Origin of the sequence: Buchnera aphidicola (Muscaphis stroyani) (assembly GCF_005080865.1) — a bacterium.
Taxonomy (GTDB): domain Bacteria; phylum Pseudomonadota; class Gammaproteobacteria; order Enterobacterales; family Enterobacteriaceae; genus Buchnera; species Buchnera aphidicola_AG.
Map to the genome: position 1 here is coordinate 1 of NZ_CP034861.1, position 57,671 is coordinate 57,671.

The 57,671-nt window shown below is 27.5% G+C and carries 47 protein-coding genes and 5 tRNA genes (1 of these 52 running past the window's edge); 27 read left to right on the forward strand and 25 right to left on the reverse strand.

Features of this window, described 5'->3' with window-relative positions; all coding sequences use genetic code 11:
• Nucleotides 1-204 precede the first annotated feature (204 nt).
• The 9 genes from mnmG (at nucleotide 205) to D9V75_RS00045 (ending at nucleotide 8,910) form a co-directional block, all read left to right on the forward strand.
• Nucleotides 205-2,094 carry a tRNA uridine-5-carboxymethylaminomethyl(34) synthesis enzyme MnmG gene (gene mnmG / locus D9V75_RS00005; RefSeq protein WP_158343044.1) on the forward strand — a complete coding sequence of 630 codons (1,890 nt, stop codon included), beginning with the start codon at nucleotides 205-207 and terminating at the stop codon, nucleotides 2,092-2,094.
• Between the two features lie 217 nt (nucleotides 2,095-2,311).
• Nucleotides 2,312-3,142 (forward strand): F0F1 ATP synthase subunit A, encoded by an 831-nt coding sequence (atpB, locus tag D9V75_RS00010; RefSeq protein WP_158344034.1) that lies wholly within the window; start codon nucleotides 2,312-2,314, stop codon nucleotides 3,140-3,142.
• A gap of 28 nt (nucleotides 3,143-3,170) precedes the next feature.
• Complete coding sequence (gene atpE, locus D9V75_RS00015) at nucleotides 3,171-3,410, forward strand: F0F1 ATP synthase subunit C (RefSeq protein WP_158343046.1); 240 nt, start codon at nucleotides 3,171-3,173, stop codon at nucleotides 3,408-3,410.
• Nucleotides 3,411-3,536: 126 nt separating this feature from the next.
• Nucleotides 3,537-4,022 (forward strand): F0F1 ATP synthase subunit B, encoded by a 486-nt coding sequence (locus tag D9V75_RS00020; RefSeq protein WP_158343048.1) that lies wholly within the window; start codon nucleotides 3,537-3,539, stop codon nucleotides 4,020-4,022.
• Nucleotides 4,022-4,555 carry a F0F1 ATP synthase subunit delta gene (locus tag D9V75_RS00025; protein ID WP_158343050.1) on the forward strand — a complete coding sequence of 178 codons (534 nt, stop codon included), beginning with the start codon at nucleotides 4,022-4,024 and terminating at the stop codon, nucleotides 4,553-4,555. Before D9V75_RS00020 ends, D9V75_RS00025 begins: the two co-directional genes overlap by 1 nt.
• Before the next feature lie 16 nt (nucleotides 4,556-4,571).
• The gene (gene atpA / locus D9V75_RS00030; RefSeq protein ID WP_158343052.1) at nucleotides 4,572-6,110 is read left to right on the forward strand and encodes a F0F1 ATP synthase subunit alpha; all 1,539 of its coding nucleotides are present in this window, start codon (nucleotides 4,572-4,574) and stop codon (nucleotides 6,108-6,110) included.
• 43 nt (nucleotides 6,111-6,153) lie between these two features.
• Nucleotides 6,154-7,035 carry a F0F1 ATP synthase subunit gamma gene (atpG, locus tag D9V75_RS00035; RefSeq protein WP_158343054.1) on the forward strand — a complete coding sequence of 294 codons (882 nt, stop codon included), beginning with the start codon at nucleotides 6,154-6,156 and terminating at the stop codon, nucleotides 7,033-7,035.
• 26 nt (nucleotides 7,036-7,061) lie between these two features.
• Nucleotides 7,062-8,459, forward strand: a complete 1,398-nt coding sequence (gene atpD / locus D9V75_RS00040; protein ID WP_158343056.1) for a F0F1 ATP synthase subunit beta — start codon at nucleotides 7,062-7,064, stop codon at nucleotides 8,457-8,459.
• Nucleotides 8,460-8,487: 28 nt separating this feature from the next.
• The gene (locus tag D9V75_RS00045) at nucleotides 8,488-8,910 is read left to right on the forward strand and encodes a F0F1 ATP synthase subunit epsilon (protein ID WP_261979454.1); all 423 of its coding nucleotides are present in this window, start codon (nucleotides 8,488-8,490) and stop codon (nucleotides 8,908-8,910) included.
• 112 nt (nucleotides 8,911-9,022) lie between these two features.
• Here D9V75_RS00045 and gyrB read toward each other — a convergent pair whose 3' ends face one another.
• The 3 genes from gyrB to dnaA all read right to left on the reverse strand — a co-directional run bounded on the left by gyrB (nucleotide 9,023) and on the right by dnaA (nucleotide 13,951).
• Nucleotides 9,023-11,431, reverse strand: a complete 2,409-nt coding sequence (gene gyrB, locus D9V75_RS00050) for a DNA topoisomerase (ATP-hydrolyzing) subunit B (protein WP_158343060.1) — start codon at nucleotides 11,429-11,431, stop codon at nucleotides 9,023-9,025.
• Nucleotides 11,432-11,550: 119 nt separating this feature from the next.
• Entirely contained in the window at nucleotides 11,551-12,651 is a 1,101-nt protein-coding gene (dnaN, locus tag D9V75_RS00055) for a DNA polymerase III subunit beta (protein ID WP_158343062.1), read from the reverse strand.
• A gap of 4 nt (nucleotides 12,652-12,655) precedes the next feature.
• Complete coding sequence (gene dnaA / locus D9V75_RS00060) at nucleotides 12,656-13,951, reverse strand: chromosomal replication initiator protein DnaA (protein ID WP_410051791.1); 1,296 nt, start codon at nucleotides 13,949-13,951, stop codon at nucleotides 12,656-12,658.
• Between the two features lie 483 nt (nucleotides 13,952-14,434).
• Here dnaA and rpmH point away from each other — a divergent pair, with 483 nt between their 5' ends.
• The 4 genes from rpmH to mnmE all read left to right on the forward strand — a co-directional run bounded on the left by rpmH (nucleotide 14,435) and on the right by mnmE (nucleotide 18,049).
• The gene (gene rpmH / locus D9V75_RS00065; protein ID WP_158343066.1) at nucleotides 14,435-14,578 is read left to right on the forward strand and encodes a 50S ribosomal protein L34; all 144 of its coding nucleotides are present in this window, start codon (nucleotides 14,435-14,437) and stop codon (nucleotides 14,576-14,578) included.
• A 12-nt stretch (nucleotides 14,579-14,590) separates the two neighbouring features.
• A complete protein-coding gene (gene rnpA, locus D9V75_RS00070) occupies nucleotides 14,591-14,947 on the forward strand; it encodes a ribonuclease P protein component (RefSeq protein WP_158343068.1) in 357 nt (118 codons plus the stop codon).
• A gap of 62 nt (nucleotides 14,948-15,009) precedes the next feature.
• Nucleotides 15,010-16,605: a membrane protein insertase YidC gene (yidC, locus tag D9V75_RS00075; protein ID WP_158343070.1), complete on the forward strand. Its 1,596-nt coding sequence runs from the start codon at nucleotides 15,010-15,012 to the stop codon at nucleotides 16,603-16,605.
• A 79-nt stretch (nucleotides 16,606-16,684) separates the two neighbouring features.
• Nucleotides 16,685-18,049, forward strand: coding sequence for a tRNA uridine-5-carboxymethylaminomethyl(34) synthesis GTPase MnmE (mnmE, locus tag D9V75_RS00080; protein WP_158343071.1), 1,365 nt, complete (start codon nucleotides 16,685-16,687; stop codon nucleotides 18,047-18,049).
• 34 nt (nucleotides 18,050-18,083) lie between these two features.
• On the opposite strand, the gene D9V75_RS00085 is transcribed toward mnmE, so the two are convergent.
• Nucleotides 18,084-18,156 (reverse strand) — tRNA-Phe (locus D9V75_RS00085).
• 236 nt (nucleotides 18,157-18,392) lie between these two features.
• Here D9V75_RS00085 and D9V75_RS00090 point away from each other — a divergent pair.
• The 3 genes from D9V75_RS00090 to efp all read left to right on the forward strand — a co-directional run bounded on the left by D9V75_RS00090 (nucleotide 18,393) and on the right by efp (nucleotide 21,281).
• Nucleotides 18,393-18,683, forward strand: coding sequence for a co-chaperone GroES (locus tag D9V75_RS00090; protein ID WP_158343073.1), 291 nt, complete (start codon nucleotides 18,393-18,395; stop codon nucleotides 18,681-18,683).
• 49 nt (nucleotides 18,684-18,732) lie between these two features.
• Nucleotides 18,733-20,379, forward strand: coding sequence for a chaperonin GroEL (groL, locus tag D9V75_RS00095; RefSeq protein WP_158343076.1), 1,647 nt, complete (start codon nucleotides 18,733-18,735; stop codon nucleotides 20,377-20,379).
• A 335-nt stretch (nucleotides 20,380-20,714) separates the two neighbouring features.
• The gene (efp, locus tag D9V75_RS00100; RefSeq protein WP_158343078.1) at nucleotides 20,715-21,281 is read left to right on the forward strand and encodes an elongation factor P; all 567 of its coding nucleotides are present in this window, start codon (nucleotides 20,715-20,717) and stop codon (nucleotides 21,279-21,281) included.
• Between the two features lie 12 nt (nucleotides 21,282-21,293).
• Here the strand turns inward: efp and dnaC are convergent, their stop codons facing one another.
• The 3 genes from dnaC to rsmD all read right to left on the reverse strand — a co-directional run bounded on the left by dnaC (nucleotide 21,294) and on the right by rsmD (nucleotide 23,200).
• A complete protein-coding gene (gene dnaC / locus D9V75_RS00105) occupies nucleotides 21,294-22,034 on the reverse strand; it encodes a DNA replication protein DnaC (protein ID WP_158343080.1) in 741 nt (246 codons plus the stop codon).
• Complete coding sequence (gene dnaT / locus D9V75_RS00110) at nucleotides 22,034-22,531, reverse strand: primosomal protein DnaT (protein WP_158343082.1); 498 nt, start codon at nucleotides 22,529-22,531, stop codon at nucleotides 22,034-22,036. The genes dnaC and dnaT overlap by 1 nt, the downstream gene beginning before the upstream one ends.
• An 87-nt stretch (nucleotides 22,532-22,618) precedes the next feature.
• A complete protein-coding gene (rsmD, locus tag D9V75_RS00115; protein WP_158343084.1) occupies nucleotides 22,619-23,200 on the reverse strand; it encodes a 16S rRNA (guanine(966)-N(2))-methyltransferase RsmD in 582 nt (193 codons plus the stop codon).
• 155 nt (nucleotides 23,201-23,355) lie between these two features.
• On the opposite strand from rsmD, the gene ftsY reads away from it, so the two are divergent.
• From ftsY to metE, 4 genes are all read left to right on the forward strand, one after another.
• Nucleotides 23,356-24,552 carry a signal recognition particle-docking protein FtsY gene (ftsY, locus tag D9V75_RS00120; protein WP_158343087.1) on the forward strand — a complete coding sequence of 399 codons (1,197 nt, stop codon included), beginning with the start codon at nucleotides 23,356-23,358 and terminating at the stop codon, nucleotides 24,550-24,552.
• Between the two features lie 169 nt (nucleotides 24,553-24,721).
• Nucleotides 24,722-25,582, forward strand: a complete 861-nt coding sequence (rpoH, locus tag D9V75_RS00125; protein WP_158343089.1) for an RNA polymerase sigma factor RpoH — start codon at nucleotides 24,722-24,724, stop codon at nucleotides 25,580-25,582.
• Between the two features lie 938 nt (nucleotides 25,583-26,520).
• Nucleotides 26,521-27,339: a Cof-type HAD-IIB family hydrolase gene (locus D9V75_RS00130; protein WP_158343091.1), complete on the forward strand. Its 819-nt coding sequence runs from the start codon at nucleotides 26,521-26,523 to the stop codon at nucleotides 27,337-27,339.
• Nucleotides 27,340-27,935: 596 nt separating this feature from the next.
• Nucleotides 27,936-30,209 (forward strand): 5-methyltetrahydropteroyltriglutamate--homocysteine S-methyltransferase, encoded by a 2,274-nt coding sequence (gene metE / locus D9V75_RS00135; RefSeq protein ID WP_158343093.1) that lies wholly within the window; start codon nucleotides 27,936-27,938, stop codon nucleotides 30,207-30,209.
• Nucleotides 30,210-30,402: 193 nt separating this feature from the next.
• Here the strand turns inward: metE and purH are convergent, their stop codons facing one another.
• The 15 genes from purH to murB form a co-directional block, all read right to left on the reverse strand.
• Entirely contained in the window at nucleotides 30,403-31,983 is a 1,581-nt protein-coding gene (gene purH, locus D9V75_RS00140) for a bifunctional phosphoribosylaminoimidazolecarboxamide formyltransferase/IMP cyclohydrolase (protein WP_158343095.1), read from the reverse strand.
• 235 nt (nucleotides 31,984-32,218) lie between these two features.
• Nucleotides 32,219-32,491, reverse strand: coding sequence for an HU family DNA-binding protein (locus D9V75_RS00145; RefSeq protein WP_158343097.1), 273 nt, complete (start codon nucleotides 32,489-32,491; stop codon nucleotides 32,219-32,221).
• 301 nt (nucleotides 32,492-32,792) lie between these two features.
• The gene (rpoC, locus tag D9V75_RS00150) at nucleotides 32,793-37,034 is read right to left on the reverse strand and encodes a DNA-directed RNA polymerase subunit beta' (RefSeq protein ID WP_158343098.1); all 4,242 of its coding nucleotides are present in this window, start codon (nucleotides 37,032-37,034) and stop codon (nucleotides 32,793-32,795) included.
• Nucleotides 37,035-37,119: 85 nt separating this feature from the next.
• Entirely contained in the window at nucleotides 37,120-41,148 is a 4,029-nt protein-coding gene (rpoB, locus tag D9V75_RS00155; RefSeq protein ID WP_158343100.1) for a DNA-directed RNA polymerase subunit beta, read from the reverse strand.
• 243 nt (nucleotides 41,149-41,391) lie between these two features.
• The gene (rplL, locus tag D9V75_RS00160) at nucleotides 41,392-41,760 is read right to left on the reverse strand and encodes a 50S ribosomal protein L7/L12 (RefSeq protein WP_158343102.1); all 369 of its coding nucleotides are present in this window, start codon (nucleotides 41,758-41,760) and stop codon (nucleotides 41,392-41,394) included.
• Between the two features lie 63 nt (nucleotides 41,761-41,823).
• Nucleotides 41,824-42,321, reverse strand: coding sequence for a 50S ribosomal protein L10 (gene rplJ / locus D9V75_RS00165; RefSeq protein WP_158343104.1), 498 nt, complete (start codon nucleotides 42,319-42,321; stop codon nucleotides 41,824-41,826).
• 255 nt (nucleotides 42,322-42,576) lie between these two features.
• On the reverse strand, nucleotides 42,577-43,272 hold the full coding sequence (gene rplA / locus D9V75_RS00170) for a 50S ribosomal protein L1 (protein WP_158343106.1): 696 nt from the start codon (nucleotides 43,270-43,272) through the stop codon (nucleotides 42,577-42,579).
• Nucleotides 43,256-43,702 carry a 50S ribosomal protein L11 gene (gene rplK, locus D9V75_RS00175; RefSeq protein ID WP_158343108.1) on the reverse strand — a complete coding sequence of 149 codons (447 nt, stop codon included), beginning with the start codon at nucleotides 43,700-43,702 and terminating at the stop codon, nucleotides 43,256-43,258. The genes rplA and rplK overlap by 17 nt, the downstream gene beginning before the upstream one ends.
• A gap of 52 nt (nucleotides 43,703-43,754) precedes the next feature.
• The gene (gene nusG, locus D9V75_RS00180) at nucleotides 43,755-44,300 is read right to left on the reverse strand and encodes a transcription termination/antitermination protein NusG (RefSeq protein WP_158343110.1); all 546 of its coding nucleotides are present in this window, start codon (nucleotides 44,298-44,300) and stop codon (nucleotides 43,755-43,757) included.
• 2 nt (nucleotides 44,301-44,302) lie between these two features.
• Nucleotides 44,303-44,686 (reverse strand): preprotein translocase subunit SecE, encoded by a 384-nt coding sequence (secE, locus tag D9V75_RS00185; protein ID WP_158343112.1) that lies wholly within the window; start codon nucleotides 44,684-44,686, stop codon nucleotides 44,303-44,305.
• A gap of 284 nt (nucleotides 44,687-44,970) precedes the next feature.
• Nucleotides 44,971-45,046: transfer RNA gene (locus D9V75_RS00190), tRNA-Thr, on the reverse strand.
• 11 nt (nucleotides 45,047-45,057) lie between these two features.
• Nucleotides 45,058-45,129 (reverse strand) — tRNA-Gly (locus D9V75_RS00195).
• Between the two features lie 15 nt (nucleotides 45,130-45,144).
• A tRNA-Tyr gene (locus D9V75_RS00200) sits at nucleotides 45,145-45,226 on the reverse strand.
• Nucleotides 45,227-45,247: 21 nt separating this feature from the next.
• Nucleotides 45,248-45,320 (reverse strand) — tRNA-Thr (locus tag D9V75_RS00205).
• Nucleotides 45,321-45,480: 160 nt separating this feature from the next.
• Nucleotides 45,481-46,494 (reverse strand): UDP-N-acetylmuramate dehydrogenase, encoded by a 1,014-nt coding sequence (gene murB / locus D9V75_RS00210; protein ID WP_158343114.1) that lies wholly within the window; start codon nucleotides 46,492-46,494, stop codon nucleotides 45,481-45,483.
• Nucleotides 46,495-46,575: 81 nt separating this feature from the next.
• On the opposite strand from murB, the gene metF reads away from it, so the two are divergent.
• The 6 genes from metF to cysE all read left to right on the forward strand — a co-directional run bounded on the left by metF (nucleotide 46,576) and on the right by cysE (nucleotide 52,830).
• The gene (gene metF, locus D9V75_RS00215) at nucleotides 46,576-47,457 is read left to right on the forward strand and encodes a methylenetetrahydrofolate reductase (RefSeq protein ID WP_158343116.1); all 882 of its coding nucleotides are present in this window, start codon (nucleotides 46,576-46,578) and stop codon (nucleotides 47,455-47,457) included.
• A gap of 794 nt (nucleotides 47,458-48,251) precedes the next feature.
• Entirely contained in the window at nucleotides 48,252-49,466 is a 1,215-nt protein-coding gene (locus tag D9V75_RS00220; protein WP_158343118.1) for an argininosuccinate synthase, read from the forward strand.
• Between the two features lie 84 nt (nucleotides 49,467-49,550).
• The gene (gene argH / locus D9V75_RS00225; protein WP_158343120.1) at nucleotides 49,551-50,930 is read left to right on the forward strand and encodes an argininosuccinate lyase; all 1,380 of its coding nucleotides are present in this window, start codon (nucleotides 49,551-49,553) and stop codon (nucleotides 50,928-50,930) included.
• Nucleotides 50,931-51,045: 115 nt separating this feature from the next.
• Nucleotides 51,046-51,480: a rhodanese-like domain-containing protein gene (locus D9V75_RS00230; RefSeq protein ID WP_158343122.1), complete on the forward strand. Its 435-nt coding sequence runs from the start codon at nucleotides 51,046-51,048 to the stop codon at nucleotides 51,478-51,480.
• Nucleotides 51,481-51,537: 57 nt separating this feature from the next.
• Nucleotides 51,538-51,987: a protein-export chaperone SecB gene (gene secB, locus D9V75_RS00235; protein ID WP_158343124.1), complete on the forward strand. Its 450-nt coding sequence runs from the start codon at nucleotides 51,538-51,540 to the stop codon at nucleotides 51,985-51,987.
• An 18-nt stretch (nucleotides 51,988-52,005) separates the two neighbouring features.
• A complete protein-coding gene (gene cysE / locus D9V75_RS00240; RefSeq protein ID WP_158343125.1) occupies nucleotides 52,006-52,830 on the forward strand; it encodes a serine O-acetyltransferase in 825 nt (274 codons plus the stop codon).
• Between the two features lie 100 nt (nucleotides 52,831-52,930).
• Here cysE and rpoD read toward each other — a convergent pair whose 3' ends face one another.
• From rpoD to rpsU, 3 genes are all read right to left on the reverse strand, one after another.
• Entirely contained in the window at nucleotides 52,931-54,766 is a 1,836-nt protein-coding gene (gene rpoD, locus D9V75_RS00245; protein ID WP_158343127.1) for an RNA polymerase sigma factor RpoD, read from the reverse strand.
• 115 nt (nucleotides 54,767-54,881) lie between these two features.
• A complete protein-coding gene (gene dnaG / locus D9V75_RS00250) occupies nucleotides 54,882-56,642 on the reverse strand; it encodes a DNA primase (protein ID WP_158343128.1) in 1,761 nt (586 codons plus the stop codon).
• Between the two features lie 89 nt (nucleotides 56,643-56,731).
• A complete protein-coding gene (gene rpsU, locus D9V75_RS00255; protein WP_158343130.1) occupies nucleotides 56,732-56,947 on the reverse strand; it encodes a 30S ribosomal protein S21 in 216 nt (71 codons plus the stop codon).
• Nucleotides 56,948-57,174: 227 nt separating this feature from the next.
• Between rpsU and tsaD the strand changes: the two genes are divergently transcribed.
• Nucleotides 57,175-57,671: the 5' portion of a tRNA (adenosine(37)-N6)-threonylcarbamoyltransferase complex transferase subunit TsaD gene (tsaD, locus tag D9V75_RS00260; RefSeq protein ID WP_158343143.1), read on the forward strand. 517 nt of this gene lie beyond the right edge of the window; the window shows 497 of its 1,014 coding nt (coding positions 1-497); it begins with the start codon at nucleotides 57,175-57,177; its stop codon lies off the right edge, out of view.

A 57,671-nucleotide genomic window follows, 5' to 3' on the forward strand; every position in this document is an offset into this window, starting at 1 on the left:
TTCTTTTGTTATCAATGCTGAAAGGGACTTATCCACAGATTTTCGTCTTACTAATAATAATAATTATTATCATTTCTTTTTTTCTTTTTTTTAAAAGATATAAAAACATGTTTTTTGATGTTTTCTTTTTAAATTTAACATGTGTTATCTTGAATAAAATATTAATACTGTATAGAATGAAATATTTGAAAAGGCTATTTATAAATGTTAAACACAAAAAACTTTGATGTGATTGTCATTGGAGGAGGGCATGCTGGAACTGAAGCAGCTATGGCATCATCAAGAATGGGTTGTAAGACATTGTTATTGACTAAAAAAAATACAGACTTAGGGGTTTTGTCATGTAATCCTGCTATTGGAGGGATAGGAAAAAGTCATTTAGTTAAAGAAATAGATGCATTAGGCGGAGTGATGGCTCAAGTAGTTGATTATTCAGGCATTCAGTTTAGAATATTAAATTCTAAAAAAGGTCCTGCTGTTAGATCTACTCGAGCTCAAGCTGACAGATCTCTTTATCGAAGAACACTCGTTAGGATGTTAAAGAATCAAGTTAATTTATTAATTTTAGAGGGAGAGGTAAAAGACTTAATTATTAAAAATTATCGAGTTATAGGCGTGTTATTAAATGATGATCATAATTTTTATGCGAAATCTGTTATACTAGCCACTGGTACTTTTTTAGGAGCCAAAATACACATAGGTTTAGAAAGTTATTCTTCTGGAAGGATAGGTGAAAAAGCTTCTGTAGATTTAGCTGATAGATTAAGAGATTTACCTTTACGAATAGATAGACTAAAAACAGGGACTCCACCTCGAATTGATATTAATACTGTTAATTTTGATAATTTGTTTGTTCAACATGGGGACTGTCCTGTTCCAGTTTTTTCATTTATGGGTCATCCTTCTCAACATCCAATTCAAAAACCATGTTATCTTACAAAAACTAACGAAAAAACTCATGAAATAATACGTAAAAATTTAGATAAAAGTCCGGTTCACAAAAAAATTATAACAGGATTGGGCCCTCGATACTGTCCATCTATAGAAGACAAAATACTTCGATTTCCTGACAAAAAATCTCATCAAATTTTTTTAGAGCCAGAAGGTTTATCTAGTGTAAAAATTTATCCTAATGGAATTTCAACAAGTTTACCATTAAATGTTCAAGAAAAAATTCTATGGTCAATAAAAGGATTAGAAAAATCTAAAATAATTACTCCTGGATATGCTGTTGAATATGATTTTTTAAATCCTAAAGATTTAAATCCAACCTTGGAAAGTAAGTTAATCCAAGGGTTATTTTTAGCCGGTCAAATTAATGGTACAACTGGATATGAAGAAGCAGCTGCTCAAGGATTGCTTGCTGGTTTAAATGCTGGTTTAAATGCAATGAATGCTGAATCTTGGTTTCCTAGACGTGACCAAGCATACTTAGGGGTTCTTATTGATGATCTTTCTTCTCGAGGAACTCAAGAGCCTTACCGAATGTTTACTTCTCGAGCAGAGTATAGATTAACTTTAAGAGAAGATAATGCTGATTTACGATTAACAGAAATTGGTCGAAAATTTGGATTAGTAGACGATCTTAGATGGTCTCGATATAATAAAAAGTTAATTAATATTAAAAATGAAACTAATCGTTTAAAAGAAATAAATATTCATCCTTTTTCTGATGATGCGGTAACTTTAAATACATTTTTTGGGGTGACTTTAAGCAAAGAAATTAATGCTGTAGATTTATTAAAACGTCCAGAAATTACTTATAAAAATTTAAAGTTGTTAAAAAGTTTTAATTCAGGTATTTCTGATATACAAGTTATAGAACAGATAGAAAATACAATTAAATATGAAGGTTATATTAAAAGACAATTAGAAGAAATTCACCGACATTTAAGAAATGAAAATACTCTTTTGTCTTCTGATTTTAATTACTTTGAAATTAAAGGACTATCTAACGAAGTAGTTAAAAAGTTAAATGACCACAAACCTGTTTCTATTGGACAAGCATCAAGAATTTCCGGTATTACACCTGCTGCAATATCCATTTTATTAATTCATTTAAAAAAAATTCATGATAGAAGTCGCTTTTCTTAAAAAAAATTTTATGGTTCATCTTTTTAAAATTTGCATTTAATAATCAAAAAATTGTTAGTATAAATAAAATTTAAAGTGCAATTTTATAAAAGACGTGATTTTAAAATCTAGATCAATAATTGTTTTTTAAAAAATCTTAGTATTTTAGACATTTTTAAAATACATTCAGAATTTTTGTTATAATGTGTTTTAAAATATGTCAAACAGGACAGAGCTCATGGTTTTAGAAAAAATATCTAATCCTCAAAAATATATCAATCATCATTTAAGTCATTTTCAAATAGATTTAAGTAATTTTAAAATTGTTCAACCTAACCAAATTCTTTCTCAATATTGGATTTTAAATGTAGATTCAATATTTTTTTCGGTAATATTAGGATGTATTTTTTTAAGTATTTTTTATGTTTCTTCAAAAAAATTTACTATGAAAGTTCCAGGAAAATTACAAACTGGAATCGAATTAATTTTTGAATTTGTAGATTCTAATGTAAAAAGTATTTATCAAAGCTCAAACACTATGATTGCATCTTTGTCATTAACTATTTTTGTTTGGGTGTTTTTAATGAATCTTATGGATTTAGTTCCAATTGATTTTTTTTCTTTTATATCTAACAACATTGTAAATTTACCAGAAATGCGTATTGTTCCATCTTCTGATGTAAATATTACGCTATCGATGTCAATTGGAGTTTTTATCTTAATTTTATTTTATAGTATAAAAATAAAAGGTATAATTGGTTTTTTGAAAGAGTTAACTTTACAACCTTTTAATCATCCTGTTTTTTTTATTTTTAATTTTGTGTTGGAATTTATTTCTTTGTTATCTAAACCTATTTCTTTAGGATTAAGATTGTTTGGTAACATGTATGCGGGAGAAATGATTTTTATTTTAATTGCAGGTTTGCTACCTTGGTGGGCGCAGTTTTTATTGAATGTGCCATGGGCTATTTTCCATGTTCTAATAATTTTTCTACAGGCTTTTATTTTTATGGTATTGACTATTGTTTATTTATCAATGGCTTCTCAATCTCATGAAAGTAAAAATTAGTTATTATTTTATTAAAGAAGAGTATGTAATGGAAATTTCAAATATTGATATGTTGTATATGGCAGCGGCAATAATGATTGGATTAGCGGCTATTGGCGCAGCTATTGGTATTGGGATTTTAGGTAGTAAATTTTTAGAAGGTGCTGCAAGACAACCTGATTTGGTTCCTTTATTAAGAACTCAATTTTTTGTTGTTATGGGGTTAGTAGATGCAATTCCTATGATTGCCGTAGGTTTAGGTCTTTATATGTTATTTGCAATTTCTTAATTATGTAGTTTTAGATTTTTAAAATGAGCAGATTAAATTTTAGAAATTAAAAAAATGCAATCTTTACGTTTTTAAAATGATAACGTAAAGATTAATTTTGATTCTCAATTTAGAAGGTAAATAAAAGTGAACCTTAATGCAACAATTTTAGGACAATCTATTTCTTTTATATTATTTGTTTGGTTTTGTGTAAAATATATATGGCCTCCGATTATTTTAGTAATAGAAAATAGGCAAAAAAAAATAAAAGATTCTTTAATTCTTTCAAAAAATGCAAGAAAAGAATTTCATATTACTCAAAAAAAAATGCATGAAATTATTCAAGAAGCTAATTTCAAAGCTGCTTGTATTTTAAAAAGGGCAAATGAAAAAAAAATATTAATTTTAGAACAAGCTAAAAAGAAAGCCTTACAAGAGTCCAAACAAATTACCATAAATGCTAAATCAGAGCTTCAAATAGAAATTGAACGTGCTCGTAAAGATTTACATTCAGAGATAGTAAATTTATCAATTTCTATAGCTGAGAAAATTATTAAAAAAAATATTAAAAAAAATGAGAACCAAACTTTAATAGATCAATTAGTTATGTTTTTACCCCAGGTTAAATTTTAATGATGGAATTAAAAACCATTGCTAGACCTTATGCTGAAGCAATTTTTTATATTGCTATTCAAAAAAACACTATAGAAGAATGGAAAAAAATATTAATTTTAATAAATGAAATTTCTTCTAATGAAAAAATTAAACATTTTTTATCAGGTGCTTTATCACCTAAATATTTAGCATCGGTATTTATTTCAATTAGCAAAGATTTAATTAATAAAGAAGCTGAGAATTTTATAAGATTATTAGCTCAAAATCAGCGCCTTAACATATTAAAGAATATATTAAATGAATTTTTAAACTTAGAAGCATTGCACAAAAACATTATTTATGTTGAATTAACATCATCTTTTCATCTAGAAAATACTCAAATAATTCAAATAAAAAACACTTTAGAAAAAATTTTATTAAAAAAAATTAAATTTATATATAAAATTGATCAATATATACTCAGTGGTATTATTTTAAAAATAAATGATACTGTATTGGATTTTTCCATGAGAAATGATCTTGAAAAAATGTCTCATATTTTAAAATATTAAGAGAACAATAAAGTATATGAAATTAAATCCAATAGAAATTAGTCAATTAATTAAAGAAAGAATTGATCAATTTGAAGTATTTCATCAATCTAAAAACGAAGGTTTTATTATTTCTGTTGCTGATGGAATTATAAGAATTCATGGTTTATCTGATGTTATGTTAGGGGAGATGATTTTATTACCTCACAATGAATATGCTATTGCTTTAAATTTGGAAAGAGATACAGTTAGCGCGGTGGTCATGGGGCCTTATCTTCACATTACTGAAGGGGCAAAAGTAAGGTGTACAGGAAAAATCTTAGAAGTTCCTGTTGGTTTTAATTTTTTAGGTCGTATTGTTAATGCGCTTGGTTTTCCTATAGATGGGAAAGAGTCAATAAAAAATGATGGTTATTTACCAGTAGAAAATAACGCTCCTGGAGTAATTGATCGTCAGTCGATTGATCAACCAGTTCAAACTGGTTATAAATCTATTGATGCCATGATTCCTATTGGTCGTGGGCAGAGAGAGCTAATTATCGGCGATCGACAAACAGGAAAAACTGCTTTAGCGATAGATACTATTATTAATCAAAAAAAATCTGGTATTTACTGCATTTATGTGGCTATAGGTCAAAAATTTTCCACTATTATTAATGTTGTCAAAAAATTAGAAGAACACAATGCTTTGTCTAACACCATTGTAGTCGTAGCTTCAGCTTCAGAATCCCCATCCTTACAATATTTAGCACCATACTCCGGTTGTTCCATGGGGGAATATTTTCGAAATAAAGGAAAAGATGCTTTAATTGTGTATGATGATCTTTCAAAACATGCAGTAGCTTATCGTCAAATTTCTTTATTATTAAGAAGACCTCCAGGAAGAGAAGCTTTTCCAGGGGATATATTTTATCTTCATTCTCGTTTATTAGAAAGATCGTCCCGAATTACTTCAAAACATGTCGAGTATTTAACTAGAAAAAAAGTTGTTGGCAAAACAGGTTCACTGACTGCTTTACCTATTATTGAAACACAATCTGGAGATGTTTCAGCATTTGTTCCTACAAACGTCATTTCTATTACTGATGGTCAAATATTTTTAGAATCTAATTTATTTAACTCTGGAATTCGTCCTGCTGTAAATGCAGGTATATCAGTTTCACGAGTAGGAAGTTCTGCTCAAAGTAAGATTATAAAACGATTATCATCTGGAATTCGATCAGTTTTAGCTCAGTATCATGAGCTTGCTGCTTTTTCGCAATTTGCATCTGATTTAGATGACACTACTCGGAAACAATTAGTTTATGGACAAAAAATTACCGAATTATTAAAACAAAAACAATATTCTCCTCTGTCTATAGCTGAACAAGGATTGATGCTATTCATTGCAGAAAATCATTTTTTTGATGATGTTTCTACAAACCAAATAATTCAGTTTGAAAAAGATATATTATTTTACGCTGATTCTAATTACTCAAATTTAATGAAGAAAATAAATCAAACTGGTGATTTTAATCATTTAATAAAAACAGAATTTATAGAATTAATTAAAAATTTTAAAAGTTCTTTTTTTTAATAAATTACATGTAAATTTATTAAATGTATTGAGGAGATATATATTGTCTAGTACAAAATCAATAAAAGATCAAATAATCAGTGTTTTCAATACTCAAAAAATAACTAAAGCTATGGAAATGGTTGCTGTTTCTAAAATGAGAAAAACAGAAGAAAGGATGCGTGCTGGTCGTCCATATGCTAATATAATTAAAAAAGTTATTAGTCATATCTTACAAGGAAGTTTAGAGTATCGACACAGTTATTTAGAACATAGAAAAGTTAAACGTGTGGCTATAATTATAATTTCAACTGATAGAGGTTTATGTGGTAGTTTAAATACCAATCTGTTTAAGCAAGTATTATTTAAAATTCAAAAATTTACGAAAATGAGTGTTGTATGTGATTTAATATTATTTGGTTTAAAAAGTTTATCTGTTTTTAAATCATGTAGCAGTATGATACTTTCTCAAGTTAATAACATAGGTGATAGCCCTAAATTGTCAGACTTTATTGGATCTATAAATGAAGTATTAGAAAAGTATAAAAAAAATCAAATTGATCAAATTTTGATTGCTTATAACGTATTTCAAAATAAAATATTACAATGTCCAACAGTTAGTCAATTGTTGCCTTTATCTATAAAAAATTTTAAAAATTTTAAAAATTCAGACATGAAAAGTAAAAAATGGGATTATCTATATGAACCTGAATCTAAAATAATTTTAGATGTATTATTTAACCGATATATTGAATCTCAGGTATATCAGAGTATTTTAGAAAATGTAGCTAGTGAACAAGCTTCTCGAATGGTCGCAATGAAAACAGCAACAGATAACAGCAAAAATCGTATTACAGAATTAAAGTTGATTTATAATAAAGCTCGTCAATCTAGCATCACTCAAGAGTTAACCGAGATTGTATCAGGTGCGGCAGCAGTTAATTAATTTAAAGTTAGCAAGAGGTTGTTAAAATGTCTGCTGGAAAAATTGTTCAAATTATTGGCGCTGTAGTAGATGTAGAATTTAATCAAAATTCAATTCCAAAAATTTATAATGCTTTAACAGTAAAAAATGGAAAATTAGATTTAATTCTAGAAGTACAGCAACAGCTGGGATCAGGTATAGTTCGTACTATTGCTATGGGCTCTTCTGATGGATTAAAAAGAGGATTGATTGTCACAGATTTAGGGCATTATATAAAAGTCCCAGTTGGAAAGTCAACTTTAGGGCGAATAATTAATGTGTTAGGTAAACCGATAGATAATAAAGGTCCTTTAAAAAATCTAGATCATTCTAATGTTGAACATTGGGAGATTCATAGATCTCCTCCAACTTATATAGATCGGGATAGCTCTCAAGAAATATTAGAAACAGGTATTAAAGTTATTGATCTTATTTGTCCTTTTTCAAAAGGTGGAAAAGTGGGTTTGTTTGGAGGAGCTGGAGTAGGCAAGACAGTAAACATGATGGAATTAATTCGAAACATTGCTATCGAACATTCTGGTTATTCAGTTTTCACTGGAGTAGGTGAGAGGACTCGAGAAGGAAATGATTTTTATCATGAAATGAGTGATTCTAAAGTTTTAGATAAAGTTTCTCTTGTATATGGACAAATGAATGAGCCTCCTGGAAACAGATTACGTGTTGCTTTTACAGGTTTAACAATTGCAGAAAAATTTCGTGATGAAGGGAAAAATGTTTTATTGTTCATTGATAACATTTACAGATATACGCTGGCAGGTACAGAAATTTCTGCTTTGTTAGGAAGAATGCCTTCTGCAGTAGGTTATCAGCCAACTTTATCCGAAGAAATGGGTTTGCTTCAAGAACGTATTACTTCAACTAAAAAAGGTTCTATTACCTCAATTCAAGCAGTATATGTTCCAGCTGATGATTTAACGGATCCATCTCCAGCAACAACATTTGCACATTTAGATTCTACAATCACATTAAGTCGACAAATAGCATCATTGGGAATTTATCCTGCTGTTGATCCTTTAAATTCAACAAGTCGTCAATTAGATCCTAATATAGTAGGAGAAGAGCACTATGAAACTGCTAGAAGAGTTCAATCAACGTTACAAAGATATCAAGAATTAAAAGACATTATTGCTATATTAGGTATGGATGAATTATCTGAAGAAGATAAAGTATTAGTTGCCAGGGCTCGAAAGATACAAAAATTTTTATCTCAGCCTTTTTTTGTGGCAGAAGTTTTTACTGGTGTACCGGGTAAATACGTATCATTAAAAAATAATATTCTTGCTTTTAAAGGAATATTAGATGGTGAGTTTGATTTGTTTCCAGAGCAACTGTTTTATATGGTAGGATCCATTGAAGAAGTAATAGAAAAATCAAAAAAACTATAATATTTTATATTATATAAATATTTAGGATATATTAATGAATTTTCATTTAGAAATAGTAAATGCAGAAAAAAATATATTTTCTGGTTTGGTAAAAAAAATACACATATCAGGAAGTGAAGGAGAACTGGGAATTTATCCGGGACATACTCAATTATTAAGTATGATCAAACCAGGTATGATATGTATATCTCATATAAATAAAAAAGATGAATATATGTATATATCTGGAGGAATATTAGAAGTACAACCAAAAAATGTGTCTGTTTTAGCAGATACTGTAATTCGAGCAGCAGATTTAGATCGTCTTCGTATTTTAAAATCTAAAAAACAAGCCGAAAAGCTCATAACAAATTTAAATGTTATCAAAAATAAAAATGATGTTTTAAGAAAGATTTCAAAAGAAATTGCAAAGCTGAGAGTTTTTGAAATAATAAATAAATTTAAATCCTAGTTTATGAGTAGTTTTTAGCGGCTGGTATTCCTGCCGCGATTATTTAAAAAAAATTTTGATAGTTTTTATGTTTTTTGTAAATTATTTTTTAAAAAATTAAAAGTATAATTTTTTATATATCAATATTAACTGCTTTTAAAGCGTTTAGTTTAATAAATTGTCTTCTAGGTTCTACTAAATCTCCCATGAGAGTATTAAATAAACTATCTGCGGATATTGCATCTTTAATAGTAACTTGAAGCATGTTTCTAGTTTCAGGATTCATAGTAGTATTCCAGAGTTGCTCTGGATTCATTTCCCCTAGCCCTTTATATCTTTGTATAAATAAACCACGTTTAGATTCTTTTATCAACCATTCTTCAGTATTTTTTATGTCATTGATTTTGTATCTGTTGTTTTCTTTTTCTATAAAAGTCTCATCTTCAATAAATTGATTAAATTTTTGATTTATTGATTTCATTAATAAATATTCTTTACTTTCAAAAAAATTGCTATTTAATTTGTATTCTCTATGGCATTCGTATTTAGACATAATTATATTTGGTTCAAATGTATTATTATTAATGTTTTGTTTAATTTTCGCAGAATAATAAATGTTTTTTTCTTTTTGATTAAGCGTCAGTATTAATGTATCTGTCCATTTTTTGACAATTTGCTTATCTTTCAAATCATCTAAATATGAATGACATATAAGTGCATCTAATATTGACCTTGGAAAATAATATTGATTTTTTTTCATTATTTTATGGATCATATTATATTGAAGTATAATTTTTTTAAATTGTAATATTTCGTCATTAACAACGTAACAATTATTTTTTTTTAAAGAAATTCCGGAAAGTGCTATTTTCATTTGATATTTATGCATTTCTTCATCATTTTTAATATATTCAGATTTTTTTCCTTTTTTTACTTTGTAGAGCGGAGGTTGTGCGATATAAATATGTCCTTTTTCAATTAACTCAGGAAGTTGGCGATAAAAAAAGGTCAATAATAGTGTTCGAATATGAGCTCCATCTACGTCAGCATCAGTCATAATAATAATATGATCGTATCTAAGTTTTTCTAAATTGTATTCATTTTTTCCTATTCCACATCCAAGAGCCGTAATTAGAGAAGTTAGTTCTTGAGACAGTAATATTTTATCAAATTTTGCTTTTTCGACATTTAATATTTTACCTTTTAAAGGTAGAATTGCTTGGTTTTTTCGATTTCTACCTTGTTTAGCGGATCCCCCGGCTGAATCTCCTTCTACTAAATAAATTTCTGATAATTTAGGATCAGTTTCTTGGCAATCAGATAATTTTCCAGGGAGACTGACTAAGTCTAAAATTCCTTTCTTTTTATTTATTTCCCGTGCTTTTCGAGCAGCTTCTCTTATTTTAGCTGAGTTTATGATTTTATGAATAATTGGTTTAGCGTCTGCTGGATTTTCTAGAAAGTATTCAATTAAATGTTCATTAATTAATGATTCTATAACAGATTTAGCTTCAGAAGAAACTAATTTATCTTTAGTTTGAGAAGAGAATTTTGGATCAGGTATTTTAATTGATATAACTGCTGTTAGCCCTTCTCGAGCATCTTCTCCGGTAATAGTAATTTTATTTTTTTTGTTATATCCTTCTCGATCTATATGAAGATTTAATGTTCGAGTCATACCAGATCGAAATCCAGCCAAATGTGTTCCGCCTTCTCTTTGTGGTATATTGTTTGTAAAGCAATATATGTTTTCTTGATGAGAATCATTCCATTGTATTGCAACTTCTAATTCTATCTTATCTTTTGTACACTTAAAATAAAAGATGCGTGAATGGATCGGTGTTTTATTTTTGTTAAGAAATTTAATAAATGCTTTAATTCCTCCCTTATGATGGTAGTGATTTTTTATATTGGTTCTAGTATCTTTTAAATGAATTGAGATATTAGAATTAAGAAATGATAATTCACGTAAACGTTTAGATAAAATTTCATATTGAAATTTTGTATTATTAGTAAATATTTTATAACTGGGCCAAAATCTTATATATGTTCCAGTTATTTCAGTTTTTCCAACTATAGAAAGCGGGTTTTGAGGTATGCCGTATTTATATGTTTGTTGGTATTTTTTTTTATCTTTATAAATAATTAATTCTAACTTTTCAGATAAAGCATTTACAACAGATATTCCTACACCATGCAATCCACCTGATATTTTATACGAAGTGCTATCAAATTTTCCACCTGCGTGCAATATTGTCATTATTACTTCAGCAGCTGAAATATTTTCTTCAGTATGAATGTCTGTAGGGATCCCTCTACCGTCATCTTTTATAGAAACTGAATTATCTGAATGAATAACTACTATAATTTCTTTACAAAACCCTGCTAGTGCTTCATCAATAGAATTATCTACTACTTCAAAAACCATATGATGCAATCCACTGCCGTCGTCTGTGTTTCCAATATACATTCCTGGACGTTTTCGAACAGCATCTAATCCTCTCAATATTTTAATGCTGGAAGAATTGTATGCGTTTTCCATAAGTTTACCTTTTAAGTTTGTGAATTATATTTTTTTAATTTTATTTATTTTTTATAAAAAATTTAATAAGACATATAATAAAATTATTAAATTACGTCAATTTTTAATTTTTTAAAGTATTAGCGCTTCAGTAACATAACAACATATAAAGTTAAGGGATTATTATCTGACTCAATTTGAATTGAAGAGCCAGACTGATTTAAAAGTAAAAAAATATTTTCACTTTTGATAGCGTTTATTATGTCTAACATATAGTATACATTAATTGAAATTTCAATTGCTGGACCAAAATAATGTATTCTAAAAAAATCTTTTGCTGTTTCATCTGCTTGGTTGTCGGATAATACTATAAATTTGCCATTTTTAATGATAATTTCAACACCACAAAATTTTTCATGTGATAAAATAGCTGTACGCAATAATGATTTTTTTAACAACTCACGATTAATAAGAATAGGGTTTTCTTTTTTTTCTATCAAAACATTATTATAATCAGGATATTTTCCTTCAATTAATTGAGCAGTAAAAATTAAATTTCTTAGATATATTCTTATGTTATTGTTACTAATCAAAATACGTATTAACTGTTCAGGAATACTCAGTAGTCTATTTAGTTCAATTACTCCTTTTCTAGGGATAATGACGGAAAATTCAGGTATTTTTTTATTTAAGTTAGTTTTTGATATAGCTAATCGATATCCATCTGTAGCAACACTATGAAGAATTTCTTTTTTATATTCAATTAACATACCATTAAGATAATAACGAACATCTTTTTGTCCCATTGAAAATTCTGTTCTTTCTATCATATCTTTAAGAGCATGACAGGGTATATAAAATTCTGAAAAATGAGAAAAATTATGATGATTTGGAAAGCTATCTGAAGGAAGCGTAGTTAATTCATAATGACTGTTTTCGTAGTTAACATGCATTTTTTCATTATTTAATTCTATTGTGATATCTGATTCTTCTGATGCATTTCTACAAATATCTAATAATTTTTGACCAGAGACAGTTATTTTTTCAAGTTGGTATCTTTTTTCCATCACAATATTAGAAATTAATTCTATTTCTAAGTTTGTTGCAGTTAATGATAGATTTGTTTCTTCAATTTTAATGAGTATATTTTCTAAAATAGGAAAGTTTGTGTTTTTAGTTAACAATTTATTTATTTTTTTCAAATTTTTGACTAAAATTTTATTTTTTATAGTAAATTTCATATGTTTATATTGATAATGTTCTAATTAATTTTAAAAAATCTTCTTTAATTTCATGATTTTCTTTTCTAAGTTGTGTAATCTTACGACAAGCATGTAATACAGTAGTATGGTCTCGACCGCTAAACGCATTTCCAATTTCGGGTAAGCTGTGATTAGTAAGTTCTTTTGCCATTGCCATTGCCATTTGTCTTGGGCGAGCTACTGAGCGAGATCGTTTTCTTGATAACAAGTCTGACACTTTAATTTTATAGTACTCTGCTACTTTTTTTTGAATACTATCAATAGTGATTAGTTTTTCTTGAAGAGCTAATATATCTCTAAGAGCTTCCCGAACAAAATCTATGGTAATTAAACGATGAGTAAAATGGGCATTGATGATAATTCTATTAAGAGCACCTTCTAATTCACGTACATTAGATCGAAGTCTTTTTGCAATAAAGAAAGCAACTTCATTTGTTAATTTAATATTGTTTTCATCTGCTTTTTTTATAAGGATGGCAACTCTTGTTTTTAGTTCTGGAGGATCTATAGCAACAGTTAATCCCCATCCAAATCTTGATTTTAAACGATCTTCAACACCATTGATTTCTTTAGGATATCGATCAGAAGTTAGAATAATTTGTTGATTTCCTTCTAAAAGAGCGTTAAATGTATGAAAAAATTCTTCTTGAGAGCGCTCTTTATGAGCAAAAAATTGAATATCATCGATTAATAATGCGTCAACAGAACGATAATATAATTTAAATTTTTCAATAGCATTATTTTTTAATGCTTTTACCATATCTTGCACGAAACGCTCAGAATGCATATAAATAATTTTAAAATCATATCTAGATGCTAAAATTCCATTTCCTATAGCATGAAGCAAGTGTGTTTTTCCTAGACCAGTTCCGCCATATAAAAATAGTGGATTATAAGAATTTCCTGGGTTATTTGCGACTTGAGAAGCTGCAGAACGTGCAAGTTGATTAGATTTTCCTTCTATAAAGTTTTCAAAATTTCTTTTTTCATTAATATTAGAGCGATAAGACGATTTTTTGAAGACAGGGATTTTATTCCAAATTTTTGTTTTGATTTTATTTTGATCATTTTTTAAAATAGTTTTTTTATTTTTTTTTTCTATAGCATTATGATGCACTTTAAATTTTATTAATGGATAATTTGAACCGCAAAAATCCTGCAGTATTTTTTGAAAAAGAATTAAGTATTTATCTTTAATCCAATCTAAAATAAATTCATTTGGAGCATATATTTCTAATATATTGTTCTTTATTTCAGCTTTTAAAGAGCGTATCCACATACTAAATTCTGTAGAAGGCAGCTCTTCTTGTAGCCGGTCAAGACACTGTTTCCAAAGAGAAAGTGACACATTAAACTCCAAGAGAACCAAAAAATTAATAAAAACTAAAACTTAAAAAAATTGTTATTTTGTTCTTAATGTAATATACGTAATTGATGCAAACATATCTTGTATAGATTATATTTTACATTAAAAGTTATACAATCTAAGATTAGTAACTGTTTTAAAAAGGATTTAAAATATTTTTTAAATATTTTTTGAAATAAAACATAGGTTTTCTCATCAGATCATAATATTAAAAATATTTTTCTTAGCATCTTAATTTGTATTGCATTACTATTGAAAAAGTTAAATTAAGAAGTTTAAATAAAAATTATGGTTTTAATTTAGTGAATTTGCTGTTTATATAAGTTAGAATAACTCTAATTTATTAAAAATTTTATATATATTATTTTATAACATATAGCTGGGTAAATATTAAAAATGAAACGTACTTTTCAACCTTCAATCTTAAAACGAAATCGTTCTCATGGGTTTAGAATTCGAATGGCAACAAAAAGCGGTCGTTACATTCTATCACGAAGACGTTCAAAATTAAGAACACGTTTAACTGTATCTAGTAAATGATGGGTTATATAAGTGTTAAACTATTTTTTTAAAAAGAAATTAAGATTGTCAAATTCCACAAACTTTAAATATGTTTTTAATAAGCCTTGTATAAATTATACTTGTGAAATTAGTATTTTCGGACGTTTTAATTTATTAGGACACCCTAGATTAGGTTTAAGTGTACCTCGAAAATATATTAAATTTGCTAATAAAAGAAATAAGATAAAAAGGTTAATTCGAGAGAGTTTTCGGTTACTACAACATAAATTAATTTCAATGGATTTTGTAGTAATAGTAAAAAAAAATATTGCTTTATTAAAAAATAAAAAAATAATGAATATATTGGAGAATTTATGGATAAATTATTACAAACAATTGTACATTTAAATTTTTAAGTTTTATTGTTATTAATCTACCTAAATTATTTAAGACACAAGCGAATATTAATTATGGATGTTCAGCGCAATTTTTTTATCTTTTCTTTTTTGTTTATTTCTTTTTTACTTTGGCAAGCATGGCAAAATCAATTAATTGATAATAAAATAAATAAAACGAATTTCACATTTGATTTTATTAATGAAAAAAAAGAAAAAAATCAAATTTTTGTTAAAACTGATGTATTAAATTTAGTAATCAATATGAATGGAGGTGATATAGAAGAAGCCAGTTTACTTGCTTACAAAAATAAACTTAAATCTTCTAAACCTTTTAAATTGCTTGAAACTGGATCTAATTTTGTTTATCAAGCGCAAAGTGGATTAATTGGAAAAGATGGACCAGACAGTACTTCTAATAATGAAAGACCATTATATTTTTGCAAAAAAAGATTTTTTGAATTGAAAAATAATGAAAAAGAATTACATGTTCCCATTAAATGGATTGGAAAAAATGGTGTTATTTATATAAAAAATTTTATTTTTAAATCTGGACAATACAATATTAAAGTAGAATACTCTATTTTTAATAAAACTGATAAAAGTTTACAACTTAATTCATTCGGACAACTTAAGCAAACAATAAATTTACCTAAAAATCGCGATTCTGATAGTGAGAATTTTGCTTTTGAAAATTCCCGTGGTACCGCTTATTCGACTATAGATAACAAGTATGAAAAATATAAATTTGATTCCATTGCTGACAATAAAAATCTATATATCACAACAAAAAATGGATGGATTGCAATGTTACAAAAATATTTTACTGCAGCTTGGATTCCTAAAAATACTGGTGATAACATTATTTATACATCTTATGCAAAAAATAATGTTGCTGTAATTGGATACAAATCGTCTTTAATTACTGTTCCACCTCATTCTAATCGTACAATTAAATCGGTTTTATGGATTGGTCCTAACATACAACAAGATATGGCATTAGTTGCTCCAAATTTAGACTTAACAGTAGATTATGGTTGGCTTTGGTTTTTATCTCAACCTTTATTTAAATTATTAAAGTTTTTATATAACTGGATAGGAAATTGGGGATATTCTATTATTTTAATCACTTTTATAATGAAAGCTGTAACTTATCCTCTAACAAAGGCGCAGCATATTTCTATGTTAAGAATGAGAAGTTTACAACCAGAAATTCACAAAATTAAAACACAATTTCAAGATGATAAGAAAAGAACAAGTCAAGAAATAATGTTATTGTATAAAAGAGAAAAAATAAATCCAATTAATGGATTTTTACCTATTTTAATTCAAATGCCCATTTTTTTATCTTTATATTACGTATTAATCGGTTCAGTAGAGTTGCGTCATGCTCCTTTTTTACTATGGATTAATGATTTATCTAGTCAAGACCCTTATTATGTACTGCCCATTATAATGGGTTTAACAATGTTTTTTATTCAAAAAACTTCGTCTACTAGTAGAACAATTGAAGATCCTTTGCAAAGCAAAATTATGAATTTTATACCAGTTATTTTTACTGGATTTTTTTTATGGCTTCCAGCTGGACTAGTTTTATATTATATTGTAGGTAATTTAGTTACTATTTTTCAACAAAAGTTTATTTTTTCCAAAAAAATAATTATAAATTAAATAAATAAGATTTTATATTTTTTATAAAAGAATTTATATGTATTTTATAATTAAAAAAACAGAATAAGAAAGTTATTGTATGATTCATATTGATACGATTGTCGCTCAAGTTACTGCTCCTGGAAAAAGTGCAGTTGCAATATTAAGAATTTCCGGATCTCAAGCAGGTCAAGTAGCTATAAAAATTTTAGGGCAAATACCTAAATCAAGATTTGCTAATTATTCGAAATTTTTAGGAAAAAACAAATCTACATTAGATAAAGGTATATCTTTATGGTTTCCTTCTCCTTACTCTCTAACTGGTGAAGATGTATTAGAATTACAAGGACATGGCAGTCCTCTAATTATAGACTCATTAATGAAACGAATATTATCTATTAAAAATGTAAGAATAGCAAAACCAGGAGAATTTTCTGAGCGCGCGTTTTTAAATGGTAAAATCGATTTAATTCAAGCAGAATCTATAGATGATTTGATTAACTCTGAAACAACCTCTTCTATGCGTGCATCTTTAAATTCTTTGCAAGGTGATTTTTCTTTTTATATTAAGGAATTAATTAAAATACTAATTAGTCTTCGGACACATATAGAGGCAAGTATAGATTTTTCAGAAGAGGGAAATTACGATAATTTAATAGATTTAGTTAATTTGAAAATAAAAGAATTAATCAATAAATTTAAAAAAGTTAAAATAATGGCTTTACAAGGAAGTCTTTTAAGAGAAGAAAAAAAAATAGTTATTGCGGGTTTACCTAATGCAGGAAAATCAAGTTTATTAAATGCTTTATCACGATGTGATCGAGCTATAGTGACTGATGTACCTGGTACAACAAGAGATGTCTTGTATGAACGGATTAATATTAGTGGTCATTTGCTTGAAATTATTGATACTGCTGGTTTGCGTCATACGGATGATGAAGTAGAAAAAATTGGAATTGAAAAAGCTTGGAAAAAAATTAAAGAATCAGATCATGTACTTTTTGTCATTGATAAAACATTAATTTCTAATGAAAAACATCAAAAAATGATATGTCAAGAATTTTTAAAAAATATTTCTAATAATATAGAGGTAACTTTTATTTTAAATAAAAATGATTTAGTATCAAGTAGTTTTGATTCTAAAAAAATTGGAAAATTCACGTATATCAGCATTTCTACTCGTACTGGTAAAAACATTGATTTATTACGTCATCATTTAATAAAAAAAGAAATTAATGAAAGTAGAGAAAGTACATTTATTGCCAGAAGACGTCATGTTACTCAATTAAATTTAGCTTTTAGTGAAGTTTTGAAATCTAACAATATTTGGAAAAAATTTAAAAATATTGAATTGTTAGCAGAATCTTTAAATTTGACTCATAAATTATTAGGAGAGATAACTGGTGAATTTACTTCTGATGATTTGCTAGATCATATTTTTTCTAACTTTTGTATTGGTAAGTAGATTTGTAAAAATATAGATTAGAGGATAAAAAATGTGCCCGGAGGCGGAATTGAACCGCCGACACGGGGATTTTCAGTCCCCTGCTCTACCGACTGAGCTATCCGGGCAATTTTTATATTAGATCACTAAAAGTAAAAGATTGTCAATATTTTTTTAAAGAACTGTGTACTTCTTTAATTAAGCACTTTAATTTCTTTTTTAAATACGACTAATTTAATAAAAAATGTTTTTTAACCCTTGAAAGTTTAAATAAAGATCCCTATATTTAAAAGTAAGAGATCATTTTAATAAAAAATTTTTTTAAAAAATATTAAGCAAGATTATTCACAGGAGTGTTATCAATATGAAAATTCGTCCGTTGCATGATCGTGTGCTTGTGAAACGTAAAGAAGTAGAATCAAAATCTTCAGGTGGAATTGTTCTTACTGGTTCTGCTGCAGAAAAATCTACTCGAGGTACAGTTTTATCAGTAGGTAAAGGTCGCATTTTGGATAATGGAAGTATTAAATCTTTAGATGTTAAAGTTGGTGATGTAGTTATTTTTAATGAAGGTTATGGTGCAAAAACAGAAAAAATCGATAATGAAGAAGTGTTGATTTTAAGTGAAAACGACATTTTAGCAATTGTTGAATAGTAAACCATGCTGTATTCATTGAAAAATATATTTAAGGAAAATATCAAAAATGGCCGCTAAAGACGTAAAATTTGGTAATGAAGCGCGTATTAAAATGCTTCGCGGAGTTAATGTTTTAGCTGATGCAGTAAAAGTAACTTTGGGTCCAAAAGGTAGAAACGTTGTTTTAGATAAATCTTTTGGAGCCCCAAGTATTACTAAAGACGGCGTGTCAGTAGCTCGTGAAATTGAACTAGAAGATAAATTCGAAAACATGGGCGCTCAAATGGTAAAAGAAGTTGCATCAAAAGCAAATGATGCAGCTGGTGACGGTACTACTACAGCAACTTTATTAGCTCAATCTATTGTTAATGAAGGTTTAAAAGCTGTAGCTGCTGGAATGAATCCAATGGATCTTAAGCGTGGAATCGATAAAGCTGTTATAAGTGCCGTAGAAGAGTTAAAAAATTTATCTGTACCATGTTCCGACTCTAAAGCAATTACTCAAGTAGGAACAATTTCTGCAAATGCAGACGAAAAAGTTGGAGCATTAATTGCTGAAGCAATGGAAAAAGTCGGTAATGACGGAGTAATTACTGTTGAGGAAGGAACAGGTTTACAAAACGAATTAGAAGTAGTAAAGGGGATGCAGTTCGACAGAGGTTATCTGTCTCCTTACTTTATTAATAAACCAGAAACAGGGATTGTAGAACTGGAAAATCCATATATTTTAATGGCTGACAAAAAAATATCTAATATCCGTGAAATGCTTCCAATATTAGAGTCTGTCGCTAAATCTGGTAAGCCTTTATTAATTATTTCAGAAGATTTAGAAGGGGAAGCTTTAGCCACTTTAGTGGTAAACTCTATGAGAGGAATTGTAAAAGTTGCAGCAGTAAAAGCCCCTGGTTTTGGTGATCGTCGTAAAGCAATGCTTCAAGATATATCTATTTTAACTAGTGGATCTGTTATCTCTGAAGAGTTAGCAATGGAATTAGAGAAAACTACATTAGAAGATTTAGGTCAAGCTAAAAGAGTGGTTATAAGCAAAGACACAACAACAATTATTGGTGGTGCTGGAGAAAAACACACAATTAAAAGTCGAATCAGTCAGATCCGACAAGAAATTCAAGAAGCTACTTCTGACTATGATAAAGAAAAACTAAATGAACGTTTAGCTAAATTGTCAGGTGGAGTTGCAGTTCTAAAAGTAGGTGCGGCTACAGAAGTAGAAATGAAAGAAAAAAAAGCTCGTGTGGAAGACGCATTACATGCAACGCGAGCAGCTGTAGAAGAAGGTGTAGTTGCAGGTGGTGGTGTAGCGTTAGTGCGAGTAGCGGGAAAAATGTCGAATTTAAGAGGTCAAAACGAAGATCAAAACGTAGGTATTCGAGTAGCCTTACGAGCAATGGAAGCTCCGCTTCGACAAATTGTTTCCAATTCAGGTGAAGAGCCTTCTGTAGTAACTAATAATGTAAAAGATGGAAAAGGAAATTATGGTTACAACGCTGCTACTGATGAATATGGTGACATGATAGATTTTGGAATCTTAGATCCTACAAAAGTAACTCGTTCTGCTCTACAATATGCAGCTTCTGTTGCCGGTTTAATGATAACAACAGAATGCATGGTTACCGATTTACCAAAAGAAGATAAATCTTCTGATTCCAGTTCTTCTCCTGCAGGAGGAATGGGTGGTATGGGCGGAATGATGTAGTTAATGACTCAAATAATTATAATTATTTAAATTAATACAATGTCTTTTCTTCGGGCTAATTGGCCCGAAGGAGAAGGTTCTTATAACATAAAAATTATAAATTAATTCGTAAAATTTATATCTATTCTAATTTTATTGTTATAAATCTAAAAATAATTTTATACAGCGTTTTATTTAGTATTTTTTAATTTTAAATCAAATGTTCAAAATACTCTGTTTAAAAATACAGATAAATGTAAAAAATATAATTTTTTACTAACATATAACTTATGTTTTAAAATACAAAATGACATATTTTTTATAATCTTTATTTTTTAGTATGAAAAGAGGCGAGAATGAGAATTTATAATAGTAATAACTTTCGTGTAGGCTATAAAATTATATTTAATAATGAACCTTATTTAATTGAATCTAATGAATTTGTTAAGCCAGGAAAAGGACAAGCTTTTGTTCGCGTAAAATTAAGAAAATTATTAACAGGACAATTAATAGAAAAAACATTTAAATCTACTGATTCTTTAAAAGAAGCAGATATTGTAGAGCATACTTTATCCTATTTGTATAATGATAGTAATTTTTGGTATTTTATAAATACTAAAACATTTGAAGAATTGTCAATAGATAAAAAAATTGTTGGTTCTCATAAAAAATGGTTATTAGAACAAGATACATGTGTCGTTACTTTTTGGAATAACCAACCAATTTCGATTACACCTAATATTTTTGTAAACTTAAAAGTAATATATACAGAAGCTACTTTAAAAGGAGATACAGTTAATACTGGTACTAAACTTGCTAAGTTAAGTACAGGTGCTTTTGTAAAAGTACCGCTATTTATAAAAGTAGGATCGTTAATAAAAGTAGATACTCGAACTGGTGAATACGTATCAAGAATTAAATAAAATAGATACATGTCAATATTCATTTCCTTTTACGTATTGTCGATAACTGTCCCATTCAAAAGTAAGCCATAAACTATTTCCTAAGCGCATTCTATCTATAACTCTTTCTCCTAATAAGTTTTTCATTCCTTTATGATCCAAATTGGACAACATACCAGTTGATCTTTTTGACGAAGAACGTCTGTCAACTATTTGGTTAATAATGACTTTTTCGTATCTAGATTCAGTTTGCATTCCTATTTCGTCAATCATAAGCAGATCTACACTGCTAAGATTATGTAATAAATTTTCTTCAGTAACGTTACTAGTTCCACTAAATGTTCCTTTCATGTTTGACATTAAGTCAGCCACTGTTACAATTAAAATGCTTTTATCATGTAAAATTAAATAATTTCCTATCGCAGATGCTAAATGATTTTTTCCTGTCCCCGGTCTTCCAGAAAAAATAAAACTAGCAATATTTTCGTTAAATTCTTCAGCATATCGCTTAGCAGCTTCTAGTACTTTTTTTTGACCTTCATGCTCAATTTTATAGTTTTCAAATGAACAATTCATATATAATTCACGAATTCCAGATCTGCCTAAAACACGTTGCATTTTCATAGCTTTATTTTCACGCAATATAGATTCAGAAGACAATCTACCTTGTTCTTGGTTCCAAGCTAATAAATCTTCATCATTATGAAATTTAGGTTGGATATTATTGGGCATGAGACGTTGAAGTCGTTTAAAAAAATTTCTATAAAATGTCATTATTTACCTCTAAATCCATCAGGAATTGTTTTATCAGGAACTGGTATATGAGTAATATCTCTTTGTTTTTTGAGTTTATAATTAAGAGATCTACTATTTTGTAAACTTCTTGCTAATTTTTGTTGCCATTGTATATGATAAAAAAAACAACCTTCTGCTTGCCAGTAAGCAATGAAAGATGCAAGTTCATAACTTTGAACTTCTTCTTTTAATATAATCCCCCAAAGTGCAGATTGTTGTATAAAATCAGAATCTGGAATCCATTTCTTGTGCATTGCAAATTTTTTTATTTTATTATTCTTTTTTTCTATTTTTTGGTCTTTTATATAATGTTCTTGATTGAATAATTTCTCTAAAAAATCCGAACTAACGGCGTAAAATATAGGACTATTATTTTCGAAAACTGCTACAGCACCATTTTCTGATTTTTTTAAAATATTAATTGGATTTTTGCAGAAAAATTTAAAATCTATCCCATCAGAAACTAAAATTTTCATTAATATTATATTTCATCCTATTTGTCTTATAAAATTATGTAAAATAAAAAATATATCAATTGATTTTTAAATAAAATATAGCGTATATTATATATTTTTTGATTTAAAAATATAAAGATAAAATTCTATTTTACGCGTATTTTTTTTTTTATATAGAATCCAGTTTTTTGGCATAACTAAAGAGTGTTTTTTTTCTTTTTCTATATACACGAGAGAATCTTCTTTTAACCATTTTCTGTCTTCAAGTAAATTCAAAGTTTTTTTTATCAGTTGTTTTTTGTAAGGGGGATCTACAAATATTATATCATAAGGTTTTCTTCTTTTTTTTAACCAATGAAAAGTATCAGTATGAATAACATTCATATTAGATATATTTAATTTTTTAACATTTTTAGTGAGTTTATATGCCGTTTTTTTATTTATTTCTAATGATGTAACAAATGCAGCATGACGAGATATAGCCTCAATTCCTAATGCTCCGCTTCCTGAAAAACAATCTAAACAACGAGCATTTTTTATATGTCTTTCAAGCCAGTTAAATAATGTTTCTCGTATACGATTAGTTGTAGGTTTTATATTTGGAGTATTAATTAAAGAGATCTTTTGTCTTTTTAATTTTCCGGAAATGATGTAGATTTTTCCTTTTTTTTTTGAAAAATAGTTATTCATTTTTTTAGATTATTAATATTAATAGTATTGATTACTTTATTACAAAAATAATTCGATTGTATACTCAATATATTAAAAATTTTTAATGATGTATTTATTTAAATATCAAAAATAGAAGTCATTTTTTAGTTTCTTGAAAGTATGAGGTTGATAATATGAAAGATAATCCAAAAAATAGTTTTTTTTCCTGGTTAACTTCCAAAGTTAAAAGAAAACGTACAAAAAACGATATTAAATCTATCAAGTTTAAAGATAAAGAAAAAGTTGAATCTTTATCAAAAAATAAGTTGCGTGTTAAAGAAAAAGATTTAGATAAAATTTCAAAAACATTAGATTTTTTTGATGCTGTCAAAGTTCACAAAAACAAAAACAAGTTTGAAAGTATAGAAGAATCTGGTAAAAATTTAATTAGTATCAAAGATAGTTCTAGTTTAAAAAAAAATTTTTTTATAAATTTAAAGGAAAGTTTAAAAAAAACAAAATTATTTTTTGACAATAAAATTAGTTGTTTGTTCTCATCCAAAAAGATAGATGATTCTCTTTTTAAAGAATTAGAAGAAAAACTTTTACTCGCTGATATTGGAATTAATACTACTAATTTTATTATTGAAAGATTAATTAATGATATTAATGAAGAAAATTTACAAAGTTCTGAAAAAATATATTTTTTGCTAAAAAATAATATGCGCTCTTTATTAAAAAATGTAGAAATGCCTTTGAAGATATTAAAATATCAACCTTTTATTATTTTAATTACAGGAGTAAATGGTGTAGGGAAAACTACTACAGCCATTAAATTAGCAAAAAAATATAAGTTAGAAGGAAAATCAGTAATGTTAGCTGCAGCAGATACATTTCGAGCTGCAGGTATAGAACAATTAAAGGTACTAGGAAAAGCAAATAATATCCCAGTAATAGCGCAACGTTCTGGATCAGATCCAGCATCAGTAGTATTTGATGCAGTGAAATCTTCTATTTCTAAAAAAATTGATATTTTAATTATTGATACAGCAGGAAGATTACATAATAAATTGCATCTTATGGAAGAATTAAAAAAAATAGTTAGAGTCATTAAAAAATTAGATTCATCTGCTCCTCATGAAAAAATATTAATTATAGATGCTTGTAATGGTCAAAATACAATTAACCAAACAGAAATTTTTCATAAATCATTAAATTTAACCGGTTTAGTAATTACTAAATTAGATGGAACTGCAAAAGGAGGAGTTGTTTTTTCATTAGCGAATCAATTTTCCATTCCAATTCGATATATAGGAATTGGAGAAAAAACGTCAGACTTAGGTATTTTTAACAGTCAAGATTTTATCAATTCTATATTTTATCAAGAATAAACATAGTTTTAAATGTCAATCTTAATGTATATTTTATTAAGATAATTGTTTCGTTTACTGTAATTAGCAGTAACATAAATCTTTGATTTATTATTTTAATTAAAGTATGATATATAATTCCCACATGTTCATCATTCAGTGTATATAATTTGTTGATGCGGGAATAACAATGATCAATAAAGTACAGATTTTATCTGTTACGCCATTAGGAAATTTAGACGCTTATATTAGAATAGCTAATTCATTCCCCATGCTTTCAATTGAAGAAGAAAAATCATTGACGCAAAGATTGCGTTATAATGGAGATTTGGATGCAGCTAAAACTTTAATTCTTTCCCATCTTCGTTTTGTGATTCATATCTCACGAAATTATTCTGGATACGGTTTACTTCAATCAGATCTTGTGCAAGAAGGTAACATCGGATTAATGAAAGCAGTTCGAAAGTTTAACCCAGAAATAGGAGTTCGTCTGGTTTCTTTCGCTGTTCATTGGATTAAATCTGAAATACATGAATATGTTTTAAGAAATTGGAGAATTGTTAAAGTTGCAACTACTAAAGCTCAAAGAAAATTATTTTTTAATTTAAGAAAAAGTAAAAAAAGATTGGGTTGGTTTAATGAAGAAGAAATTAAAATAGTTGCTCGAGAATTAGGAGTTAGCAATCAAGATGTAAGAGAAATGGAATCCCGAATGTCAGCTCAAGATGTTACCTTCAATCCAATTCCAGAAGAAGACATGTTAGATAAGAAAAGTAATGGTTCAGGAATGCCATACCTAAGAGATAAAAATTCTAATTTTGCTGTTGATCTTGAAAAAAAAGACTGGAACGAGCATGCTCAAAATAAGCTCAGTAGTGCATTAATGGGCCTAGATAAAAGAAGTCGTCACATTATTTATGCTCGTTGGTTAGATAAAAATAAAAAAAATACACTACAGGCTATAGCTAATAATTATGGAATTTCTGCGGAGAGAGTTCGACAATTAGAAAAGAATGCAATGAAAAAATTGAAAATAGCTATAGAAGCTTAGTTTAGTATAATTAAAACTGAAACAGTCAAGAGTCTATATTTTATTTGATCAGATAATTATCTTTAACAGAGTATGAGAATAATTTTTTATTATACTTAAAACTCATACTCTTTTTAAGATAAAAGATATGTCGCACAAATAAAATGTTTTAACGTTTTATGTAAACGTAACAAATTTATAAAAATTTTAAATTTAGTTAATATTTTTTTATTTTTAAATCAATATAATACGTAAAAAATTAAAAAATTGTGTGAATAATAAAAAATTAGTGTATTTAAAAAATAAATTTTTGTATTAGATTTTATTTATTTTGTATTTAATAAAAAATATTTTGATGGCATCATACTTAAAAAATATTTTTCAATTTATTTTTTTGTAAATAATCTGTGAGAAGCTATTGGTATCAATCTTTATTTTTTAGATCTCTTTATCTTTTTGATTAATAGAATTAAAATAAGAAACGCATTTTTTAAAAAATATATCTTTTTTGAAAAATTTTTAATAATATTTGAAGAAAATCTCTTATTTTTTCAAGTTTTTTAAATTGATAGTTTAATAGAAGTATAGTATATTTTAAATATATTTAACATTTTCTGATAACTACAAAATAATATAATTTCTTCAGATTTAGTAGATTTATCTTTTTAAATGTTTTCTAAAATATGTTATTGTATAAAATTTTTTATACTTTGAGATAATTAGATTTTATTTTTATATGCTTTTTAGATAAAAAAATTATTGAGCTAGTTGTTTTTATCATAAATGTTTTATTTTATATAATTTATTTAGAATTTAATTTTTATTTATTTTTGAATATTTATAAAAATTTAAAAATAACTTTTTAATAAGTTATTTTCAAATGTTTTTATATCTTTTGGAAGTTACATGTAAACTTTTTTATGATAAAATATACGATATTTGTTTTCAAGGTTGTTATTATGTATCGAATTATTGCATCAGATTTAGATGGAACGCTGCTTTCTCCAGAAAATAAAATAACAAAATATACTCAAAAAATTATAAGATTTTTAACAAGAAAAGGTTTTTATTTTATTTTAGCTTCAGGTCGTCATTACATAGATGTAAATGAAATTCGTAATCTTTTAAATATAAAATCTTTTATGATCACATCTAATGGTGCTCAAGTTTACGATTTAGACAATAAACTAATTTCTTGTAATTATTTAGATATAAATGTTTCACTTGAATTATGTAAATTAAAATTTTTAGATCCGGATATCATAACTCAAATATATTCTAATGATCAATGGTATGTTAATAACACTAAAATAGAAAATAATTTTTGTCCTTCTTTATCGTCTTTAAAGCATCAATGTTTTGATATCAATTCATTAGATTTTAGAAAAATTAGTAAAATATTTTTTACCAGTCATAATTTTCAAAAATTACGCAATCTAGAGAGTAAAATTATTGCTAATTTACATAGTGTAGTTAATGTTAATTTTTCAATGCCAAGTTGCTTAGAAGTCACATCTAAAAAAGCTTCAAAAGGATGCGGGTTAAAATTAATATCCAAAATTTTAAAAATATCTTTAAAAAATTTTATTTCTTTTGGAGATGGAATGAATGATCAAGATATGTTAAGTACATGCGGAAAAGCGTGCATTATGAAAAATGCAGATCCGCGTTTAAAACGTTTGCTTCCACATTTAGAAGTTATTGAAGATAATAAGAATAATGGTGTAGCAATTTTTTTATATAATATGTTTATAAAAAAAAATACATGTATTTTTTAATTTTTATTGTTATTATTAAAGATAACATTTAAATTTTAAATTTTTTAAAAAATGTTTTTTAAAGATAAAAAATATTTAAAAAATAAAAAATTTACAGTTTAATTTATTCTTTAAAAATAAATTATTTTTATTAAACACATTTATATTAATATATTTTTAAATTTTTGGTTAAAAAAAAAGATAAATACCAAAATTGTTTTTATAGATATTTATTTTTTATTTATTTTTAATTAATTAAAAATTTTTAACATTAGTATAAAATTAAAAATTATAACTATAAGTTTAAATAAAAAATAATTATGTGCTAAAATCTATATTATTTTATAATTTTTTTTATTTTTTAGTTGATTTAATTAGTACAATTATAAATAATTATATTTAATATAATTAGATTTGAGATCTATTAATAATTCTTAAGTACTTGAAGTATTTTAAAGTTTTTATTTTGATTAAAAAATTAAATATTTAGTTTTCTAAATTTTATTAAATACTAGGACGATTATGATAATTTTTATAAATCATCTTTCTTTATAAATGAATCAAAAAAATAATTTATAAAATATCAATAAATTATTAAAAATAAAAAGGAACCTAAAATGGTGATTTTAAATCATACTCTTGGATTTCCTAGAATAGGATTAAATCGTGAATTAAAGAAAGCTCAAGAAAATTATTGGTCAGGAGATTTAAATACCAAAGATTTGCTTTCAATTGGATATAATTTACGAAAAAAGAACTGGAAATTACAGAAAGAATCTGGAATTGACTACATACCAGTCGGTGATTTTGCTTGGTATGATCATGTTTTAACAACTAGTATGATGTTAGGAAATGTTCCAGAAAGGCACAACAATGGTTCTATTTTTGATATAGATACTTTATTTCGTATAGCAAGAGGATGTCCTCCGGACGTGCCTGCTTCTGAAATGACTAAATGGTTTAATACAAATTATCACTATATCGTTCCTGAATTTGTCGAAAACAAAACTTTAAAATTTTCTTGGAGTCAAATTTTAGATGAAGTTGATGAAGCATTATCTTTAGGTTATAAAGTTAAGCCTATACTTTTAGGGCCTATTACATACTTATGGTTAGGGAAAGTAAAAGGAACGAAATTTGATCGCTTAGATATGTTATATAAAATACTTCCAATTTATAAGTATGTGTTGAAAGAACTTGCTAAAAAAGGAATAGATTTTGTCCAAATTGATGAACCTGCTTTAGTATTAGAATTGCCACAAAAATGGAAAAATGCATATTCTTTTGCTTATAGCAGTCTGGACGGAATTACAAATTTATTGCTCACTACATATTTTGAAAGTATTGAGCACAATATAGAATTTATACGAAATTTACCTATTTATGGTATTCATATTGATTTAGTTTTTGGTAAATATGATTTACCATCTTTTAATACAAATTTACCAGAGCACTGGATGTTATCTTTAGGTGTTATTAATGGTCGAAACGTTTGGAGATCTGATCTGGTAAAATGGTTTAAAATTATTTCAAATGTGTCAAAAATTCGTAAAAATTTAATAATTGGATCTTCATGTTCTTTATTACATGTTCCAATGGATTTAAATACAGAAGAAAACTTAGATAAAGAAGCGAGACAGTGGTTTTCTTTTGCTGTTCAAAAATGTATAGAATTGTCTTTACTTTCAAACTCATTAAAGGATAATGAAATTCATTCTATTCAAAAATGGAGCTTGCCTATTTATGAACGTGTTTTTTCTAAAAGAGTACATAAATCTGAAGTTAAAAATCGATTATCTAAAATTTTAATTAAAGATTATAAACGATTAAATACTTATAATATTCGTGCTAAGCAACAAAAAGAAAGATTGAATCTTCCGATTTTGCCAACAACTACTATCGGTTCTTTTCCTCAAACAATTGATATTAGAAAGATGAGACATGATTTTAAAAAAGGGTTAATCAATGAAAAGGAGTACAAAAAAAATATTAAAAAACATATTCAAAAAGTTATATTAACACAAGAAGAACTAGATATAGATGTTTTAGTTCATGGGGAATTTGAAAGAAATGACATGGTTGAATACTTTGGAGAACATTTAGATGGATTTATTTTCACTGATAATGGCTGGGTTCAGAGTTATGGTTCACGTTGTGTAAAACCGCCGATAATAATCGGCGATATTAGTCGGTTAAAATCAATTACTACTGAATGGTCTAAATATGCTCAATCTTTAACAAAAAGACCAGTAAAAGGAATGTTAACAGGTCCAATTACTATTTTATGTTGGTCTTTCATAAGAGAAGACATTTCATCTCAAGAAATTGCGAAACAAATTGCATTAGTATTGCGCGATGAAGTTATGGATTTAGAAAAAGAAAATATACGAATTATTCAAATTGATGAACCAGCACTACGTGAAGGGCTTCCTTTACGAAAAAGTTGCTGGTCTAAATATTTATCTTGGGCAACGGATGCCTTTCGGCTAAGTTCTTCAGGTGTAAAAAATAGCACTCAAATTCATACACATATGTGTTATTGCGAATTTAATGATATTATGGATGCTATTGCTTCACTGGATGCTGATGTCATTACGATTGAAACTTCTCGTTCAGATATGGAATTATTAGAATCATTTAAAAATTTTCATTATCCAAACGACATCGGTCCTGGAGTATATGATATCCATTCTAAAAATATACCTAGTGTAAAATGGATTTATTCACTTCTTATGAAAGCAATAAATTATATTCCTATAGAACAAATTTGGGTAAATCCAGATTGTGGATTAAAAACTAGAAATTGGGACGAGACCGTGTTAGCATTAAAAAACATGATTACTGCAACAAAAAAAATAAGAAAAAATATTGAAATTAATAAGTTAAATTAATTTATATTTTTATTATTTTAAATCAATTGTTTATTAAATCATCGTTTAGATTTTATATAAAATAATCTAAAAGGTGATTTAATATTTTTTATATATAAAAAAATTTTTTTATCAATTAAAGTAATTTTATGAAGATATTTTAAACAATAAATACTATCAGTATATATTTTTTAAAAAACAATTTGATAAAAATTTAGTGCCTGAAGTGGCGCTTATTAGTAAAAATCATTGCTATGTTATATTCGTTAGCAGCTTGAATAATTTCTTGATCACGTTTAGATCCTCCAGGTTGAATGATACATTTAATACCTATTGAAGCAGCGCTATCAATTCCATCTCGAAAAGGGAAAAAAGCATCAGAAGCCATAGTAGATCCGGTGATATTTATTTTTTGATCTTTTGCTTTAATATTAGCAATTTTAGTTGAATAAATTCGACTCATTTGACCTGCTCCAATGCTGATAGTAGTACCGTTAAACCCATAAACTATTGCATTTGATTTAACAAATTTTGCAACTTTCCAACAAAAAATAGCATCTTTTAGTTCTTGCGTTGTTGGAAACCTTTTAGTGACAAATTTCCATTTTTTATAATTCATATCATCATAATCGTATTCTTGCAAAAGTAGTCCATAATTTATTTTTTTAAAATCTAATCCGATTTGACATTTTTTAATTTTTCCAGAAATGAGCACTCTTATATTGGATTTTTTTTTCAAAATTTTTAAAGCAAGAGAATTTATTTTAGGAGCAATAAGAACTTCAACGAACTGTTTTTCTACAATTTCTTGAGCTGTTTTTTCATCTAATACTGAATTAAAAGCAACTATTCCCCCAAAGGCTGATACAGGATCTGAACGATATGCAGATAAATATGATTTTAAAAGAGAGTTGCTTTCTGAAACACCACAAGGATTTCCATGTTTAACAATGACGCATGCTGGATTGATAAATTCTTTAACACATTCTAATGCAACTTCAGCATCAGAAATATTGTTATATGATAAAACTTTTCCTTGCAATTGATTAGAACAACTAATTGTTCCGGTGGATGATGATATATTTTTTTCTATATATAAAGATGATTTTTGATGTTGATTTTCGCCGTATCTTAAATTTTGTTTTTTAATAAATTTTAAATTTATTTCATTTGGAAAATTTTTATTTATACATTTTTTATTAAAAACATTTTTTTTAAAAAAATACTGAGAAATTTTTTTTTCGTATGATAAAGTGTATCTAAAAGCTTTATCTGCTAAATCAAGTCTATTTTCTATTGTGAAAGAATTATTTTTTACTTTATTTATAACTGACTGAACATCTAATAAATCTACTATAACTATAACGTTTTTATAATTTTTAGCAGCAGCTCTAACAAGTGTTGGTCCACCAATGTCAATGTTTTCGATTATGTCATCTATTTTATTTTTTGGATTTTTTTGTACTTTTTCAAATGGGTAAAAATTTACAATAACCATGTTGATTGAGGAAATATTATAAAAATTCATGATTAATTGATCTTCGTTTCCTCTGTTTAATATACCCGCTAAAATTTTTGGGTGTAACGTTTTGACACGTCCGTTCATTATTTCTGGAAAGTTAATATAATCAGATATGCTAGTTACTGGAATATTATGCTTATGTAAAGTTTTTGAAGTGCCTTCTGTGGCAAACAAACTGATTTTGTTTTTTACTAGATTTTTTGATATTTTTACAATATTTTGTTTATCATATACACTGATTAAAGCATTTTGAATAATATTAATTGCATTCATAATATATTATCTTTTTTTTTGAAAACATGCTCATTAAAACATGTATTACAATGTATTTAAGTGAATTTACATTTTTTAAAGAAAGTTACATTTTAAAAAATAAAATATAATATGCATTAACTTTTTAATTTGTATACTATAAATAATATACACAATGTTTATGCATTAAAAAATATATGTAATTCATATTTTTATCAGGGGCGTTTTGCCCCTCTTAAAGGATTTTATTATATAACTATTTAATGGCATTTTTTAAATTTTTTCCAGATATAAAACTAGGTACTTTTGTAGCGGGAATAATAATTTCTTTCCCTGTTTGAGGATTACGACCAGTACGAGATGCTCTTAAATTGACTTTAAAAGTTCCAAATCCAACTATTTGTACTGACTCTCCTTTTTTTAGAGATTCAACAATTGCAGATAAAGTTGTATCTAAAGTAGATTTTACTTGTATTTTAGGCAAATTAGATTTTTCAGAAATAACATTAATTAATTGCGTTTTATTCATGATTATTCCTTTTTTTGTTTTCTAAAAATTTTGTTAATTTGTAATGTTTAAATATTTTTATTTTTTGTTTCATAGTAAGCGATTATTTTTTCAAATATTGTCAAATTTATTGTGCAGTATATATTTTTTGAACATTAAAATGTAAAACAATATTTTTTTGTTATTTGTTATGGCCTTTAAAAAAAATATATGTTTATTTTAAAAAATTGTTTTTTAAAATTTAATTTATTATTCTTTAATAAAAATTTTATACTTTTATTTTGTCTGTTATTATAAAAAAGAATCTACAATTAAGATGCAATTAGTTACTAGAATTGAAATCATTATTAAGAGTCGAGTTTAAAAGCTCTGACAAACTAGCAGATGCTTCTTCAGCGCTAACTTGGGAATTATTAATAGTAGCTGAATGATGATTTTCTATATGACGGCGTTCTAAACGTTCTTTATGATATGCGTATCCAGTACCTGCAGGGATTAAGCGTCCAACAATAACATTTTCTTTTAATCCTCTCAATTCATCTTTCTTTCCTGCGACCGCAGATTCTGTTAAAACTCTTGTTGTTTCTTGAAACGAAGCGGCTGATATAAACGATTCAGTTGCTAGAGATGCTTTAGTAATTCCTAATAAATCTCTTGCAAATATAGCAGGAATTTTATTATTTTTTTCTAAAATTTTATTTGATATTTTTATTCTTGAAAATTCTACTTGTTCTCCTTCTAAAAAATCTGAATCTTTGGATTTAATTATAGTGGCTTTACGAAGCATTTGTCTAATGATAACTTCAATATGCTTATCATTAATTTTTACACCTTGTAATCGATATACTTCTTGTACTTCATTGACAATATATTTAGTGACAGATTGAACGCCTCTCAATCGAAGTATGTCATGAGGTGATTCTGGACCATCAGAAATTACGTCTCCACGTTCGACTCTTTCTCCTTCAAATACATTTAGCTGTCTCCATTTTGGAATCATTTCTTCATAAGATTCGTTGCCATCAATTGGTGTAATTATTAATCTTCTTTTTCCTTTTGTTTCTTTTCCAAATGAAATAATTCCGCTAATTTCAGCTAAAATTGCTAATTCTTTAGGGCGTCGAGCTTCAAATAAATCAGCTACTCTCGGAAGTCCTCCAGTGATATCTTTAGTTCCACCGGATTCTTGTGGAATTCTAGCTAAAGTGTCTCCAGAACTAATTTTTATTCCATCATTAATCTGAATGATAGTTCTGCCTGGTAAAAAATATTGTGCTGGTACATCAGTTCCTGAAATTAATACATCATGTCCATTTTTATTAATTATTTTTAAAGCAGGCCTTAAATCTTTTCCAATAGCTGTTCGTTCAGCTGTTTCTAATATAACTATAGATGTCAGACCAGTTAATTCATCTGTTTGTCTAGTAATACTTTGTCCATCTATCATATCCATAAATCGAACATAACCATTAACTTCAGTGATTACTGGCATGGTATGTGGATCCCATTTTGCAACAGTTTCTCCTGAATTAACTTTTGATCCGTGACCTTTTGCCATAATTGCACCATAAGGTACTTTATAACTTTCTTTGGTTCTTTTGAATTGATCTACAATATTAAGTTCAACATTTCTAGAAGTAATTACTATTTTTTCTGAAGAATTAGTGACAAATTTAGCGTTTTTAAGATTTATAGTGCCTGAATTTTTGACTTGAATACTAGATTCTGCTGCTGCTCTTGAAGCGGCTCCTCCTATATGAAAAGTTCTCATAGTCAGCTGTGTTCCAGGTTCTCCTATAGACTGAGCTGCAATAACCCCGATTGCTTCGCCCTTATTGACTAAGTTTCCACGAGCCAAATCTCTTCCATAACAATTAGCGCATACACCAAAATCTGTATCACAGTTAACAACTGATCGCACTTTAACAGTATCTATAGAGTATTTTTCTAATATGTCACACCATTGTTCATTTAGTAATGTGTTACGTTTAATTAAAGTTTCTTCTGTATTTGGAATATGAATGTTTTCTGCAGTAACACGACCTAATACACGCTCTCTTAATGGCTCTTTTACATCATCACCTTCAATTAAAGAAGTCATTAAAATACCTTCATGAGTTTCACAATCGTCTTGAGTGACAACTAAATCTTGAGCAACATCTACTAGTCGACGTGTTAGGTAACCAGAATTAGCTGTTTTTAATGCTGTATCTGCTAATCCTTTTCGTGCCCCATGAGTGGAGATAAAATATTGAAGAACATTTAAACCTTCTCTGAAGTTTGCAGTAATTGGTGTTTCAATAATAGATCCGTCAGGTTTCGCCATTAAACCTCTCATTCCTGCTAATTGTCGAATTTGCGCAGCAGAGCCTCTAGCTCCTGAATCGGCCATCATAAATATACTGTTAAAAGATATTTGTTTTTTTTCTTCTCCCGCTTTATTTATTACTGATTCTGTAGATAGATTTTTCATCATTGCTTTAGCTACTCGTTCATTTGCTGCTGCCCAGATATCAATTACTTTATTATACCTTTCACCTGCAGTGACTAATCCAGATTGAAATTGTTCTTGTATTTCAGCGACTTCAATCTCTGTTTCAGTAATAATTTCTGCTTTCTTTTTTGGTATAACCATATCATCAATACCAACAGAAGCTCCAGATCTTGCTGCATATGCAAACCCTGTATACATAATTTGATCAGCGAAAAATACTGTAGATTTTAATCCTAAAATCCGATAGCAAGTATTCAGCATTTTTGAGATATCTTTTTTTCCTAAAGTTTGGTTAACCATACTAAAAGATAATCCTTTAGGAACAATCATCCACAAAATTGCTCTACCAATTGTAGTATGAATTATTTTTTGATTTGAACTAAAATATTTATCTTTATTTTTTTTATGTTCCGTTATGCGAACCTTTACAAGAGAATGAAGTTCAGCAATTCCTAATCGATACACTTTTTCAGCTTCATTAGGTCCATTTAGTATCATGCCTTCTCCTTTTCCATTGATTTTTTCGCGAGTCATATAATATAATCCCAAAACCACATCTTGCGAGGGAACAATAATAGGTTCTCCATTAGCGGGGGATAAAATATTATTCGTAGACATCATTAAAGCCCGGGATTCTAATTGGGCTTCTATGGTCAAAGGTACGTGTACCGCCATTTGATCTCCATCAAAATCAGCATTATAAGCTGCGCAAACTAATGGATGGAGTTGAATTGCTTTTCCTTCAATAAGTACTGGTTCAAACGCTTGAATTCCTAATCTATGTAAAGTAGGGGCTCGGTTTAAAAGAACTGGATGTTCTCGAATCACTTCGTCTAAAATATCCCATACTACAGACTCTTCTCTTTCTACCATTTTTTTTGCTGCTTTAATAGTAGTCGCTAAACCACGAACCTCTAATTTTCCATATATAAATGGTTTAAAAAGTTCGAGCGCCATTTTTTTAGGCAATCCGCATTGATGCAATCGAAGATAAGGACCTACAGTAATTACAGAACGACCAGAGTAATCTACACGTTTTCCAAGAAGATTTTGTCGAAATCTTCCTTGTTTTCCTTTAATCATATCAGCTAATGATTTAAGAGGTCTTTTATTTGATCCTGTAATAGCTCGGCCTCTTCTTCCATTATCAAGCAATGCGTCTACTGATTCTTGTAGCATTCTTTTTTCATTGCGAACAATAATATCCGGAGCAGCTAAATCAAGTAAACGTTTAAGACGATTATTTCTATTAATAACGCGACGGTATAAATCATTTAAATCAGATGTTGCAAATCTTCCTCCGTCTAATGGAACTAACGGTCTAAGATCAGGAGGTAAAACTGGTAGAACTGTTAAAATCATCCATTCTGGTTTATTATGAGATTGTATAAAAGATTCTAATAATTTAATTCTTTTTGTTATCTTTTTTCTTTTAGTTTCAGAGTTAGTATCGTTTAATTCAGATCTCAACATACTACATTCTTTTGTAAGATTAATATTTTTTAATAAATATTGAATAGCTTCTGCTCCCATTTTTGCTTGAAATTCATCTCCGAATTCTTCTAATGCATCTAGGTATTGTTCTTCAGTTAAAATTTGACGTTTTTCAAAATTAGTCATTCCAGACTCAATTACAACGTATGATTCGAAATAAAGAACTCTTTCAATGTCTCTTAAAGGCATGTCTAATAACAAGCCTATACGTGATGGAAGAGATTTTAAAAACCAGATATGAGCAGTAGGAGAAGATAATTCTATATGACCCATTCTATCTCTTCTTACTTTGCTTTGTGTGACTTCAACTCCGCACTTTTCACAAATTACACCACGGTGTTTTAATCTTTTATACTTTCCACATAGACATTCATAGTCTTTAACAGGGCCAAAGATTCGAGCACAAAATAATCCATCTCTCTCCGGTTTAAATGTTCTGTAATTAATAGTCTCTGGTTTTTTAACTTCTCCAAACGACCAAGATCGAATCATATCAGGTGAAGCTAATGAAATTTTAATAGCATCAAAATTTTCGTTTTTAGTTTGGGCTTTTATAAATTTTAATAAATCTTTCACTCATAATCTCTCATTAGAAGAAGTTGTTTTTAAACTTAATAATTTTATAAATATATGTTTATTATTAAAAAATAATTTTAATTTTTTATTCATTTTCTAATTCAATGTTAATGCCTAATGATCGAATTTCTTTTAATAAAACATTAAAAGATTCTGGCATGCCGGGTTCCATTTGATGATTTCCATCTACAATGTTTTTATACATTTTAGTTCTACCGTTTACATCATCAGATTTGACAGTTAGCATCTCTTGTAATGTATACGAAGCTCCATATGCTTCTAATGCCCAAACTTCCATTTCACCAAAACGTTGCCCACCAAATTGAGCTTTTCCGCCTAATGGCTGCTGAGTAATTAAACTGTAGGATCCAGTGGATCGAGCATGCATTTTATCATCAACTAAATGATTAAGTTTTAACATATACATATAACCTACAGTGACTGGTCGTTCAAATTTTTCTCCAGTTCTGCCATCAAAAAGATTAATTTGACCTGAAGAAGGAAGATCTGCAAATTTTAACATTTGTTTAATTTCATTTTCTTGAGCTCCATCGAATACTGGAGTAGAAATAGGAATTCCATGTCTTAAGTTTTTTGCTAAGCAAAGTATTTCTTTATCTGAAAATGTATCTAAATTAATTTTTTGTCTTAAATTTTCACCTAAATCAAAAGTTTTTTGAATAAACTTTCTTAAATGAGATATTCTTTTTTGATTTTTTAGCATTTGATTGATTTTATCACCAATGCCTTTAGCAGCCATTCCCAAGTGTGTTTCCAATATTTGTCCGATGTTCATACGAGAAGGAACGCCTAGTGGATTTAAAACAATATCGACTGGTACTCCTTTCTCATCGTAAGGCATGTCTTCAATAGGATTAATTTTAGAAATTACTCCTTTATTACCATGCCTTCCTGCCATTTTATCACCAGGTTGAATTTGACGTTTAACGGCTAAATAGACTTTTACTATTTTTAAAACTCCAGGAGCAAGATCATCTCCTTGTGTTATTTTTCGGCGTTTTAATTCAATTTTTTTTTCAAATTCTAATTTTAACTCACGGTGTTGTTTTAATAGTTCTTCTATTTCTTTTTTCTTTTCTTTTGGTTTTATTTCTATTGAAAACCATTTTTCATGTGATAACTGATTAAGTTGGTCAGATTTAACACCTAGAGATAAAAGTGTTTTTTTTGTGTGATTAAATAAACTTAATTCAAATATTTTAAACTCTTCTGTAAGATCTTTTTTAGCTTGTTTTAATTGCATGTCTTCAATTTCTAATGTTCTTTTATCCTTTTTTACACCATCTCTTGTAAAAATTTGAACATCAATTACAGTTCCTGACACTCCGTTTGGAACTCTAAGAGAAGAATCTTTTACATCTGATGCTTTTTCCCCGAAAATGGCTCGGAGAAGCTTTTCTTCTGGTGTTAATTGTGTTTCTCCTTTTGGAGTAACTTTTCCTACAAGAATATCGCCCCCAGTTACTTCAGCTCCAATATAAACAATTCCAGATTCATCAAGTTTTGAAAGAGCGGCTTCACCTACATTAGGTATATCAGAACTTATTTCTTCTGATCCTAGTTTAGTATCTCTGGATATACAAGATAGTTCTTGAATATGAATAGTAGTAAATCTATCTTCCTGAACAATTTTTTCAGATACTAATATAGAGTCTTCAAAATTATATCCATTCCATGGCATAAATGCGACTCTCATATTTTGACCTAATGCTAATTCCCCTAAATCAGTAGAAGGTCCATCCGCTAAAACATCACTTTTTTCAATATTCTCATTAAGTTGGACGCATGGTTTTTGATTAATGCAGGTGTTTTGATTTGACCGAGTGTATTTAGTTAAGTTATAAATATCAATTCCAGCTTCTCCAGCATGCATTTCTTGTTCATGTACTTTAATAACTATCCTTGATGCGTCAACATATTGAATTAAACCACCTCTTTTTGCTACTACTGTTACTCCTGAATCAACAGCTACAGCTCTTTCCATTCCTGTTCCGACTAGAGGCTTGTCAGTTTTAAGAGTAGGTACAGCTTGACGTTGCATATTAGCTCCCATTAAAGCTCTATTTGCATCATCGTGTTCTAAAAAAGGAATCAAAGATGCTCCTACTGATACGATTTGTTGAGTGGATACATCCATATACTCGACTTGATTGGAATTAAATAAACTAGATTCTCCTTTGTGTCGACAAGTAACTAAATCATCAGTAAAATAACCTTTTTTATCAAGATTAGTATTTGCTTGAGCAATGATATAATTACCTTCTTCTATGGCAGACAAATAATTAATCTCTTTAGTAACTAGTCTATCTCGTACTTTTCGATAAGGTGTTTCTAAAAAACCATATGAATTTGTTCGAGCGTATACTGATAAAGAGTTAATTAATCCAATATTAGGTCCTTCTGGAGTTTCTATGGGACATACTCGTCCATAGTGAGTAGGGTGCACATCTCTTACTTCGAATCCTGCTCTTTCTCTTGTTAACCCTCCTAATCCTAATGCTGAAATACGTCTTTTATGCGTGATTTCTGATAAAGGGTTATTTTGATCCATAAATTGAGATAATTGACTAGAACCAAAAAATTCTTTAACAGCTGCTGATATTGGTTTTGCGTTAATCATATCTTGAGGCATAAGAGTATCTGCATCACCAATAGACAATCTTTCTTTTACGGCTCTCTCTACTCTAACTAATCCTATTCTAAATTGATTTTCTGCCATCTCTCCAACTGATCTAATTCTTCGATTACCTAAATGATCAATGTCATCTACTTCACCTTTTCCATTTCTAATCGAAACTAATTTTTTAATTACATCAATGATATCTTCTTTTTCTAATGTATTAGATCCTTTAATCTTTGATCGAAGAAGAGATCTATTAAATTTCATTCGACCTACAGACGAAAGATCATATCTGTCTTCAGAGAAAAATAAATTTTCAAATAAATTTTCTGCAGCTTCTTTTGTTGGAGGCTCTCCAGGTCTCATCACGCGATAAATTTCTATTAAAGCATTTGTTCGATCACTGATAGAATCAATTCGTAATGTTTCAGAAATATATGGTCCATGATCTAAATCGTTTGTAAATAACGTTTCAATAGATAAAAATTTTAACTTTTGAATTTTTTTTAACACTTCTAAAGATAATTCTGTATTAGCTAAAATGATTGTTTCATTTGTATTTTTATCTAAGTAGGTTTTAGATACAATTCTACCTAAAATATACTCAACTGGAACATCAATTAGTGTTATTTTTTGATTTTTGAGATTCTGGATGTGTTTAGCTGTAATACGACGACCTTTTTCTATATAAATTGTTCCGTTTTTTTCAATATTGAATGAAGCAGTTTCTCCTCTTAATCTTTCAGGAATTAATTGCAGTTGTATCTTGTTGTCTGTCATGATAAAAATATTTTTTTCAAAAAATAAATCTAATATTTCTTCCGTGTTGTAATTTAAAGCCCTTAAAATAATACTGACTGGAAGTTTTCTTCTTCTATCAATTCTCACAAATAAATTATCTTTAGGATCAAACTCAAAATCTAACCAAGAACCTCGGTATGGAATTATTCGTGCGTTGTATAAAACTTTTCCTGAAGAGTGTGTTTTTCCTTTATCGCTATCAAAAAAAACTCCTGGACTTCTATGTAGTTGAGAGACAACTACTCTTTCTGTACCATTTATTATAAATGTTCCATTATCGGTCATTAGAGGAATTTCGCCCATATAAACTTCTTGCTCTTTAATGTCTTTAACAGTAGATTCTGATATATCTCTTTCATAAATGACAAGTCTTAACTTTACTCTTAATGGAGCAGAGTAAGTTGCTCCTCTTATTTGACATTCTTTAACATCAAATATTGAGTCTCCTAAACGATAGCTAACATACTGAAGTTCAGAATTTTTATTATAACTTTTTATAGGAAATACAGATCTAAATGCTGCTTCTAATCCGTTCTGACCTTTTATATCGGGTTTAATAAAGTTTTTGAAAGAATCTAGTTGAATTGAAAGAAGATATGGTATATCTAAAACTTGAGGACGTTTTCCAAAATCTTTACGAATGCGTTTTTTTTCAGTATAAGAGTAGATCATGGGGGTTCCTAAGCTCTCTAAAAGATAAGTGTATTCTGAATATATTATTTTTTTGTCTGAAGGGAGGGAGCATTTATGTCTAATTTATTTTTAAAGATAATTAAATTTTTTAAAAGATTATTTTCTTAAAATTAAAAATTTTTACAGAAAATAATATAACTTTTTGATTAAAAAGGCTGGCGAGTTACAGTCACCAGCCTCTCTTAGAAAGTTAATTAAATTGTATTGCGCACAATAATTTGTTTATTTAATTTCGATTTCAGCACCAACATCTTCTAATTTTTTTTTGAGTGATTCTGCATCTGTTTTACTTAAGTTTTCTTTTAAAACAGTTGGAGCTGATTCTACTAAATCTTTAGCTTCTTTTAGTCCTAAACCAGTTGCGCTCCGAACAGTTTTAATTACTGGAACTTTGTTTGGTCCAACAACTTTTAGAAAAACATCAAATTCTGTTTTTTCTTCAGCTGGTTTTTTTTCGTGGTCATTTCCAGAATGTGAAGATATATTAGCAGAAACTCCAAATTTTTTTTCCATTTCTGAGATAAGTTCTACTATATTCATAACAGACATTTCTGATACAGCGTCCAAAATTTGCTCTTTAGTTATAGACATGACAACACTTCCTGATAAATAATAGAATTATTTTAGATATTATTAAAGTACAAAATAAATTTTTTAAGAGATTTCTTTTTTCTTTTTTATAGCAGATAATATATAAACAAATTTTCCAGCAGCTGACATTTTTAACGTAATCAAAAGTTTAGTGATTGCTTCTTTATGAGTAGGCATTTCTGCAAGTTGATTAATTTCTAACATTGAGAGTAATTTACCTTCAAAAGCAGCTCCTGTAATTTTGAATTGATCATTTTTCATTGAAAATTTTTTAAATAATCTTGCTCCACTTCCAGGATGGTTCATTGAGTAAGCGATGAAAGTAGATCCTTTTATTTTTTTTTTTAAACATTCAAAAGCAGTGTTTTGAATTGCTAAAGTTAATAAAGTATTGCGAACAATACTCATATATACTCCGACTTTTCGTCCAGATTTTCGAAGCTGATTCATTTTGTTTACAGAGATACCTTGAGAATTAGCAGTGATAGCTGATAATGCTACGTTTGATATTTTATTAATTTTGGAGACAATATTTTTTTTTGTATCAAGACTTAATGCCATGTATCGGATTCTCCTATGTTGTTTCGAGAGAAATGATTTTTAATTTTTTAAGATAATAAAAAATATTTTTGACAGTAATGAGTTTTTAAAATATGTTTTAGTATTGTATTATCGTTCTTGTAAAAAATTTTTTAATGAAACACTATTATAAATAGATTTTAACAATATTTTTTTGATTCAAAATTAACTTTGGATTTTTGAAACAATGGGGTTTTTATTATAAACAATTTTTTTATTGTAAAAAAAATAAATTAACTATAAAGTTAAACTAGATTGATCAATAATTAAACCAAAGCCCATAGTAGTTGATAGTACTATTTTCTTAATGTATATTCCTTTTGATTTTGGTGGTTTTGATTTTTTTATTGAAGATACAAAACAGTTAAAGTTTTCTTTTATTTTGTTTTCATCAAAATTAATTCTTCCAATCGTAGAATGAACAATTCCATTTTTGTCGTTACGATAGTGAATCTGCCCATTTTTTGCATTTTTAACCGCTTCTGAAATATTATTCGTAACTGTTCCTGATTTTAGGCTTGGCATTAATCCTCTAGGTCCTAGTATATGACCTAATTTCATTACTGTTTTCATAGCATCAGAAGAAGCAATAGCTGCTTCAAAATTCACACCTTCTATATTTATTTTTTCACATAATTCTTCCATTCCAACCAGTTCTGCTCCTGCATTTTTTGCTATTTGAACATTTTCGCCTTGAGTAAATACAGCAACTCGGGTGAATCGGCCAACACCATGAGGCAATATTATAGAATCTCTGATATTTTGATCAGATTTTTTAGGATCTATTCCTAAATTAATCGATACATCAATACTTTCTATAAAGCGTACTACAGATGATTTTTTTAATAATTTAATCGACTCATCGATGCTGTATAATTTTTTTAAATCAATTAATTTTTTTGTTTTTTTTCTTCTTTTAGTCAGTTTTTTCATTATACGCCTCAATGATCAAACCTATAGATTTGGCAGTTCCTTCAATAGAACGCATTATATTTTCAATATTAGAACCAGTCATATCTTTACTTTTTATGACTGCTATTTCCTTTATTTGAGATTGAGTTATTTTTCCAATTTGTTCTATTTTAGGCTTTTTAGATCCTAATTTAACTCCCGCTGCTTTTTTTAATAATACAGATGCTGGTGGTGTTTTTGTTATAAATGTAAATGAACGATCTGAATAAACTGTAATAATGACAGGTATAGGAAGTCCTTTTTCTATAGATTCTGTTTGTAAATTAAAAGATTTGCAAAATTCCATAATATTCACGCCTTTTTGACCTAAAGCAGGGCCAATAGGTGGGCTTGGGTTTGCCATTCCAGCTGCTACTTGAAGCTTAATATAAGACTGTATTTTTTTAGCCATTTTTATTATTCTCTTAACTGAAATTATATTTTGCAAAAAAATTTAATTATTTTTAACTTTTTTCTACTTGTCGAAAATCAAGTTCGACTGGCGTGGATCTTCCGAAGATAGAAACAGATACTTTTAATCTGCTTTTTTCATAATCCACTTCTTCTACTATTCCGTTAAAATCTGAAAAAGGTCCGTCGTTAACACGAATCATTTCTCCTGGTTCAAAAAGAGTTTTTGGTCTCGGTTTATCCCCAATTTGACGCATTCTATTAATAATAGTTTGAACTTCTTGATCACTAATAGGAGATGGTTTATCTGATTTTCCACCTATAAAACCTAACACTCTAGGAATATTTCTAATTAAATGCCAAGTTGTGTCAGTCATGATCATTTGAATTAAAACGTATCCAGGAAAGAATTTATATTCGCTTTTTCGACGTTGACCGCCTCTAATTTCAACGACTTCTTCAGAAGGAACCATCACTTCTCCAAACAAATTTTCTATTTTATTTAATTTTACATGTTCTCGTATTGATTGTGCTACACGACTTTCGAATCCAGAAAAAGCTTGTAATACATACCATCTTTTTTTTTGACTCTCACGCATCTTTAGAACCTTAAACGAATTATAAATGCTATTAAACGAAATATAATGCTATCTAAACTCCATAAAAGTATAGATATTAAAATTGTTACAAAAATAATAGCGCATGTAGTGTATAAAGTTTCTTTATATTCAGGCCATATTATTTTTTGAATTTCCATTTTAGACGCATTTATATATGAATATATATTTTTTCCTTTTTCTGTAGAAAATGCAACCCTAACAGCGCAAAGAACTAAAAAAGACATAATAATTAAATGGATAAAAAACTTTAATTTACCGCAGTATTGACTTATAATAAAATATAAAAAAATCAGTATAATTAAAGAAATCCATTTCATCTTTTCTAAAATTTTAGATTTTTTTTGATTATTCGTATTAGTATTCATTTTTTTCTCGAAATTATAAAATAATGATAAAAATATATTTTATTTTTTTAATTTTAACCTATTTTATCGCTATAAATTTTCAGGATAAAAAATTAATTTTTTTATAATTTTAAAAAGAATAAGAATAAAACTATTAATTTAGAATAGAATTTTGCTAATATGAAGTATTAGAATGTAGAAAATCTTAAAACAAAATCAATAGGCGAGGTTTATGGTGTAATGATCTTACATTTTTTTGATAAAAATTGAACTTTTACTTTTAACATAAAAAATTTATAAAAGCATGGTGCTGATACCCAGGTTTGAACTGGGGACCTCGCCCTTACCAAGGGCGTGCTCTACCGACTGAGCCATATCAGCTTTTATTTTTGAGCGGACAGCGGGAATTGAACCCGCGTCATCAGCTTGGAAGGCTGAGGTAATAGCCATTATACGATGTCCGCTTTGGATTTTTTGATTGGTGGGAGAAGGATTCGAACCTTCGAAGTCTATGACGGCAGATTTACAGTCTGCTCCCTTTGTCCGCTCGGGAACCCCACCTTTTAAAAAATAATTGTTATATGCCGGCTACCGGAATTGAACTGGTGACCTACTGATTACAAGTCAGTTGCTCTGCCTGCTGAGCTAAGCCGGCTATTTTATAATTAATGTATTATTAAGTGTTATTGCTACCTATTATATAATTTTTAATTAGTATTGCAAGTTTTTTATAAAAAAAATTATATTTAATAATTTTTTCAAAACTGATTTTTTTAAAATGTATGATTTTAAAAAAGTATATAAACTTTTTAAAATTATCTGATAAAATCTATTTCTGGTTGAAGGAATATGTTAAATTTTTTCAAAATACATATTGTTATTATTTTTGATAATTTTAAAATTTCTAGACCTGTTGCATTTTTTCGGTTAATTAATATAAGTTTTTGTTTTTTATAAATTTCTGCATCACCGATATGAATATTTTTAAACCTGTATTTTTCAATTAACCATGCAGCAGAAATTTTTACTAAACCATTTTTTTGTAAATGCATTGGAATATTAGTGTATAAAGATGTAAGTTTTTTTAATTTTTTTTTCGAAATAATTGGATTTTTAAAGAAACTTCCAGCGCTTCCTGTTTTTTTAGGATTAGGAAGCTTATTTCTTCTTAAATAGCATATATAATTAAAAATAGAATATGGAGTAATATTTGTGCACTTTATTTTTTTTTTAAATGAATGGAAAATAATTGGATTCCATATTTTTGATAGTTTTATACCAACTGAAATAATTGCGTATCCATATTTGTACTGATGTTTAAAAATACTATTTCGATAAGAAAACTTGCATTCATTTTTATATATTCTTTTAATAGAATTATCATTCAAAGATAAAACATCTACGTATTGACATACATTTTTTAGCTCTGCTCCATAAGCTCCAATGTTTTGAATTGCAGCAGACCCTACGCATCCTGGAATTAATGCTAAATTTTCTAACCCAAAAAATCCTATTCTTAAAGAATATTTTACTAAATCATTCCATTTTTCTCCTGAATAGACATGTAATAGACAAGTCTTTTTTTTTTCTGTTACTATAATTCCTTTGATACGATTAATTACTACTATTCCTTGATAGTTTTTCAAAAAGAGAACATTACTTCCTTCACCTAAGATAATAAAAGGAATGGAATAAAATTTACATGTATTCCATACATTAATCAGTGATTGAATTGTTTTTACAAAAACAATTTTTTTTGCCGTTACATTAATTTTAAATGTATTTAACTTTTTTAAAGATTCGTAAGAGAAATATTTTTTTTTAAACATTTAATTTATATAAAAGTGTTTTAGTTTTTATGTCAATTATAAGAAATTAAATATTAATTAAATATAATTATGGAGTTTTAAATGAAAAATTATCACAAATATCACCAGGATATTTTAAATCAAAAATTAGAAAATTATCAGAATATTATTCAATGTTCTTTTGAATTTTTTCCTCCTAAAAATTTAATTGCAGAAAAAAGATTATGGTCTTCAGTAAATGAAATATCTTCTTTAAAACCAAATTTCTTTTCTGTCACTTATGGCGCTAATAGTGGAGAAAGAAACAAAACACATCATTTTGTAAAAAAAATTAATCAGATCACAGGAGTGATAACAGCGCCACATCTTACTTGTATTGATACTACTTCAAATCAACTAAGAAAAATAGCTAAGAATTATTGGGATGATGGTATTAAGCACATAGTGGCATTAAGAGGGGACACTCTAAATAAGAATTATCAACATAAGATGTATGCATTAGATCTAGTAGTTTTATTGAAAAAAATTGCTGATTTTGATATATCTGTTGCTGCTTATCCAGAATTACATCCAGAATCGAAAAATATTCAATCTGAAATATTTTATTTGAAGAATAAAATTGATGCGGGAGCAAGTAGAGCTATCACTCAATTTTTTTTTGAAATTGAGAGTTATTTGCGTTTTCGAGATGCTTGTGTTAAAAATGGAATACAAGTTGATATTATACCAGGTATTTTACCAATTTCTAATTTTCAGCAGATAAAGCGTTTTTCTAGTATAACTAACGTTCATATTCCAAAGTGGATATTTAAAATGTTTGATGGATCAGAAAATAATTTGATGACTCAAAAAATAATAGGTTCTAGTATAGCAATAGATATTGTAAAAAATTTATGTCATGAAGGAGTAAAAAATTTTCATTTTTATACTTTAAATCAATCTGATATGGCATATTCTATTTGTCATATTTTAGGGTTAAAATAAATTATTAAACAATAATACAAAAATAAAAGTTCTTAAAAAATTTTACTTTTAAATAAAAAGTTTAAAGTTTAAAACTTAAATATTTTTTAATAGAAAATGTACACATTTTTTATATTACTCTTAATTTTTATTTTGCTAATATATATTAATATTACTGAATTTTTTATTTTAATTAATTTTTTTAAGCGAGTATAAAATTTAAATTAATATCTATCATTAGACATATTTTTTTGATCAATTTATGCAACTAATTATTTAATATATTAAAATAAAAAGTTATTAAAATAAAGTATATTAATTTAATAGATTTTATTATTTAAAATCTTTTATTTTTCGAAAAAACTAAATGATACTAAATGAATAATTTTGTGAATCATTATATATTTAAAAAAATTATTTTTATATCATTTTTTTAAGTATTGTTACATTTTTAAAAGAATAAAAATTTTAAAATGACAAGTATTTTATCCCTCTTTTATTCGATTGTTTTCTTGATGTAATTAACAATATCTCATATATCAATATTTATTTATAAAAATTTTTTATTAAGTAGATTTATTCTGCCGAATCAACATAAATTTTTAATAAGATAATAAAAATATTATGAATAAAATTATGATTAACATCATTTTAAAAATCAATTTTTTTCCTTATAATTTTCATTTACTTTAAAACTTTGTAAACATTAAAGAAAAAATAATTTTTTTGAAAATTTTTTAATCTTTGCTTAATAATTCGAATATTGCTGCTTAAATTTATTTATGATTTAATATAATTTTAATGGGTTATGATGTATGAAATTAAATAAAAATAGCGATAAAGTAGTTTTAGCTTACTCAGGTGGTTTAGATACTTCAGCTATTATTCCTTGGTTGAAAGAAAATTATAAAATTGAAGTTATTGCTTTTGTAGCTGATATAGGTCAATCTAAAGAAGATTTAGAAGGGATTGAACAAAAAGCATTGCAATCTGGAGCCACGAGTTGTTACATTTCTGATTTAAAAGAAGAATTTATAGAGCATTATGTATATCCTGTTTTAAAAACTGGAGCGCTGTATGAAAGTAACTATTTATTGGGTACTGCAATGGCTCGACCTATTATTGCAAAAAAACAGATTGAGTTTGCATTAAACATCGGAGCTGGCTCAGTATGCCACGGAGCAACTGGAAAAGGAAATGATCAAATTCGATTTGAAATGGCTTATGCAGCATTGGCTCCGAATTTGAATGTCATTGCACCGTGGCGCGAATGGAGCTTAAATTCAAGGGAATCATTATTAAAATATTTAAAAGAAAAAAATATTCCTACTACCGCAACTGTAGAAAAAATATATAGTAAAGATGAAAACTGTTGGCATGTTTCGACAGAAGGAGGGTTGTTAGAAAATCCTTGGAACATTGCTAAAGAAGATTGTTGGTCTTGGACGTTAGATCCGAAAGATGCATCAGAAGATCCTGAATTTGTTAAATTAACGTTAAAAAAAGGTTGTGTAGTATCAATTAATAATGAAATATTAAATCCTTTGCAGTGTGTTTTAAAATTAAATAAGATTGGATCGAATCATGGAATAGGGCGAATTGATATCGTTGAAAATAGAGTAATTGGGATTAAATCTAGAGGATGCTATGAAACTCCAGGCGGTACTATTATTGTTAAAGCTATAAAAGCCATTGAACAATTAGTACTAGATCGTGAAAGTTTTAAATGGAGAGAACAAATGGGATTAGAAATGTCTTCCGTTATCTATGATGGACGTTGGTTTTCTCCAATACGAAAATCGATACAAGCGGCTGCTGATTCATTATCTTCAGAAATCAATGGAGAAGTAGTTCTGAAGCTTTATAAAGGTAGTGTTACTGCTGTTCAAAAAAAATCTCCTAATTCATTGTATTCTGAAGAATACGCTACTTTTGGGAAAGAAGAAGTTTATAATCAATCTGATGCAGCTGGTTTTATTCGTCTTTTTTCATTATCTTCTAAAATGCGAGCACAGAATAGATTAAAATAATTTTTTAGAAAATTTTTTTTAAATATAACGAAAAAACAATTTTAAATTTATTTTTATTTAGTATTTATTTTATCGAGAGAATATATGACTCTTTGGGGTGGACGATTCACAACTGAATCAAATAAATTTTTTAAAGAATTTAATTCTTCTTTGTCTTTTGACTATGTTTTAGCAAAAGAAGATATTTTTGCTTCTATTGCTTGGTCGAAATCTCTAAAAGAAAATGGGATTTTAAACCAAAAAGAACAAAATATAATAGAAAATGCGTTAACGTCGTTACTTGAAGATATTCAAAAAAATCTCAAAAGTATTCTTGTAAGTGGTTCAGAAGATATACATAGTTGGATAGAAACTAATTTAATTCAAAAAATAGGGATATTAGGTAAAAAGTTACATACTGGTCGAAGCCGAAATGATCAAATTACTACTGATTTAAAACTATGGTGCAAAAATCAGCTATCTATTTTGTTAAATAGCATTACTAAATTACAAAAAATTTTTGTATCTATCGCAGAATCTAATCATGATGTCATCATGCCAGGATACACTCATTTACAACGTGCTCAACCCATTACCTTTTCTTATTGGTGTTTAGCTTATGTTGAGATGTTAAGAAGAGATTCTAGCCGATTAAAAGATATCTTTAAAAGATTAAATATTAGTCCTTTAGGTTCGGGAGCGGTATCAGGCACTGCTTGGAAAATTGATCGAAAAAAACTTGCTTTATCAATGGGTTTTGATTCCGCAACTAGAAATAGTCTTGATAGCGTTTCAGATCGAGACTATGTTATTGAATTACTTTCAGCAGCTTCAATTGGAATGATTCATCTATCTCGTTTTTCTGAAGATTTAATTTTTTTTAATTCTAGAGAAGCTGATTTTATTGAATTATCTGATTCAATTACTTCTGGATCGTCGCTTATGCCTCAAAAAAAAAATCCAGATGCATTAGAACTAATTCGTGCAAAATGCGGTCGTGTTCATGGTTCCTTAGTTTCAATTTTAATTGTATTAAAAGCTCTTCCTTTATCATATAATAAAGACATGCAAGAAGATAAAGAAGGTCTTTTTGATTCTTTAAAAACATGGAACGATTGTTTATCTATGGCTGGATTAGTGATTAATAATTTGACAGTAAATCGTGTGTCATGTCGAAAAGCTGCTGAAAAAGGTTATCTAAATGCAACAGAAATAGCTGATTATTTAGTTCAAAAAGGAATGCCTTTTCGAGAGGCTCATAATATTTCTGGTCAAATAGTGCTAAGAGCAATTCAAGAAAAAAAATCGCTTAATGATTTAGAGTTAATGATATTTCAAAAATATAGCCAATTAATTAAAAAAGATATATATAAAAATATCACTTTAGAATCCTGTTTAGAAAAAAGATCTTCTCAGGGAGGCGTAGCTCCTAGTCAAGTGTATTTGGAAATTATGAAAGCAAAGAAAAGATTAAATATTTTATAAATTAATATTTTTTGTGTTTTAACTTAGCATTTTAAATCTTTAAAATGCTAAGTCATTAACTATTAATTTTTTCAAGAAAATGCTTAATTGGTGATTAACACAGGATTTAAATTCTATGAAAGACATAATATTTTTTGTAAAAAATCACATATTTTTAGTTTTTATATGGTTTTTTTTCATGTTTTTAACTATTTATTCTATTACTAGAGTTTTTTTTTTAAAATTTAAAATTATTAATAATACAGAAGCAATTGAATTAATAAATAAAAAAAAAGCTATTATTATTGACACTCGATCTTTAGATTTATTTACACAAGGTCATATTGTTCATTCAATCAATTTTTTATTAGAACATATTTTGCTAAATAAGATAGAAACGTTAAAAATATATAAATATTGTCCTATTATTTTAGTTATTAGTGAATCAAATAAGTATGACGAATGTGTCAGTGTTTTTTTAAAAAATGGATTTTCACGTATTTATGTTTTAAAAAATGGAATTGATTTTTGGAATTTAGATAATTTACCTCTTGTTACCAAAGATAAATAATTTTTTAAAATTTTTATTTTTTTACAAAAGATTACTTATTAATATTGTGGATATTTTATGTTGCATAAAAATACATTAAAACAACATTTATTTGAAATTAAACGTGTTTATATAAAAGACGTTTCTTTTGAATGTCCTAATGCTCCAAGTATTTTTGATCAAAAATGGAAGCCTACTGTACAATTAAATTTAAATACTTTTTCTAATAAAATTGAATTAAATATTTTTGAGATTACTTTGCAGGTTAGAGTAAAAGTAAAAAGTGAAAAAAATTTAGTTTTTTTATGTGATGTACATCAAGCTGGTATTTTTTTTATTTCTCAATTGAATGAAATTGAATTAAATCAGTGTATAGGATCTTATTGTCCTAACATTTTATTTCCTTATGCTCGAGAATGCATATCAAATTTAGTTTCTCATGCTAGCTTTCCTCAACTTAATCTTGCACCTATCAATTTTGATGACATTTATCAAAAACATGTGGAATATAAAAAAATGAATGCATAGTATATATAAGGAAAAAAAATGCGCTCTAAACCAGTTTTGGAAATATGGAATAAAATAGTTAAAGAATCTTTTTTTTTAAAAATAAAAGAACCTTTTTTTTCAAATTTTTATAATAAAAATATATCAAAACATAATAATTTCAGTAGTTCTTTAAGTTATATATTAGCTGATAAGTTATCTACTTCCAGTATTTCTACAGCAGAATTAAAAAAAATTTTTGAAAATATATACTCAAAAAATATGTATTTATTGCATTTTGCAGTGAAAGATATTAGAGCCGTTTTTAAAAGAGATCCTGTAGTTAAAAATTATTTAACTCCTTTATTATATCTAAAAGGATTTCATGCTTTAGAATCTTATAGAATTAGTCATTATCTTTGGAAAAAAAAGAAATATTCATTTTCTTTATATCTTCAGAGTAGAATTTCTTCAGTCTTTTCAGTCGATATTCATCCAGCTGCATCTATTGGATCTGGTATAATGATAGATCATGCAAGTGGTGTGGTTATCGGAGAAAGAGTTAAAATAGAAGATAACGTTTCAATATTACATTCAGTTACTTTAGGGGGAACAGGTAAAATAAAAGGAAAAAATAGACATCCAATAATTAGAAAAGGAGTTGTTATAGGAGCAGGAGCAAAAATTTTAGGACACATTGAAGTAGGATCGGGATCTAAAATAGGAGCAGGTTCTGTTGTATTAAAAAATGTTCCTTCACATGTAACAGTGGCTGGAATTCCGGCAAAAATTTTAAGTACAGCAGATGATGTTAATAAATATAATAATCCAAAAAAGTGCAGTTCTAAATGTACAGAAAAATTTCAATATGGAAGCGGAATATAAAGAGAATTATCTATATAAAATAAAATCTTCTGTTTTTGAAAATTTTTTATAGAATAAGATTAAATACAGAAGTTTTATTTTATAATAAATTAGTTAATTCTCAGTCGTCTAAAAAACTGCGCAGTATTTCTGATCTACTTGGATGACGCAATTTTCTAAGTGCTTTGGCTTCTATTTGACGTATTCTTTCTCTTGTAACATCAAATTGTTTTCCAACTTCTTCTAAAGTATGATCAGTATTCATATCAATTCCAAAACGCATGCGAAGTACTTTTGCTTCACGAGCGGTTAGTCCAGACAAAACGTCATGCGTAGCTGATCTTAAACTTTCAGAAGTTGCTGAATCTAATGGCAATTCTAAAGTAGTATCTTCAATAAAATCACCTAAATGTGAATCATCATCATCTCCAATCGGGGTTTCCATAGATATTGGTTCTTTGGCTATTTTTAAAACTTTTCTAATTTTGTCTTCAGGAATTAGCATTTTTTCAGAAAGTTCTTCAGGAGTCGGTTCTCGACCTATTTCTTGAAGCATTTGTCTAGAAATTCGATTAAGTTTATTAATAGTTTCTATCATATGAACAGGAATCCGAATTGTACGAGCTTGATCTGCAATGGATCGCGTAATTGCTTGTCGAATCCACCATGTAGCATAAGTTGAAAATTTATATCCTCGACGATATTCAAATTTATCAACTGCTTTCATTAGACCAATGTTACCTTCTTGAATTAAATCTAAAAATTGCAAACCTCTATTAGTATATTTTTTAGCAATAGAAATTACTAATCTTAAATTAGCCTCTACCATTTCTTTTTTTGCTCTTCTAGCTTTAGCTTCTCCAATAGACATTCTTTTATTAATATCTTTAACTTGTTGAATAGTTAAACCTGTTTCTTTTTCTATTTGAATTAATTTTTGTATGCTTCTCGATATAATTGATTTTACTTCTTTTATCTTTTTAGACCATGGTTGATTTATATTTTGAGCTTGTTCAAGCCAGTTATCGTCAGTTTCTTTTCCTTTAAAAATTTTTATAAAATTTTTTTTTGGCATTTTACACTGATCAATGCACAATTGCATAATCATTTTTTCTTGTATTCTAACTCTTTCCATCATGCATCTTATGCTATTGACTAAATAATCAAATTGTTTTGGAACTAATCTAAATTGTTTAAAAACCTCTGAAAGATTATAAATTTCTGTCAGTGAATCTTTATGGTATCTTTTTTTATTTCTAATCGTATTATTTGTATTATTGTATTGTTTTCTTAATTCAGAAAATTTTTCGTTTGCTAATTCTGGATCGATTTTATGATCATCTTCATCTGTGTTTTGATTATTTTCTTCATCTTCGTTATTTTGTTCTTCTTCTAATAATTCAGATCCTATGTGCATGGCTGAAGGAGAAAAAATTTCTTCTGCATTAGGATCAACAAATCCTGTAACTATATCAGATAATTTTATTTGACCTGTTTTAATTCGATCATGCTGATCAAGAAGATAAGTAATTGCTTCTGGATACTCTGACACAGACGATTGAACTTGGTTAATTCCTTCTTCGATGCGTTTAGCTATATCAATTTCGCCTTCTCTTGTCAAAAGTTCAACAGTTCCCATCTCTCTCATATACATCCTTACAGGATCAGTAGTTCGTCCTAGCTCTGATTCTACACTAGAGAGAACTTGAGTTGCTGCTTCAACAGCATCTTCATCTGTATCTGCATTTATTTCATTTAAAATCAAATCATCAGCATCAGGTGCTTCTTCAACGACTTGAATGCCCATGTCGTTAATCATTTGAATGATATCATCGATTTGTTCAGAATCAATAATCTCTTCAGGCAAATGATCATTGACTTCAGCATAGGTTAAATACCCTTGCTCTTTTCCATGTGTGACAAGAAGTTTAAGTTGAGATTGTGGGTTTTGATCCATAAAATGGTATCCAACTTATATTAATTTAATTGAAAGTAATTGACTGTTTTTGTCAATAATAAATAATAGAGTTATTTTAAATAATTTAAAAGTTTATTAAAATGTTTTTAAGTGTCTAACGATTATAAATTTTATATAATTTTTTTGATAATTTTTTATTAATTAACCAAATTTCCTGTTTTTCTTTTATATTTAAACCTTTGATGCGTTCTTGAGAAATTAAATATTCTTGTCTTTCCTCAAGAATTTTTTTTTTCATGTTTGATAATAAATCTATAAACATATTTTGAATTTCTTCTGGAATAATCATATGATCCCATCTAGCTAAAATTTTTAAAACGTTAAATATTTTTTTGTTTCTGTATAATTCTAATAATTGACCTGTATTTAAATTTGGAAAATTTATGCATGTTTGAAGTAATTCTATAAAAATAGGCAGTCCTTTTAATTTTAGATTTTTTATTTTTTCCATTGACGGAGTTATTTTAGCTAAATTTGGATTTTGCACAAGAAGTCCAATTAAAATTCGCATTGGAGTTCTTTTTATTTGAAATGTTTTTATTTTTTTATTTTTTATTTCCATTTCGTACAAAAATTTTTCAAATTGACTATCTTCCAAAATTCCTATTTTTCTGGCTAATATTTGTCGAAGATAAATTCTTATAGTGGAACTAGAAATTTGATTGATTAAAGGCAAAGCAGTAACGCTTAATCGAAATTTATCATCTTTAGATGATAAATTTATATTTTTTAATATGTTTTTAAAAAAAAAATTTGATAAAGTTAAAGCATTTTTAATACGAATTTGGAATTTTTCCTTTCCTTCTTTTCTAACAATTGTATCTGGATCTTCGTTGTTAGGAAGTAGTATAAATTTAATTGTTTTTTTATCAGATATATATGGTAAAGCAACTTTTAAAGATCTCCAGGCTGCATTTTTTCCTGCGGTATCGCCATCATAACAATATATAATTGTGTCGGTATTTCTAAAAAGAAGTTGAATATGATCTTTTGTAGTAGCCGTTCCTAATGATGATACCGCGTAGAGAATATTATATTCTGTTAATGTTATAACATCAATATAACCTTCTACAATTAATAGATATTCTGGTTTTATAAACTTTTTTTTAACTTGATATAAACCATAAATTTGTCTTCCTTTGTTAAAAATGTCGGTTTCAGGAGAATTAAGATATTTTGGTAAAACTTTTTGTTGTATTGAGCGACCTCCAAAAGCAATAATTGTACCTTTTCGATCATGTATAGGAAAGATGATTCGCCCTCTAAAAGAATCATATTTAGAACCATTTTGATTCATTGAAATAATATTATACTCTAATAATTCGTTTTCAAAATTTTTGCTGATTTTTAGTTTTTTTAAAAAATCAAACCATTTAAAACTTGAGAATCCAATGGAAAAAAAATTTATTATATTTTTGCTAATTCCTCTATGAGCTAAATAATTGCAAGCAGCATTTGTGGATAGAAGATTTTTTTGATATAGTTTAGACATTTCATTCATTAAAAAATACAATTTTTTTCTTTTTATATAATTTTGATTTTCATATTCATTTTTTTTAGAAGGTATTTCAATTCCATTACTTGCAGCTAGTTCTTCAATGCTTTCTATAAAATTTAAGTGTTCGTAATTCATTAAAAAGTCAATGGCATTTCCATGCGCTTTGCATCCAAAGCAATAATAAAATTGTTTTTCATAACTAACTGTAAACGATGGAGTTTTATCATGATGAAAAGGGCAATTAGTTTGATAGTTTTTGCCTTTTTTTTTCAATATAAGACGAGCGTGAATGAGTTCAACAATATCAGTTCGATATAGTAATTCATTGATAAAATGTTTAGGTATTTTAATGGGCATAAATTTCTATATACAAAATTAGTTGCCGTTCTTAATTTAAGAACGGTTTTTAAAAATTTTTTTATTTTGATTTTTTACTAAAAAATATGTTAATACATTCGAATGCGTCTTGCATTTTCTCTTGTGAGTTTTTTTGACAAACGTTTAATTGCTGAAGCTTTAGCTCTTTTTCGTTCTGTAGTTGGTTTTTCATAAAATTCTCTTCGACGAATTTCAGCCAAAATACCAGCTTTTTCACAAGATCTTTTAAAGCGTCTAAGCGCAACATCAAAGGGTTCATTTTCACGTACTTTTATTACTGGCATTTTAATTTTACCTTAATAATTTATTTTGTTTAAAAACTAAAATACTTATTTTAAAATTTTTTAGAATTAAACCACTAATATCATTTTTAATTAAAAAATTTTTATGAAATTACTCATTAGAGCTTTGTTCTAAAAATCTTTTAGTTTAGAATAGCATTAATTTAAAATTAGTGTAAAACGTATTTTTTTTATTTTTATTTAATTTATTATAAAGGTATATAAGATCAATGAAAGTATTAGGCATCGAAACTTCATGTGATGATACAGGTGTATCCATTTATGATAGCAAAGAAGGATTACTAATTAATGAGTTAAAAAATCAAAATAAATTAAATTTTAATTTTGGAGGTATTGTTCCTGAGATAGCTTCTAGAGAGCATATGAAAAAAATGGTTGATTTAATTGAAAAAATTTTTATAAAAAAGAAATTTATGAATAAAATAGATTTAATTTCGTATACCGCGGGACCTGGTTTAGTGAGCTCTTTATTAGTAGGAGCAACTTTTGCTTGTTCATTGGCATTATCTTTGAATCTTCCAATTATTCCTGTTAATCACATGGAAGCGCATTTATTATCACCAATGTTAGAAAATAAGTCAATTAAATTTCCATTTATTGGTTTATTAGTTTCTGGAAAACACACTCAACTGATTGGAGCTCATAAATTAGGAAAATATGAATTACTCGGAAATTCTTTAGATGATGCAGCAGGAGAAGCGTTTGA

Coding starts and splice junctions, on each gene's coding strand:
- mnmG (WP_158343044.1), top strand. CDS start 205: ATGTTAAACACAAAAAACTTTGATGTGATTGTCATTGGAGGAGGGCAT.
- atpB (WP_158344034.1), top strand. CDS start 2,312: ATGGTTTTAGAAAAAATATCTAATCCTCAAAAATATATCAATCATCAT.
- atpE (WP_158343046.1), top strand. CDS start 3,171: ATGGAAATTTCAAATATTGATATGTTGTATATGGCAGCGGCAATAATG.
- D9V75_RS00025 (WP_158343050.1), top strand. CDS start 4,022: ATGATGGAATTAAAAACCATTGCTAGACCTTATGCTGAAGCAATTTTT.
- atpA (WP_158343052.1), top strand. CDS start 4,572: ATGAAATTAAATCCAATAGAAATTAGTCAATTAATTAAAGAAAGAATT.
- atpD (WP_158343056.1), top strand. CDS start 7,062: ATGTCTGCTGGAAAAATTGTTCAAATTATTGGCGCTGTAGTAGATGTA.
- gyrB (WP_158343060.1), bottom strand. CDS start 11,431: ATGGAAAACGCATACAATTCTTCCAGCATTAAAATATTGAGAGGATTA.
- dnaN (WP_158343062.1), bottom strand. CDS start 12,651: ATGAAATTTACTATAAAAAATAAAATTTTAGTCAAAAATTTGAAAAAA.
- dnaA (WP_410051791.1), bottom strand. CDS start 13,951: ATGTGGATACGCTCTTTAAAAGCTGAAATAAAGAACAATATATTAGAA.
- rpmH (WP_158343066.1), top strand. CDS start 14,435: ATGAAACGTACTTTTCAACCTTCAATCTTAAAACGAAATCGTTCTCAT.
- yidC (WP_158343070.1), top strand. CDS start 15,010: ATGGATGTTCAGCGCAATTTTTTTATCTTTTCTTTTTTGTTTATTTCT.
- mnmE (WP_158343071.1), top strand. CDS start 16,685: ATGATTCATATTGATACGATTGTCGCTCAAGTTACTGCTCCTGGAAAA.
- D9V75_RS00090 (WP_158343073.1), top strand. CDS start 18,393: ATGAAAATTCGTCCGTTGCATGATCGTGTGCTTGTGAAACGTAAAGAA.
- groL (WP_158343076.1), top strand. CDS start 18,733: ATGGCCGCTAAAGACGTAAAATTTGGTAATGAAGCGCGTATTAAAATG.
- efp (WP_158343078.1), top strand. CDS start 20,715: ATGAGAATTTATAATAGTAATAACTTTCGTGTAGGCTATAAAATTATA.
- dnaC (WP_158343080.1), bottom strand. CDS start 22,034: ATGACATTTTATAGAAATTTTTTTAAACGACTTCAACGTCTCATGCCC.
- dnaT (WP_158343082.1), bottom strand. CDS start 22,531: ATGAAAATTTTAGTTTCTGATGGGATAGATTTTAAATTTTTCTGCAAA.
- rsmD (WP_158343084.1), bottom strand. CDS start 23,200: ATGAATAACTATTTTTCAAAAAAAAAAGGAAAAATCTACATCATTTCC.
- ftsY (WP_158343087.1), top strand. CDS start 23,356: ATGAAAGATAATCCAAAAAATAGTTTTTTTTCCTGGTTAACTTCCAAA.
- rpoH (WP_158343089.1), top strand. CDS start 24,722: ATGATCAATAAAGTACAGATTTTATCTGTTACGCCATTAGGAAATTTA.
- D9V75_RS00130 (WP_158343091.1), top strand. CDS start 26,521: ATGTATCGAATTATTGCATCAGATTTAGATGGAACGCTGCTTTCTCCA.
- metE (WP_158343093.1), top strand. CDS start 27,936: ATGGTGATTTTAAATCATACTCTTGGATTTCCTAGAATAGGATTAAAT.
- purH (WP_158343095.1), bottom strand. CDS start 31,983: ATGAATGCAATTAATATTATTCAAAATGCTTTAATCAGTGTATATGAT.
- D9V75_RS00145 (WP_158343097.1), bottom strand. CDS start 32,491: ATGAATAAAACGCAATTAATTAATGTTATTTCTGAAAAATCTAATTTG.
- rpoB (WP_158343100.1), bottom strand. CDS start 41,148: ATGATCTACTCTTATACTGAAAAAAAACGCATTCGTAAAGATTTTGGA.
- rplL (WP_158343102.1), bottom strand. CDS start 41,760: ATGTCTATAACTAAAGAGCAAATTTTGGACGCTGTATCAGAAATGTCT.
- rplJ (WP_158343104.1), bottom strand. CDS start 42,321: ATGGCATTAAGTCTTGATACAAAAAAAAATATTGTCTCCAAAATTAAT.
- rplA (WP_158343106.1), bottom strand. CDS start 43,272: ATGAAAAAACTGACTAAAAGAAGAAAAAAAACAAAAAAATTAATTGAT.
- rplK (WP_158343108.1), bottom strand. CDS start 43,702: ATGGCTAAAAAAATACAGTCTTATATTAAGCTTCAAGTAGCAGCTGGA.
- nusG (WP_158343110.1), bottom strand. CDS start 44,300: ATGCGTGAGAGTCAAAAAAAAAGATGGTATGTATTACAAGCTTTTTCT.
- secE (WP_158343112.1), bottom strand. CDS start 44,686: ATGAATACTAATACGAATAATCAAAAAAAATCTAAAATTTTAGAAAAG.
- murB (WP_158343114.1), bottom strand. CDS start 46,494: ATGTTTAAAAAAAAATATTTCTCTTACGAATCTTTAAAAAAGTTAAAT.
- metF (WP_158343116.1), top strand. CDS start 46,576: ATGAAAAATTATCACAAATATCACCAGGATATTTTAAATCAAAAATTA.
- D9V75_RS00220 (WP_158343118.1), top strand. CDS start 48,252: ATGAAATTAAATAAAAATAGCGATAAAGTAGTTTTAGCTTACTCAGGT.
- argH (WP_158343120.1), top strand. CDS start 49,551: ATGACTCTTTGGGGTGGACGATTCACAACTGAATCAAATAAATTTTTT.
- D9V75_RS00230 (WP_158343122.1), top strand. CDS start 51,046: ATGAAAGACATAATATTTTTTGTAAAAAATCACATATTTTTAGTTTTT.
- secB (WP_158343124.1), top strand. CDS start 51,538: ATGTTGCATAAAAATACATTAAAACAACATTTATTTGAAATTAAACGT.
- cysE (WP_158343125.1), top strand. CDS start 52,006: ATGCGCTCTAAACCAGTTTTGGAAATATGGAATAAAATAGTTAAAGAA.
- rpoD (WP_158343127.1), bottom strand. CDS start 54,766: ATGGATCAAAACCCACAATCTCAACTTAAACTTCTTGTCACACATGGA.
- dnaG (WP_158343128.1), bottom strand. CDS start 56,642: ATGCCCATTAAAATACCTAAACATTTTATCAATGAATTACTATATCGA.
- rpsU (WP_158343130.1), bottom strand. CDS start 56,947: ATGCCAGTAATAAAAGTACGTGAAAATGAACCCTTTGATGTTGCGCTT.